This window comes from Escherichia sp. MOD1-EC5990 (genome assembly GCF_002965285.1).
Taxonomy (GTDB): Bacteria; Pseudomonadota; Gammaproteobacteria; order Enterobacterales; family Enterobacteriaceae; genus Escherichia; species Escherichia coli_F.
The window spans coordinates 115,343-157,423 of the sequence record NZ_PTRV01000011.1; the positions used below are offsets into that span (position 1 = coordinate 115,343).

The window sequence follows — 42,081 nt, forward strand, 5'->3', positions numbered from 1 at the left end:
TTGATGTTATAAAGTGCACCGCCTTTGCCGTCATTAGCGATGTTATTGAGAAATACGGCGTTAGTGATACGTAAATCGGCGGCACCAGTATCGTTGGTACCGGCAGAATAGATTGCTCCGCCATAGCCCCCAGCAACATTACTGTCGAAAATAACATTCTCAATATTTATCGTTGAGTTTTCTTTAGCAAATATTGCCCCGCCATTATTATATTCTCCTGAGACAGTATTATTGGCAAACAAAGTCATTCCAGTTTCATTTTCTGGCGATAGAGAAAACTCCGCTCCTTGTTGCAAAAATACGGCGCCACCGCTGGCATTATTGGCCATACCCGAAAAAATCACCCATTGCCCATCGGCGATGCTCCAGTCCTGCGTAATGCCTGAAAGGCTTTGCCTGCTGGCCTGACAGCTCGCTTTGATATCATATCCCTGGCATGAATCAATAACCGCTGCGATACCATTAGTGGAGAAGAGAGACGCAATCATTGACGGGAGTAAAGATAAATATTCCTTACGTAGAAAAATAATCCGCATATTACCCTAACCATCCTTTTCTATGAGAAGGCGTATTTAATCGCATTATGTGATATGGGGTATCTTTCTTTTGTAAATTGTATAACTCGGTGCAATGACTATTTTGTTATTACTTGATGAATAATATCAGTGTATCATAATTCAAATTAATAACCTTAAGGTAAATCGGTTATATTTAAACTGAATTAAAGTAATAAATAATATTCTTATAATATATGCAAAAGTAACAAATTGGCTTGGTATTTAACAACAAACGAATATAAAACAACCATTTCGACTCAACAATCGCTTACATTCGCTTATATATTGACCACAACTGATACATCAGATTATGTGATGACTCGTGCTTAGATCAATTTTGGCAATCATTAGCAACAAGATTAATAAACCATCTATATCAATTTACCCATACTATTCTGCCGTTCAAGAAATCGCCGAACAGTTATTTTTAACAAATTTTTCTCTTCCCATTGACTTTCCCGGATACCTTGTCTGACCTAAGGTGCGCGGAAGCCACTTTTTCCTTCCTGAGTTATCCACAAAGTTATGCACTTGCAAGAGGGCCATTTTCACACTATCTTGCAGTGAATCCCAAACATACCCCCTATATATAGTGTTCTAAGCAGCTTCCCTCACTACAGGTAGTCTGCATGAAGCTATTGCGGAAAGAATTCCAAAAACAGGTACGACATACATGAATCAGAATCTGCTGGTGACAAAGCGCGACGGTAGCACAGAGCGCATCAATCTCGACAAAATCCATCGCGTTCTGGATTGGGCGGCAGAAGGACTGCATAACGTTTCGATTTCCCAGGTCGAGCTGCGCTCCCACATTCAGTTTTATGACGGTATCAAGACCTCTGACATCCACGAAACCATTATCAAGGCTGCCGCAGACCTGATCTCCCGTGATGCGCCGGATTATCAGTATCTCGCCGCGCGCCTGGCAATTTTCCACCTGCGTAAAAAAGCCTATGGCCAGTTTGAGCCGCCTGCGCTGTACGACCACGTGGTGAAAATGGTCGAGATGGGCAAATACGATAATCATCTGCTGGAAGACTACACGGAAGAAGAGTTCAAGCAGATGGACACGTTTATCGATCACGACCGTGATATGACCTTCTCTTATGCTGCCGTTAAGCAGCTGGAAGGCAAATATCTGGTACAGAACCGCGTGACCGGCGAAATCTATGAGAGCGCCCAGTTCCTCTATATTCTGGTTGCTGCGTGCCTGTTCTCGAACTACCCGCGTGAAACGCGCCTGCAATACGTGAAGCGTTTTTACGACGCGGTTTCCACATTTAAAATTTCGCTGCCGACGCCAATCATGTCCGGCGTGCGTACCCCTACTCGTCAGTTCAGCTCCTGCGTGCTGATTGAGTGCGGCGACAGCCTGGATTCCATCAACGCCACCTCCAGCGCGATTGTTAAATACGTTTCCCAGCGTGCCGGGATCGGCATTAACGCCGGGCGTATTCGTGCGCTGGGTAGCCCGATTCGCGGTGGCGAAGCATTCCACACCGGTTGTATTCCGTTCTACAAACATTTCCAGACGGCAGTGAAATCCTGCTCTCAGGGCGGTGTGCGCGGCGGTGCGGCAACACTGTTCTACCCTATGTGGCATCTGGAAGTGGAAAGCCTGCTGGTGTTGAAAAACAACCGTGGGGTTGAAGGCAACCGCGTGCGTCATATGGACTACGGGGTACAAATCAACAAACTGATGTATACCCGTCTGCTGAAAGGTGAAGATATCACCCTGTTCAGCCCGTCCGACGTACCGGGGCTGTACGACGCGTTCTTCGCCGATCAGGAAGAGTTTGAACGCCTGTACACCAAATATGAGAAAGACGACAGCATCCGCAAGCAGCGTGTGAAAGCCGTTGAGCTGTTCTCGCTGATGATGCAGGAACGTGCGTCTACCGGTCGTATCTATATTCAGAACGTTGACCACTGCAATACCCATAGCCCGTTTGATCCGGCCATCGCGCCAGTGCGCCAGTCTAACCTGTGCCTGGAAATCGCCCTGCCGACCAAACCGCTGAATGATGTCAACGACGAGAACGGTGAAATCGCGCTGTGTACGCTGTCTGCTTTCAACTTGGGCGCAATTAATAGCCTGGATGAACTGGAAGAGCTGGCGATTCTGGCAGTACGCGCACTCGACGCGCTGCTGGATTATCAGGATTACCCGATCCCGGCCGCCAAACGTGGAGCGATGGGTCGTCGTACGCTGGGTATTGGTGTGATCAACTTCGCTTACTACCTGGCGAAGCACGGTAAACGCTACTCCGACGGCAGCGCCAACAACCTGACGCATAAAACCTTCGAAGCTATTCAGTATTACCTGCTGAAAGCCTCTAATGAGCTGGCGAAAGAGCAAGGCGCGTGCCCGTGGTTTAACGAAACCACTTACGCGAAAGGGATCCTGCCGATCGATACCTATAAGAAAGATCTGGATGCCATCGCTAATGAGCCGCTGCATTACGACTGGGAAGCACTGCGTGAGTCAATCAAAACGCACGGCCTGCGTAACTCCACGCTTTCTGCTCTGATGCCGTCAGAGACTTCTTCGCAGATCTCTAACGCCACTAACGGTATTGAACCGCCGCGTGGTTACGTCAGCATCAAAGCGTCGAAAGACGGTATTCTGCGCCAGGTGGTGCCGGACTACGAGCATCTGCACGACGCCTATGAGCTGCTGTGGGAAATGCCGGGTAACGATGGCTACCTGCAACTGGTGGGTATCATGCAGAAATTTATCGATCAGTCGATCTCTGCTAACACCAACTACGATCCATCACGCTTCCCGTCAGGAAAAGTGCCGATGCAGCAGTTGCTGAAAGACCTGCTCACCGCCTACAAATTCGGGGTCAAAACGCTGTATTATCAGAACACCCGTGACGGTGCTGAAGACGCACAAGACGATCTGGTGCCGTCAATTCAGGATGATGGCTGCGAAAGCGGCGCATGTAAGATCTGATATTGAGATGCCGGATGCGGTGTGAACGCCTTATCCGGCCTACGGCTCGGTTTTGTAGGCCTGATAAGACGCGCCAGCGTCGCATCAGGCACAGGATGCGGCGTAAAATGCCTTATCCGGCATTAAACTCCCAACAGGACACATTCATGGCATATACCACCTTTTCACAGACGAAAAATGATCAGCTCAAAGAACCGATGTTCTTTGGTCAGCCGGTCAACGTGGCTCGCTACGATCAGCAAAAATATGACATCTTCGAAAAGCTGATCGAAAAGCAGCTCTCTTTCTTCTGGCGTCCGGAAGAAGTTGACGTTTCTCGCGACCGTATCGATTACCAGGCATTGCCTGAACACGAGAAACACATCTTTATCAGCAACCTGAAATATCAGACGCTGCTGGATTCCATTCAGGGTCGTAGCCCGAACGTGGCGCTGCTGCCGCTGATCTCGATCCCGGAACTGGAAACCTGGGTAGAAACCTGGGCATTCTCAGAAACAATTCATTCCCGTTCCTATACTCATATCATTCGTAATATCGTTAACGATCCGTCTGTTGTGTTTGACGATATCGTCACCAACGAGCAGATCCAGAAACGTGCGGAAGGGATCTCCAGCTATTACGATGAACTGATCGAAATGACCAGCTACTGGCATCTGCTGGGCGAAGGCACCCACACCGTCAACGGTAAAACCGTGACCGTTAGCCTGCGCGAGCTGAAGAAAAAACTGTATCTCTGCCTGATGAGCGTTAACGCGCTGGAAGCGATCCGCTTCTACGTCAGCTTTGCTTGTTCCTTTGCCTTTGCAGAACGCGAACTGATGGAAGGTAACGCCAAAATTATTCGTCTGATTGCCCGCGACGAAGCCCTGCACCTGACCGGTACGCAGCATATGCTGAATCTGCTGCGCAGCGGCGCGGATGATCCGGAGATGGCGGAAATTGCCGAAGAATGTAAGCAGGAGTGCTATGACCTGTTCGTCCAGGCGGCACAGCAAGAGAAAGACTGGGCGGATTATCTGTTCCGTGACGGTTCGATGATTGGTCTGAATAAAGACATTCTCTGCCAGTACGTTGAATACATCACCAATATCCGCATGCAGGCAGTCGGTTTGGATCTGCCGTTCCAGACACGCTCCAACCCGATCCCGTGGATCAACACCTGGCTGGTGTCTGATAACGTACAGGTTGCTCCGCAGGAAGTGGAAGTCAGTTCTTATCTGGTCGGGCAGATTGACTCGGAAGTGGACACCGACGATTTGAGTAACTTCCAGCTCTGATGGCTCGCGTTACCCTGCGCATCACTGGCACACAACTGCTGTGCCAGGATGAACACCCTTCCCTTCTGGCGGCGCTGGAATCCCACAATGTGGCGGTTGAGTACCAGTGCCGCGAAGGTTACTGCGGTTCCTGTCGCACACGCCTTGTTGCAGGCCAGGTGGACTGGATTGCCGAACCGTTAGCCTTTATTCAGCCGGGGGAAATTTTGCCCTGTTGTTGCCGGGCAAAAGGCGATATTGAAATCGAGATGTGATCGGGTACTTGTGCCAGATGCGACGCTTACGCGTCTTATCTGGCCTACGTGATTACATGGCGTAGTAATACGCTTTAACCTGCTCCCAGTCCGCTTTAGGGATCGGCTCCAGATATTTTTCCAGCTGGCGGAAATCATGATTAATCGCTTTATGCCGACGTAAGCGGCGACGACTTTTCTCCAGATCAAGAAAACCAGCTTCTACCATACCTTCTGTTTTCACATAGATGTGGCGAACGTAACAACAGCCATGCTGACGATTAACGCTATGCATTTTCTTAAACGCCATCGCCACAGCTTTCAACATGGCTTGCCGAACATCGTCAGAATAAGGTGTTACTGCATGCTGGGCATACCAGTCAGCAATACTTATGAACCCCGCCATATCTTCCGTCACCAGCAACGCGCGCCATTCACCCTCAATTTTCACCGCTTCACCAAAAACGATTTTCGGCACAATGACACCAGCCCGTTCCAGCTCTTTAATTACCGCAACCTCACGGACAATCGTCGGTCGACCGAACGGATAACGTACGGAATGAAACAGATGATGCGTCATGCGCTTCACATACAGCTTTTTGCCATTGCGCTCGACGCATTGCACCCCGCTCATCCCATTACGGCGATAGTTAGGCTCTTCAACCCAGTCGCCCTCTGTTGCCCACCAGTGATTAAATTCGTCGTACTTTGCTGAAACTGCCATACCCTATCGCCTGTCATTTTTTATTAACGACAATGACTATAGGTGGTTACCTGCGAAAAATCTTAATGAAACGTGTCGTATTAATGAATTTCTTTTGCCACTACTAGCGCGACACCGCTTTTACCCTTCATTTGCAGCGCATAGACTCCACCAGCCACTACCACTAATAGTGCGCCCAGCAAATAAAATGTGAATTTAATCAGGCGGATACAGCGATGAATTTTATTCGACAGGGATTAGGCATCGCCTTATTACCAGAGTTAACGCTGAAAACCATTGCAGGTGAATTGTGTTCCGTTCCTCTCGAACCAACCTTCTATCGACAGATTTCGTTGTTGGCTAAAGAAAAGCCGGTAGAAGGCAGTCCACTGTTTTTACTACAAACGTGTACGGAACAACTCGTGGTGAGTGGAAAAATTTGATGTGAGACATGAGATTGATGACAAATGTAAGATTGCCTGATTCGCCACACTTAGTTGGCCTGTAGTCTTTACCATGCGTAATAATTCGTTTTCACCTGATTTTGGCCCACTTTGTGAATTGGCGATATATATTTATTCAGTTGGGAGAAGTGACAATGACTCCAGGTAGAAACCGGTATGAAGCGCCCGACTCACTGTCAAAACCGATTGTTGAGAGTAATGACACTCCGGCGAACAGTACACAGTTTACTCTGGAGCCATTCTCAATCTTCAAGTGGGATACCTAATAACTAGTCAGGGAAGTTATCAATATCTGTTTGTTACTTATTACCGTATTTATTAACAATAATGATACTTTCTAACATGCGTAAAGGTCTTCGTAATAAAATGAGCTAAATTTGATAGTGAATATATTCTGCAAAGATTAAATTGTATCTTGTTAACTCACACTACAAGGAATCATTTATGCCAAATACATCTATTCACTTATCTCGCTGTAATATTTTACAAAATAATAAATTGCAAACAGCAGAAATTTACAAAGAATCACAACAAACCGCGAAACTTGAGATTTTTTGCAATGAGTTTCTAAAAATATCTCAAAGTAGATTCGGGTTATCAACCTCAGCAGACAACATAGCTAATTTATTGGCTTTTTTCACGAAAGCCTCAGATGAAATTGATAGTATCAAAACACAAAAAATTGACGTTCACAGTTATGGTTTCGTACCAATAAGACATTTTGTCGAGCATGTCATAACGTATAAAAATGAATTTGCAGAAGATTATGAACCCTATACCCTTACCTTTACCCGAGGTGAAAACAACGAAGGTGTTTTGAGTATCGAAAGCAAAGAAGGGTTTCTTTCAGAAAGAACAATAAATTTAAATGAATATGAAACTGCAATTAACATCATCAATGAGCATGTTGCAAAAGAAAATATCAATAACAAGATCCAAACATTGACAGACAAAGACACACCAAAAATAACCAACTCTGACAAAATTTATAAATTTATCCACGAGTTAAATATAAGAACTCAACTTTACAGCAAGCAAAAAGAATATACAGACCTGCTACTACATTCTGAGAAAAATACAGAATGGTACAAATACACATCCTCCGGGGAACGCTATGATGTATTTAAGAATTCTTCTAAAAAAATTGAAAACACCTACAAGCAAATTGTGCAAGCGCAGAAAAAATTGAAGCAAATGAAATACATCAATAAATTAAGTGGTGAGCTTATCGATATCGCCGACAAAAAGTTAGCACCATTAATAAATGATAGTTTCAGCTATACACGAGATTTCTTTGCTTACTCAAAAAATGAAAAAAATATCTTCACATTTGATAATTCTAAGTTTTTAGATCCAAAGGAAAAAGAAGGTTTAATGATACAACACAGCAATGGGCAACTGGTTATTACTGGTAAATATTGCCCTGAAGGTGTGCAAACAGCATTCACCCAAGAACAATATGATAAATTAATAAGATACATTAATATTTTCTTTACCTTTCCGAAATTCGAATAATACTTTACAGTATAAACTGCATTACAATTTATTATTGAGATCTATTCATACTGTTTAAAGAATAACAATGCCCAGTGTTAGCTTTTTTAACGAATGAGTTTTACGAAAATTATGTTGGCATCTTTTTACAGGATGCACCCGTTAATGAAAAGAATAACCGGTAGTAGCATTATTTCGCTTTAGCAGAGGATGGCGCATAAACGCCATCCTGCAGTAGCATTACTCTTTATTAAGGAATTTTACTGCCTTATCAGGGAAATCAGTAAACAGCCCATTTACACCCGCTTTGTTATACAGAGCATCATACAACTGATTCACATCGGTGGCATATTCCGGCAGCTTGTCGGCCCGCACGGTATAAGGATGCACCACCAGCTTATTCTGCTGTGCATCTTTTACCATTCCGGTAAGCTTGATATTACCCGGCTGCGATGTCTCCTCAATCACCATATGGTAATCCGGACCAATGCCATCAGCATATTCCGCTACCTGTTTCATAGCGCCCGGCTTGAACATCCAGTCATAGCTGTAATTAACCCAGCTTCCGTCCGGCTGTTTCTGCTGCGTTTCATTCCAGTCGGTATAGGCAATCAACTGTACCAGATTGAGGTCCATGCCCATTTTGGGTTCCAGCTCATTTTTAATGCGCTTCAGTTCATCAACATCAAAACATTGCAAATAAACTTTGTCGTCCTTACCGCTGTAGCCATATTTCTTCAGCACTTCCAGCGTTTTTGCCGCAATATCCTTCCCTTCCTGATGATGGAACCACGGCGCTTTAATTTCTGGATAGATACCGATATTTTTCCCAGTGGAGTGATTTAACCCCTGAACAAATTCAATCTCTTCTTCAAAGGTGTGCACCCGGAAGTCAGACTTACCCATCGGGAAACGCCCCGGATAAGTCTGCACTTTTTTACCGTTTTCAATATCGAAACCTTCGGTAAATTTCAGCGACTTAATTTCATCCAGCGTAAAATCTATCGCGTAGTAACGGCCATCTTTACGCGCCCGATCCGGGAAACGATCGGCGACATCGGTTACCCGGTCAAGATAGTGGTCATGCAGAACGACCAGATGATCATCCTTCGTCATCACCAAATCCTGTTCCAGATAATCCGCTCCCTGCGCATAAGCCATCGCTTTTGCTGGCAGCGTATGCTCCGGTAAATATCCACTGGCACCGCGATGGGCGATGACTATTTTTTCGTTGCTATCCGCCGCCATTGCACTGCTTCCCATGATCATTCCACTCATCATGATCGCCATGCTAAGGTTTTTCAGCGTCAATTTCATGCCATTAGCCTCCATTGCGTTTTTGCAGTAATTCCTGATGGCGACGTTTTTCGCCAATCATCACAACTATCAACAGGATAACCGCCAGGATGCTGCCGCCAATCATTACCATAAAACCGCCATCCCAGCCGAAGAAGTCCACGGTGTAACCAACAATCGCGCTCGCCGCCACCGAACCGCCCAGGTAACCAAACAGCCCGGTAAAGCCCGCTGCCGTACCTGCCGCTTTTTTCGGTGCCAGTTCCAGCGCATGCAGACCGATCAACATCACAGGACCGTAGATCAGGAAGCCGATAACAATCATACAAATCATATCTACGGTTGGGTTGCCTGCCGGGTTCATCCAGTAAACGATAGTTGCGATGGTCACCAGTGTCATAAAGAAGACGCCGGTTGCCCCACGGTTACCACGGAAGACTTTGTCCGACATCCAGCCACACAACAGGGTGCCCGGAATGCCCGCATACTCATAGAAGAAGTAGGCCCAGGAGGATTTATCCAGCGCGAAATGCTTAACTTCTTTCAGGTAGGTCGGTGACCAGTCGAGGATGCCGTAACGCAGCAGATAAACGAACACGTTGGCGATGGCGATGTACCACAGCAGTTTGTTCGGCAGCACGTACTGCATGAAAATTTGCTTTGCGGTCAGCTCCTGTTCCGCTTTTTCGTTATAGTCGTCCGGATAATCGTTTTTGTACTCTTCGATCGGCGGCAAGCCACAGGATTGTGGGGTATCGCGCATCATCGCAAAGGCGAATAGTGCCACCAGAATGGCGCAGAAAGCGGGCATATAGAGGGCCGCGTGCCAGTCATTGAACCAGGCCATCCCCAGCAGGAACAGCAGCGGCGGAATACCACCACCGACGTTGTGCGCACAGTTCCACACCGACACAATGCCGCCACGTTCTTTCTGCGACCACCAGTGCACCATAGTACGACCACACGGCGGCCACCCCATCCCCTGGAACCAGCCGCAGAGGAACAACAGTACAAACATTACCGCAATGCTCGATGTCGCCCATGGCACAAAGCCCATAAACAGCATCACTGCCGCCGCCAGAATCAAACCTGCGGGGAGGAAAACGCGCGGATTCGAGCGATCCGACACCGAACCCATGATGAATTTCGAAAATCCATAGGCGATCGAGATCCCAGAAAGCGCGAAACCTAAATCACCGCGTGAGAATCCCTGCTCCACCAGGTAAGGCATAGCGAGCGCAAAGTTCTTACGAACCAAATAGTAAGCAGCATAGCCAAAGAATATCCCCAGGAAAATTTGCCAGCGCAATCGACGATAAGTCGGATCGATCTCCGCGGCAGGTAAGCGCGCTTTGTGTGGCGCCGGTTTAAAAATACTCAACATTGAAAGCCTCCGTGGCCCGTGGTCTTATTTATGATTAACAGCCTGATTCAGTGGGAGAACCTGCCGTTTCTTGAGTTGCCGCGATGTTAAGAAAACATTCAGAAATTAAATGTGAATTGCCGCACACATTATTAAATAAGATTTACAGAATGTTCAAAATGACGCATGAAATCACGTTTCACTTTCGAATTATGAGCGAATATGCGCGAAATCAAACAATTCATGTTTTTACTATGGCTAAATGGTAAAAAACGAACTTCAGAGGGATAACAATGAAAACTCGCGACTCGCAATCAAGTGACGTGATTATCATTGGCGGCGGCGCAACGGGAGCCGGGATTGCCCGCGACTGTGCCCTGCGCGGGCTGCGCGTGATTTTGGTTGAGCGCCACGACATCGCAACGGGAGCCACCGGGCGTAACCACGGTCTGCTGCACAGCGGCGCACGCTATGCGGTTACCGATGCGGAATCGGCCCGCGAATGTATTAGTGAAAACCAGATTTTAAAACGCATTGCGCGTCACTGTGTCGAACCAACCAACGGCCTGTTTATCACCCTGCCGGAAGATGATCTCTCCTTCCAGGCGACTTTTATTCGTGCTTGCGAAGAGGCTGGAATCAGTGCTGAAGCCATTGATCCGCAGCAAGCACGCATTATCGAACCTTCCGTTAACCCGGCACTGATTGGCGCGGTAAAAGTTCCGGATGGCACTGTTGACCCATTTCGCCTGACCGCAGCGAACATGCTCGATGCGAAAGAACACGGTGCCATTATCCTCACCGCGCACGAAGTGACAGGTCTGATTCGTGAAGGCGCGACGGTGTGTGGCGTTCGTGTACGTAACCATCTCACTGGCGAAATTCAGGCACTTCATGCGCCTGTAGTGGTGAACGCCGCCGGGATCTGGGGGCAACATATTGCCGAATATGCCGATCTGCGCATTCGTATGTTCCCGGCCAAAGGATCACTGCTGATCATGGATCATCGCATTAACCAGCATGTGATCAACCGTTGCCGTAAACCTTCCGACGCCGATATCCTGGTGCCAGGCGATACCATTTCGCTGATTGGCACCACCTCTTTACGTATTGATTACAACGAGATTGACGATAATCGAGTGACGGCAGAAGAAGTGGATATTCTGCTGCGTGAAGGGGAAAAACTGGCCCCCGTGATGGCGAAAACGCGTATTTTACGGGCTTACTCTGGCGTGCGTCCGCTGGTTGCCAGCGATGATGACCCGAGCGGGCGTAACGTCAGTCGCGGTATCGTGCTGCTCGATCATGCTGAACGCGATGGTCTGGACGGATTTATCACCATCACCGGTGGCAAACTGATGACCTATCGGCTGATGGCGGAATGGGCTACCGACGCGGTATGTCGCAAGCTGGGCAATACGCGCCCCTGTACGACCGCCGATCTGGCACTTCCAGGTTCACAGGAACCCGCTGAAATTACCTTGCGTAAAGTCATCTCCCTGCCTGCCCCGCTGCGCGGTTCTGCGGTTTATCGTCATGGCGATCGCACGCCTGCCTGGCTTAGCGAAGGCCGTCTGCACCGCAGCCTGGTATGTGAGTGCGAAGCGGTAACTGCGGGTGAAGTGCAGTACGCAGTAGAAAATTTAAACGTTAACAGCCTGTTGGATTTACGTCGTCGCACCCGTGTGGGGATGGGAACCTGCCAGGGCGAGCTCTGCGCCTGCCGCGCTGCCGGACTGCTACAGCGTTTTAACGTCACGACGTCCGCGCAATCTATCGAGCAACTTTCCACCTTCCTTAACGAACGCTGGAAAGGCGTGCAACCCATCGCCTGGGGAGACGCATTGCGCGAAAGCGAGTTTACCCGTTGGGTTTATCAGGGACTTTGTGGTCTGGAGAAGGAGCAGAAAGATGCGCTTTGATACTGTCATTATGGGCGGCGGGCTCGCCGGATTACTCTGCGGCCTGCAACTGCAAAAACACGGACTGCGCTGTGCCATTGTTACGCGTGGTCAAAGCGCGCTGCATTTTTCATCCGGATCGCTGGATTTGCTGAGCAATCTGCCTGACGGTCAGCCAGTGACAGACATTCACAGTGGACTGGAATCTTTGTGTCATCAGGCACCTGCCCATCCATACTCTCTTCTCGGGCCACAACGCGTGCTCGATCTCGCTTGTCAGGCACAGACATTAATCGCTGAAAGCGGTGCGCAATTACAGGGCAGCGTAGAGCTGGCTCACCAGCGAGTTACGCCGCTCGGTACTCTGCGCTCTACCTGGCTAAGTTCGCCAGAAGTCCCCGTCTGGCCGCTGCCCGCGAAGAAAATTTGTGTAGTGGGAATTAGCGGCCTGATGGATTTTCAGGCGCATCTTGCGGCGGCTTCATTGCGCGAACTGGATCTTAATGTTGAAACCGCAGAAATAGAGCTGCCAGAACTGGATATCCTGCGCAATAACGCCACCGAGTTCCGCGCAGTGAATATCGCCCGTTTCCTTGATAACGAAGAAAACTGGCCGCTGTTAATTGATGCGCTTATTCCTGTCGCCAATACCAGCGAAATGATCCTGATGCCCGCCTGCTTCGGCCTGGCTGATGACAAACTCTGGCGGTGGCTGAACGAGCAATTGCCCTGTTCATTAATGTTACTGCCGACATTACCACCTTCAGTGCTGGGCATTCGTCTGCAAAACCAGTTACAGCGCCAGTTTGTGCGCCAGGGGGGCGTGTGGATGCCGGGCGATGAAGTGAAAAAAGTGACCTGTAAAAATGGCGTGGTGAATGAAATCTGGACCCGCAATCACGCCGATATCCCGCTGCGTCCACGCTTTGCCGTACTCGCCAGCGGCAGTTTCTTTAGTGGCGGACTGGTAGCGGAACGTGAAGGCATTCGTGAACCAATTATTGGTCTTGATGTGCTACAAACCTCTACGCGGGGTGAATGGTATAAGGGAGATTTTTTTGCGCCGCAGCCGTGGCAGCAGTTCGGTGTCACCACTGATGAGGCGCTGCGCCCGTCGCAGGCGGGGAAAACCATTGAGAACCTATTTGCCATCGGTTCGGTGCTGGGCGGATTTGATCCCATTGCCCAGGGATGCGGCGGCGGTGTTTGTGCCGTCAGTGCTTTACATGCCGCTCAACAAATTGCCCAACGCGCAGGAGGCCAACAATGAACGACACCAGCTTCGAAAACTGCATTAAGTGCACCGTCTGCACCACCGCCTGCCCGGTGAGCCGGGTGAATCCCAGCTATCCGGGGCCAAAACAAGCCGGGCCGGATGGCGAGCGTCTGCGTTTAAAAGATGGTGCACTGTATGACGAGGCACTGAAATATTGTATTAACTGCAAACGTTGCGAAGTCGCCTGCCCGTCCGATGTGAAGATTGGCGATATCATCCAGCGCGCGCGGGCGAAATATGACACCACGCGCCCGTCGCTGCGCAATTTTGTGTTGAGTCATACCGACCTGATGGGTAGCGTTTCCACGCCGTTTGCTCCAATCGTCAACACCGCTACCTCGCTGAAACCAGTGCGGCAGTTGCTTGATGCGGCGTTAAAAATCGATCATCGCCGCACGCTACCGAAATACTCCTTCGGTACGTTTCGTCGCTGGTATCGCAGCGTGGCGGCTCAGCAAGCGCAATATAAAGACCAGGTGGCTTTCTTTCACGGCTGCTTCGTTAACTACAACCATCCGCAGTTAGGTAAAGATTTAATTAAAGTGCTCAACGCGATGGACACCGGCGTACAACTGCTGAGCAAAGAAAAATGCTGCGGCGTGCCGCTCATCGCCAACGGTTTTACCGATAAAGCACGTAAACAAGCAATCACGAATGTAGAGTCGATCCGCGAAGCGGTAGGGGTAAAAGGCATTCCGGTGATTGCCACCTCCTCAACCTGTACATTTGCCCTGCGTGACGAATACCCGGAAGTGCTGAATGTCGACAACAGAGGCTTGCGCGATCATATCGAACTGGCGACCCGCTGGCTGTGGCGCAAGCTGGACGAAGGCAAAACGTTACCGCTGAAATCGCTGCCGCTGAAAGTGGTTTATCACACACCATGCCATATGGAAAAAATGGGCTGGACGCTCTACACCCTGGAGCTGTTGCGTAAAATCCCGGGGCTTGAGTTAACGGTGCTGGATTCCCAGTGCTGCGGTATTGCCGGAACTTACGGTTTCAAAAAAGAGAACTACCCAACCTCACAAGCCATCGGCGCACCACTGTTCCGTCAGATAGAAGAAAGCGGCGCAGATCTGGTGGTCACCGACTGCGAAACCTGCAAATGGCAGATTGAAATGTCTACAAGCCTTCGCTGCGAGCACCCGATTACGCTGCTGGCCCAGGCGCTGTCTTAATCTTCCTTGTGATGCCCGGTAAGCGCATTGCTTATCGGGCATTTCTGCGTACGTGATTCCGCATCCAGTGTATGCGTTGCATCGCTTTGAAAATTCTTCTGAAAACGTCTCGCAAAGGCAGAAACTGGCAGATGTCATTGTTCTGAGATCCCCGTAATGTCGCGTCATCATAAATATCAGGTGACGGACAACCATGACCGAATCAACAACCTCCTCCCCGCATGATGCGGTGTTTAAAACCTTTATGTTCTCGCCCGAAACCGCGCGGGATTTTCTCGAAATACATCTACCGGAGCCACTGCGTAAACTTTGCAACCTGCAAACCTTACGCCTGGAACCCACCAGCTTTATTGAAAAAAGTTTACGCGCTTACTACTCGGATGTTTTGTGGTCCGTGGAAACCAGCGACGGTAACGGCTATATCTACTGCGTGATTGAACATCAAAGCTCTGCAGAAAAGAATATGGCTTTTCGGCTAATGCGCTATGCCACTGCCGCCATGCAGCGTCACCTGGACAAAGGCTATGACAGAGTCCCGCTGGTGGTGCCGTTGCTGTTTTATCACGGCGAAACCTCGCCCTACCCATACTCACTTAACTGGCTGGATGAGTTTGACGATCCGCAACTTGCCCGGCAGTTGTACACCGAAGCTTTTCCGTTGGTGGATATCACCATCGTGCCTGACGATGAGATCATGCAACATCGGCGTATAGCTCTGCTTGAACTGATTCAAAAGCATATTCGCGACCGCGATTTAATCGGTATGGTCGACAGGATCACCACGCTTTTGGTTAGAGGCTTCACTAATGACAGCCAGCTACAAACGCTGTTTAATTATCTGCTGCAATGCGGCGATACCTCCCGTTTCACCCGTTTTATTGAGGAGATTGCCGAACGTTCACCACTACAAAAGGAGAGATTGATGACTATTGCTGAACGGCTACGGCAGGAAGGACACCAAATTGGCTGGCAGGAAGGTAAAATTGAAGGTTGGCAGGAGGGGAAATTGGAGGGTTTGCAGAAAGGCAAAGTAGAAGGTATGCATGAACAAGCCATTAAAATTGCCTTGCGCATGCTGGAACAGGGCTTTGAACGTGAGATTGTGCTGGCGACAACCCAACTCACTGATGCTGATATTCCGAACTGTTATTAAAAGGAGAGATTGATGACTATTGCTGAACGGCTACGGCAGGAAGGGCATCAAATTGGCTGGCAGGAGGGCATGCATGAACAAGCCATTAAAATTGCCTTGCGCATGCTGGAACAGGGCATTGATCGTGACCTGGTGCTCGCTGCCACCCAGCTAAGCGAAGCCGATCTGGCAGCGAATAACCACTAATTAACACAGGCCCACAGCCGATCCCCGTGGGCCTTTGATATCAATAACTACCTTTTATGCGTGGCTCATTTTTGCCTGATTTAAACATCGCCAGTCGTTGATCCAGGGCATCGCTGTAGAGCATCGTGTCAACGCCAACAGCGACAAAGTTCGCTCCCCATGCCAGGCATTGCTGCGCCATATCAGGAGCCACAGCCAGAAAACCAGCCGCTTTACCCGCAGCACGGATCCGCCGAATACTGGTTTCAATAATTCGCTGCACTTCCGGGTGCCCGGCGTTATCCGGGTAGCCCAACGAGGCAGAAAGATCCGCAGGTCCAATAAACACGCCGTCAATCCCTTCGACGTCGAGGATTTCGTCCAGGTTATCCAGTGCTGTTTTACTTTCCACCTGCACCAACAGACAAAGCGAATCGTTGACTTGCGCCATGTAATTCTCAATGCGTCCCCAGCGCGCAGCCCGTGCCACACTGGCCCCGACACCACGCTCACCGTAGGGAGGATAGCGCGTGGCAGACACCACCTGACGTGCCTGATCGGCAGTATCGACCATCGGGATCAGTAGAGTTTGCGCGCCAATATCCAGGACTTGTTTAATCAGCGACTTACTGGCTTCCACCGGACGGATCACGGGTTGGCTGGCATAGGGCGCTACCGCCTGTAGCTGGTGATAAAGATCCTGAATGGTGTTTGGCGCGTGCTCCCCGTCAATCAGCAACCAGTCATAACCGGAGGTGGCGGCAATTTCTGCCATATAAGAAGTAGTCGAGCTTAACCACAGACCAATTTGCACTTCGCCCTTGCGTAAACGTTCTTTAAAGGGATTGGTTAATAATGCGTTCATGGTGTTCCTTAACCTATTAATGATGTGCCACGTCGGTCTGCGCAACAGTGCGATTTACACGCAGAGTGAAAATAATCAGCGAACCGATGACCGCCACCGCTGCCAGCGTCAGTAATCCAGCCGCATCGCTGGCAAACAACGTTTCTGCTTTCACGCGCAGGATCGGGGCAATAAACCCGCCCACTGCACCAAACAGGTTTACAAAACCAATCCCCGCCGCCAGCGCCGTACCGGAAAGCAGTTGTGTCGGCATCGTCCAGAACACCGGCTGCACGGCAATAAACCCGATGGCTGCAACACACAGCGCTACGATCGCCAGTGCTGGAGAAAGCAGCCCGGAGAGACCAATACCAATGCCCGCCGCCAGTAATGTCAGCGCCGCGACATTACGCCGTTCGCCGGTTTTATCGGAATAGCGCGGAATAAGCCAGGTCCCAAACAAGGCCGCGACCCACGGAATGGCGGTGACCACCGACGCCGTAAAGCCCACTTTTGTCCCCAACAATGCAGCAACCTGCGTCGGCAGGAAGAAAATTAATCCGTAAACCGCCACCTGAATGGTCAGGTAGATAATCGCCAGTTGCCAGACTCGCCCATTACGCAGCGCATCGCTCAGTCGAGAAGTCACTTTCTGTTGTTCTTCACTTGCCAGTTGGTTGATAAGCAACGTTTTTTCTTCTTTACTCAGAAAACGAGCCTGCTCCGGCGTGTCATCAAGCCAAAAGAATGTGAATACACCAGCGCCGACTGCCAGCAATCCTTCAATCACAAACATCCAGAACCAGCCGGGATGCCCCATAAATCCATGCATCTCCAGCAGCGCGCCGGAAAGCGGTGATCCCAGTGTTAACGCCAACGGTGCGCCCATATAGAACAGCCCCATAATGCTGGCGCGATTACGCTGCGGAAACCATTGCGAGGTGAGATAAATCATACCAGGGAAGAACCCGGCCTCCGCAGCACCAAGCAGAGTGCGAACGATCAGAAATTTCGCTTCAGTATCGGCCCATGCCATGGCTGCCGAAAGAAATCCCCACAGCAGTGTTGTCGTACCAATCCAGGTTCTTGCCCCCAGTTTGCGCATCAAAAGATTCGCCGGAACACCCAGAAACGCATATACCACAAAAAAAATGCCTGCTCCCAGCGCATAAGCTTCATTACTCAGCCCGGTATCAATCTGGTAGGTCTGTTTGGCAAAACCGATATTCGAACGGTCGAGAAACGCCAGCACATACAGCGCCAACATAAACGGAATTAAACGCGCACGGTTTTTCTTCACCACGGCGTCAAGCAAAGCGGTGCTCATAAAAAGCTCCTTAAAATATGTGGGCGTTACCGTTGTCAAAGCAACGCCCGGAATGATTAGTGGCTGTAGGGGCGTTTCAAATTGCAGTCACGATTGAGCTCGACGCCGAAACCGGGTTTATCAAGCACTGATTTATGAATACGACCATTCACCGGCACTGGCTCATTAAGCAGAATCGGATCAAATTGCGGACGCATCGTTGAACAATCCGGGCTGGTCATCAGGAATTCGCTGAATGGCGTATTGGTGAAGGTGATCACCGCATGGTGAGAGTAAACAGACGAACCGTGCGGCACCACCAGTTGCCCTCTGGATTTGGCGATTGCGGCAATTTCCACCAGCGTGGTTAAGCCACCGCACCAGCCAACATCCGGCTGCATAATGTCGATACCGGTTTCTGAAAGCGTACGGAAAGATTGCAGTGTGCCGTGATGCTCACCGCTGGTGACCATCATTCCGACTGGCGCGTTGCGTTTCAGTTCGCGATAACCTTCATACTGCTGTGGCGGCAGGCACTCTTCGATCCATTTCAGGTTATAGGGCGCGCAAGCGTGGGCCAGTTTGGTGGCATAGTTCACGTCCTGACTCATCCAGCAGTCGAGCATTAACCAGAAATCCTCACCGCATTTTTCACGCATATCCGCGACCATAGCGGCATCTTTGCGGATCCCCGCATCGCCATCATGTGGCCCCCAGTGCGTCGGCATTTTGCCACCGATAAAGCCCATCTCTTTTGCCAGATCCGGACGCGCACCTGTGGCGTAGAACTGAATCTCATCACGAACTGCGCCGCCTAAAAGTTTATAAACCGGAAGCCCGACCACTTTGCCGAACAGATCCCACAGAGCCAGATCGACACAGGAAATCGTATTCATCACCAGGCCACCAGAGCCGGAGTAATACAGGGTGGCATTGAGCATTTGATCGTGGATCAGTTTGATATCACTGACACATTTACCCTCAATGAAACGGTTAAGGTGTTTTTCGACAATAAAACAGCCCATTTCACCGGCTGTCGAAACGGCGAATCCGGTCTGGCCGTTTTCTGCTTCGACTTCAACAATCAACGTGCCAAGAACGTTAATGCCAAATGACTGGCGTGACTGCTCGTAATCGCGGTATTTACTCATCGGGGTGGCAATATGATCGTCAATCCAGTGATTCGCCCCCTGGTCGTGATAATCACCGCCGCCAGCGCCTTTTTCTGCTGTCGCACCGCCAGTAAACCAGGCGCGAACCTGTTTGATTTTTGGTAGGGTCATGCTGTTCTCCATTGTTATGAGGCCTGTAAGTCAAAGGGACTTTTCCATCCCAACAGACGTGAAATATCCCTGGCGCAGGCAATGGCCTTGCCCGCCAGATAATCACGGTATTCTTCATTGATTTGTAAGCGGGTACCGACCACCGAGATCGCAGCGGTAAGCTCGTTATTGGCGTTAAACACCGGCGCAGCGACACAACGGACATCGGCGTAATCTTCGCCGTTGTCATAGCTCCAGCCCTGACGGCGAATACGCGCCAGTTCTTCGTGAAGTTGCTGTGGATGAGTAATCGTTGTGGGTGTCACCTGCTCCCAGACCAGCCCTTCGATAATACTTTGCTGTACAGATGCAGGTTGCCAGGCTAGCAGGCATTTACCTATTCCGGAGCGATAAAGCGAAAGGCTTTTTCCTTCATGGGAACGCACGCTGATAGTGGCTGATGACTCCACTTTCAAAATGTAATAAGCGCTGCCGTTATCAATAATCCCCAGGTGACATAACAGCCCGGTGGTATCCATCAGTTGCGTCAAACGCGGTCGAGCCAGTTCCCGGAGATCCATCTTGCTTAACGCATGACCGGAAAGCTCCACCAGCTTGGTCCACAAACAAAAATTTTCCTGGTGATCAAGGCTAAGAAAACGCTGACGCCTGAGTTCATTAAGCAGCAAATAGGCCGTGCTTTTAGGGATCCCCAATGTGTCAATGATCGTCGCAGCACTACAGGGGCCAATGCGGGCAATCAAATTGAGAATATCAATAGCCCGTGTCAGGGCGGGAACTTTGCTTGATTCCAACATACTGGACTCCAGTCTTAGATACTGGAATCAGTCTCGTTGTTCAGGGGGAGTAAAATTGTGAAGCGCATCAAATCCCGCACCTCGTCCAGCGGGCTGGAGAAATTACGCACAAATTTGTGAATCAGCGCACGGATTTTTTCTTATTGAGTACAACAGGTTGGACAAATTTTGCCGGAGGGGGAATGTGCCGGTGCAGTAAACCGGCACGGAGTGGCGGAATCAGACAGATAAAGTCATGGGCTCAACAACCTCAATCCAGCCATGCTCACTGGCGATGTCCTGACCGTTTAACCAACGGCGCAGCATATTCAGTGCCATCATTGCGCACACTTCCTGACGGATAGCCAGGCTGTAGCGCGTAGTGCTGAAACGCACACGCAGAGCGAAAGTGCCGTCTGGCGAGGCTAGCGCAAAGTTGAGATGTTCGTTCTCGAAACCAGAAACAGCCAGTGCCAGCCCGGCAAAATGGTTGGCACGCCGTTCTGTAATCCAGTGCGCAGTTTGCGCCAGGGTTTCTTCCTGTGAAGGAACTACTTCACACGCCAGCAATGGAGCACCTGCGCGAGAAAGTTGCAAAGCCAATAAACCACCGGTGAATTGCTCGCTCAACGTCAGGCTGAACTGGCGGCTCTGCAATTCGCGACTGATCTGCGCGGGCAGTCCTTCGGTGCCTTCGAAAATCACGCTCTGTCCGGCAACACGTTTAACGTCCAGCCACAATTTTTCCATCGCCTGTTGCTCGCTTGCCGGTCCGGTCAGCTTAAGTTCAATTATCGGCATCGAGGAGCGATAGCCCATCGTTACGCCCGGCGGCAATTGCAGGGAGTCCAGGCTTTGCGCCAGATCGCTTTCCGAACGACCGAAGGTAGTCAAACGCAGACAAATCGGCGGCTGCGGTAAAGAAAAACGTTCGCGCAGGCGCGGCAGGATTTCGTGCTCGACCATCACCTTAAATTCCGACGGTACGCCGGGGGTAAAGAACATCAGACAACGATTAAGCTGCACGGCAAAACCACAGGCGGTGCCTACTGGGTTATTGATAAATTCTGCACTGGCAGGTAGCTCCGCTTGTTTACGGTTGCTCGGTGCCATCACCCGTCCACGTTCGCGAAAATAACGTTCCATCTCTTTGAGCCAGGCCTCATGCAGCACCAGGCCTTCTCCTTTTGCAGTCGCAGCGGCGAGTGCGCTTAAATCATCACTGGTCGGCCCCAGCCCGCCGTTCACAATCAGCACATCGGCGTGCTGACTACGTTCACGAAGAATGGTCACTAAGTCATCGAGGTTATCCCCCACCGTATTACGGCGAGATAATGGCAACCCCTGATGAAAGAAAAAATCGGCCAGCCAGGCAGCGTTAGTGTCAACGATTTGCCCGTGTAACACTTCATCCCCGGTGGATAACATTTCCACTGTTAACATGGTTATCTCCTGCTTTTGTTATCGAATCACTATAACGCAAAGGGAGATAAGGCGTAGTAAGAAACTGAATGGCGCGACAGAATGCCGCGCCGGAAGGCATCAGAAACTGGCGTTAACGCCAACATATGGACCGTCAGCCACGGCGTTGTCGCGGTTACCATCTTTACCCGACAGATTCAGATAGCGATAACCTGCCTCAATACTGACTGGACGCATAATGGTGTAACGCGCACCAGCATTCGCTTCCTCATAACTTTGAATACCGCTGGAGAGCGAATCTGGAGAGTAGTAATACTCGCCAAACAAACGGAAGCTGTTGCCAATATTCCACTGCAAACCACCTCCTACCGCCGCAGCATAACCTTCATCGCCGTAATTCGGGTTGGTGTAAACGCCTTTTCCGCCAACGGTCGCCATTAACGGCCCGAGAGGCAGATTCAACCCCAGCCCCACACCCGCGACGTCACCGTCGTCGTCGTTATGTGTCCAGTTACCGCTTAACGCCAGGCCCGTCGATTCCGTACCAAAACCGACACCAATATTGGTGTATTCTTTACCCGCCTGACCGCTGATACTCATTGCATTGACCGATGCAGAAACCAACAGCATTCCAGCCAGACCTGCTAGCGCAATTTTTTTCATTTTCCCCTCTCCCACAAGCAATAAATCAAAATTCCAAAGCTGCGGGATTGTACTGCCTGGCGCTGAGGATTCAATGAGCGAAAAAGGGTTCTAGTCACTTATTGTAACTAAATACTTCTTAAATAATTAAACGCCGAAAAAATAAACACACTTTACCGATACACACAAAAATAATAATAAGTGCAGTTATCATCGCAAAAGAAATTACTGTCACTTTCACATATTTCTGAGTTACCGTATTCTCATGGTTTCTTTTTATTTATAAGGAATATCCCCGTGCGACAACGGACTATTGTTTGCCCTTTGATTCAAAATGATGGTGCTTATTTGCTGTGTAAAATGGCCGACGATCGCGGCGTTTTCCCCGGTCAATGGGCGCTTTCGGGTGGTGGCGTGGAGCCTGGCGAACGAATTGAAGAGGCACTACGCCGCGAAATTCGCGAAGAACTGGGAGAACAGCTGCTTTTGACAGAAATCACGCCGTGGACCTTCAGCGATGATATTCGCACCAAGACGTATGCAGATGGTCGCAAGGAAGAGATTTATATGATTTACCTGATTTTTGACTGCGTGTCTACCAACCGAGAAGTGAAAATAAACGAAGAGTTTCAGGACTACGCGTGGGTAAAACCTGAAGATCTGGTGCATTATGATTTGAATGTCGCCACCCGAAAAACGTTACGTTTGAAAGGTCTTCTGTAACAATGATGACAGCCATTACTGGCTGTCAGATTGAAAATTTAGTGGTTAACGAATTCCCCATCCAGATAAACTTTGCCTTTTTCTACATGCATGACTAAACCATCCAGATAATCAGGTTTAAATGTCGCATCACGCTTATCTTTAGCAATATATGTCAGGCAATGATTATGGGTAAAAATAACGATATTTTTATCAGGTGCTTTGCTTTGTAAGTCCTTAATTGCACTATAAATCTCATTACCGCATTGAAGAAGTCGTTTATCTACCGTCAGCTTTTTCCCCGCTGAAAACCAAGTCGCCGACTGAATGGTCCGGACGGTATTACTGGAATAAAGATCGAAATCAGGGATGTCAGCGCTAAAAGCGTTGCCCAGTTCACGGGCATCCTGGGTACCTTTGACCGTAATACCTGTTTTATCTGACAAGCATTGATTGGCTGAACGATCGCAACGTTCAGCATGGCGAAACAAAACGACAACCGTGTGCTGCTGTGCCAGTCTGGCCAGTGTTTTATTGTCGATACGTGGCAAACCATTACTACTCCAGGCGGCATGAGTACCCAGTCCGGCAATTGCAGCGAGCGCCAGTAAAATGATGATATATTTTTTTGACTTCAATGAAGAGCGGCAAAAAGCTAACACGTAAACTCCACCTATAGACAAGTGCAACCAGACAATTACCGTGAAATTGAGCGACATTACTGGCGATAATTAGCAGTTGGTGTAATATTAAAAATCCTACGATGCCGGCAAAATGCCTCAAAATTTTGCCAAATGCAAAGCCTAAATAAGAAAAAATATAAAAATTTCAATATTTACGTCTAATATTAATTTCTTAAGGTTAAGTTAATATTCTATCCTTAGAATTTCGCTCCAAATGGCAAAATATACACAACACTCTTTATGGCAAATATAAGTGGAAAAGTATTCAACGACGGATGGAAAAACAATGTCAGAATTTTTGCCTTTTTCGCGACCAGCAATGGGCGAGGAGGAAGTCGCTGCAGTTAAAGAGGTTCTCGAATCTGGTTGGATCACTACAGGTCCGAAGAATCAAGCGCTTGAACAAGCCTTTTGCCAGTTGACGGGAAATCAGCATGCCATCGCGGTCAGTTCAGCCACCGCCGGAATGCATATCACGCTAATGGCGTTGGAAATTGGCAAGGGCGATGAAGTGATTACGCCTTCCCTGACCTGGGTTTCAACCCTCAATATGATCTCCTTGTTGGGTGCAACGCCGGTAATGGTGGATGTCGACCGCGATACGCTGATGGTCACGCCTGAAACGATCGAAGCAGCCATTACGCCACGCACTAAAGCCATCATTCCGGTGCATTATGCCGGTGCGCCAGCAGATATTGACGCCATTCGCGCCATTGGCGAACGTTACGGCATCGCAGTTATCGAAGATGCTGCCCATGCCGTCGGTACGTATTACAAAGGCCGACATATTGGCGCAAAAGGTACCGCTATTTTTTCGTTTCACGCCATCAAAAATATTACCTGTGCGGAAGGTGGCCTGATTGTTACTGATAATGAAAACCTTGCCCGCCAGCTACGGATGCTGAAATTTCACGGTCTGGGTGTCGATGCATATGACAGACAAACCTGGGGCCGTGCACCGCAAGCTGAAGTCTTAACGCCGGGCTATAAGTATAATCTGACCGATATTAACGCCGCGATTGCCCTGACCCAGTTAGCCAAATTAGAGCACCTCAACACCCGTCGGCGCGAAATTGCTCTGCAATATCAGCAAGCTCTGGCAGCTCTCCCCTTTGAGCCATTAAGCCTTCCCGCCTGGCCGCACGTTCACGCCTGGCATCTGTTTATTATTCGTGTCGATGAACAACGTTGTGGTATCAGTCGCGATGCGTTGATGGGAACGTTAAAAGAAAGAGGCATTGGTACCGGGTTACATTTCCGCGCCGCTCACACACAAAAATATTATCGCGAGCGTTTTCCCGAGCTGTCGTTACCGAATACCGAATGGAATAGCGAACGCATCTGTTCGTTGCCGCTGTTCCCGGATATGACCACCGCCGATGCCGTCCGCGTCATCACAGCCCTTCAGCAACTCGCAGGACAATAAGCCATGTTTGAAATCCACCCTGTTAAGAAAGTCTCGGTGGTTATTCCCGTTTATAACGAGCAGGAAAGCTTACCGGAATTAATCAGGCGCACCACCACAGCCTGTGAATCACTGGGGAAAGAGTATGAGATCCTGCTGATTGATGACGGCAGTAGCGATAATTCCGCGCATATGCTGGTCGAAGCTTCGCTAGTGGAGGGCAGCCATATTGTGTCTATTTTGCTTAACCGCAATTACGGACAACATTCAGCGATTATGGCGGGTTTCAGTCACGTTACCGGCGACTTAATTATTACCCTCGATGCCGATCTCCAGAATCCTCCAGAGGAGATCCCCCGCCTGGTGGCAAAAGCCGATGAAGGTTACGACGTAGTAGGAACTGTACGCCAGAACCGCCAGGACAGCTGGTTTCGTAAAACCGCTTCGAAGATGATCAACCGACTTATTCAGCGCACCACCGGCAAAGCAATGGGTGACTACGGTTGTATGCTGCGCGCCTATCGCCGTCATATTGTCGATGCGATGTTGCACTGCCATGAACGCAGCACCTTTATCCCGATTCTGGCGAATATCTTCGCCCGCCGCGCCATTGAAATTCCAGTGCATCATGCCGAGCGTGAGTTTGGTGAATCCAAATACAGCTTTATGCGCCTGATTAATTTGATGTACGACCTGGTGACCTGCCTTACCACTACGCCGCTACGTATGCTGAGTCTGCTTGGCAGCATTATTGCGATTGGAGGTTTTAGCATTGCGGTGCTGCTGGTGATTTTACGCCTGACCTTCGGCCCCCAATGGGCGGCAGAAGGCGTCTTTATGCTATTTGCCGTGCTGTTTACTTTTATTGGCGCTCAGTTTATCGGCATGGGATTGCTCGGTGAATATATCGGCAGGATCTACACCGATGTCCGCGCCCGCCCCCGCTATTTTGTTCAGCAAGTTATCCGTCCATCCAGCAAGGAAAATGAATAATGAAAACCGTCGTTTTTGCCTACCACGATATGGGATGCCTCGGTATTGAAGCCCTGCTGGCTGCCGGTTACGAAATTAGCGCTATTTTTACTCATAGTGATAATCCCTGTGAAAAAGCCTTTTATGGTTCGGTAGCTCGTCTGGCGGCGGAAAGAGGCATTCCGGTTTATGCGCCGGATAACGTTAATCATCCGCTGTGGGTGGAACGCATTGCCCAAATGTCGCCGGAGGTGATTTTCTCGTTTTATTATCGCCATCTTATTCACGACGAGATTTTGCAGCTCGCCCCTGCAGGCGCATTTAATCTGCATGGTTCGCTGTTACCAAAATATCGTGGTCGCGCGCCGCTGAACTGGGTGCTGGTGAACGGTGAAACGGAAACTGGCGTGACATTGCACCGAATGGTGAAACGTGCCGATGCTGGGGCCATTGTGGCCCAATTGCGCATTGCCATTGCGCCAGACGATATCGCCATTACGCTTCATCACAAGTTATGCCATGCCGCGCGCCAGCTACTGGAGCAGACATTACCCGCCATTAAACACGGTAATATTCTGGAAATCGCCCAGCGCGAAAACGAAGCCACCTGTTTTGGTCGCAGAACGCCAGAAGACAGCTTCCTCGAGTGGCATAAACCGGCAGCAGTATTGCATAACATGGTGCGTGCCGTCGCCGATCCGTGGCCGGGTGCCTTCAGCTATGTTGGTAATCAAAAATTTACCGTCTGGTCGTCACGCGTGCATTCTCATGCGCCCGCAGCACAACCGGGGAGCGTGATTTCTGTTGCGCCACTGCTGATTGCCTGTGGCGATGGCGCGCTGGAAATCGTCACCGGACAGGCGGGAGACGGCATTACTATGCAAGGCTCGCAGTTAGCGCAGTCGCTGGGTCTGGTGCAAGGTTCACGCTTGAATAGCCAGCCTGCCTGCACCGCCCGACGCCGTACTCGGGTACTCATCCTCGGGGTGAATGGCTTTATTGGCAACCATCTGACAGAACGCCTGCTGCGCGAAGATCATTATGAAGTTTACGGTCTGGATATCGGCAGCGATGCGATAAGCCGTTTTCTGAATCATCCGCATTTTCACTTTGTCGAAGGCGATATCAGTATCCATTCCGAATGGATTGAATATCACGTCAAAAAATGTGATGTCGTCTTGCCGCTGGTGGCAATAGCCACGCCGATTGAATATACCCGCAACCCGCTGCGCGTCTTTGAACTCGATTTTGAAGAGAATCTGCGCATTATCCGCTACTGCGTGAAGTACCGTAAGCGAATCATCTTCCCGTCGACTTCAGAAGTTTATGGGATGTGTAGCGATAAATACTTCGATGAAGACCATTCTAATTTAATCGTCGGCCCGGTGAATAAACCACGCTGGATTTATTCGGTGTCTAAACAATTACTTGATCGAGTGATCTGGGCCTATGGCGAAAAAGAGGGTTTACAGTTTACCCTCTTCCGCCCGTTTAACTGGATGGGGCCACGACTGGATAACCTTAATGCAGCGCGAATTGGCAGCTCCCGCGCTATTACGCAACTCATTCTCAACCTGGTGGAAGGTTCACCGATTAAGCTGATTGATGGCGGAAAACAAAAACGCTGCTTTACTGATATCCGGGATGGCATTGAAGCGTTGTATCGCATTATCGAAAATGCAGGCAATCGCTGCGACGGCGAAATTATCAACATTGGCAATCCTGATAACGAAGCGAGCATTGAGGAACTGGGCGAGATGCTGCTGGCGAGCTTCGAAAAACATCCGCTGCGCCATCACTTCCCACCGTTTGCGGGCTTTCGCGTTGTCGAAAGTAGCAGCTACTACGGCAAGGGATATCAGGACGTAGAGCATCGTAAACCAAGCATCCGTAATGCCCGCCGCTGCCTGGACTGGGAACCCAAAATTGATATGCAGGAAACCATCGACGAAACGCTGGATTTCTTCTTGCGCACCGTCGAGCTTACGGATAAACCATCATGACAAAAGTAGGCTTACGCATTGATGTCGATACCTTTCGTGGCACCCGTGAAGGCGTGCCGCGTCTGCTGGAAATCTTGAGTAAGCATAATATTCAGGCCAGCATTTTTTTCAGCGTCGGCCCGGACAATATGGGCCGCCATCTCTGGCGACTGGTGAAGCCACAGTTTTTGTGGAAGATGCTGCGCTCAAACGCGGCATCGCTTTATGGCTGGGATATTTTACTGGCAGGTACGGCTTGGCCAGGTAAAGAGATTGGTCATGCCAATGCCGATATCATTCGTGAAGCGGCTAAACATCACGAAGTCGGCCTGCACGCCTGGGATCACCATGCCTGGCAAGCCCATAGCGGTAACTGGGATCGGCAAACAATGGTCGACGATATCGCACGCGGCCTTCGCACCCTGGAAGAAATTATCGGCCAACCGGTAACCTGCTCCGCAGCCGCTGGCTGGCGTGCCGACCAGCAGGTGATCGAAGCAAAAGAAGCGTTCCATTTGCGCTACAACAGCGATTGTCGTGGGGCGATGCCGTTTCGTCCATTGCTCGAAACAGGAAAACCCGGCACGGCGCAAATTCCGGTGACCTTACCCACCTGGGATGAAGTGATTGGTCGGGATGTGAAAGCTGAAGATTTTAACGGTTGGTTACTCAACCGCATCCTGCGAGATAAAGGCACGCCGGTTTATACCATTCATGCAGAAGTTGAAGGCTGCGCTTATCAGCATAATTTTGTGGATCTCCTGAAACGCGCAGCCCAGGAAGGCGTGACATTTTGCCCTTTAAGCGAACTGTTATCAGGGACGTTGCCGCTCGGACAAGTTGTTCGCGGAAATATTGCCGGACGTGAAGGCTGGCTGGGTTGCCAACAAATTGCAGGTAGTCGCTGATGAAATCGGTACGTTACCTTATCGGCCTCTTCGCGTTTATTGCCTGCTATTACCTGTTACCGATCAGCACGCGTCTGCTCTGGCAACCAGATGAAACGCGTTATGCGGAAATCAGTCGGGAAATGCTGGCATCCGGCGACTGGATTGTGCCCCATATGTTAGGGCTACGTTATTTCGAAAAACCCATTGCCGGATACTGGATTAACAGTATTGGGCAATGGCTATTTGGCGCAAATAACTTTGGTGTGCGGGCAGGCGTTATCTTTGCGACCCTGTTAACTGCCGCGCTGGTGACCTGGTTTACTCTGCGCTTATGGCGCGATAAACGTCTGGCTCTACTCGCCGCAGTGATTTATCTCTCACTGTTTATTGTCTATGCCATTGGCACTTATGCCGTGCTCGATCCGTTTATTGCATTCTGGCTGGTGGCGGGAATGTGCAGCTTCTGGCTGGCAATGCAGGCACAGACGTGGAAAGGCAAAAGCGCGGGATTTTTACTGCTGGGAATCACCTGCGGCATGGGGGTGATGACCAAAGGTTTTCTCGCCCTTGCCGTGCCGGTATTAAGCGTACTGCCGTGGGTAGCGGCGCAAAAGCGCTGGAAAGATCTCTTTATTTACGGCTGGCTGGCAGTTATCAGTTGCGTACTGACGGTTCTCCCCTGGGGACTGGCGATAGCGCAGCGGGAGCCTGACTTCTGGCACTATTTTTTCTGGGTTGAGCATATTCAACGCTTTGCAATGGATGATGCTCAGCATAGAGCTCCGTTCTGGTACTACTTGCCGGTCATCATTGCCGGTAGCCTGCCGTGGTTAGGATTACTCCCCGGTGCACTGTATGCTGGCTGGAAAAACCGCAAGCATTCCGCAACCGTCTATTTGTTGAGCTGGACGGTAATGCCGCTGCTGTTTTTCTCTGTCGCCAAAGGCAAATTACCCACCTATATTCTTTCCTGCTTTGCACCATTAGCGATGCTGATAGCGCATTACGCTTTGCTGGCGGTAAAAAATAATCCTCTGGCGTTGCGGATGAATGGCTGGATTAACATCGCTTTTGGCGTCACTGGCATTATTGCTACGTTTGTGGTCTCCCCCTGGGGACCTATGAGCACGCCGGTGTGGCAAACCTTCGAGAGCTATAAAGTCTTCTGTGCATGGTCGATTTTTTCGCTATGGGCATTTTTCGGCTGGTACACCTTAACTAACGTCGAAAAGACCTGGTCTTTTGCCGCACTTTGCCCGCTTGGGCTGGCGTTGCTGGTAGGATTTTCAATTCCTGACAGAGTCATGGAAGGAAAACATCCGCAATTTTTTGTCGAGACGACACAAGAATCACTGCAGCCAAGCCGCTATATTCTTACCGATAGCGTCGGCGTTGCTGCTGGTCTGGCATGGAGCCTGAGACGTGATGACATCATCATGTATCGCCAGACAGGGGAATTGAAATACGGCCTAAATTATCCGGATGCGAAAGGGAGATTTGTCAGCGGTGATGAGTTCGCAAACTGGCTTAATCAACATCGTCAGGAGGGGATTATTACACTCGTGCTTTCGGTTGACCGCGATGAAGATGTCAACAGTCTCGCCATTCCGCCCGCAGATGCCATCGATCGTCAGGAGCGTCTGGTGCTGATTCAGTATCGGCCCAAATGATCTGGCTAACATTAGTCTTTGCCAGCTTGCTTAGCGTTGCCGGGCAGTTGTGTCAGAAACAAGCAACCTGCTTTGTGGCGATAAACAAACGGCGCAAACATATCGTGCTGTGGCTGGGACTGGCGCTGGCTTGTCTTGGTCTTGCCATGGTGCTCTGGCTGCTGGTCTTGCAGAACGTACCGGTAGGCATTGCCTACCCGATGTTAAGTCTGAATTTTGTCTGGGTGACGCTGGCTGCAGTAAAACTGTGGCACGAGCCGGTATCACTGCGTCACTGGTGTGGGGTGGCATTCATTATTGGCGGCATTGTGATCCTCGGGAGTACGGTGTAATGGGCCTGATGTGGGGATTATTCAGCGTCATTATTGCCTCAGCTGCGCAATTAAGCCTGGGTTATGCGGCGAGTCATCTACCGCCGATGACGCACTTATGGGATTTTATCGCGGCGCTGTTAGCTTTTGGGCTGGATGCCCGGATACTGTTACTCGGGCTGCTGGGTTATCTGCTTTCCGTTTTTTGTTGGTATAAAACGCTACATAAACTTGCACTAAGCAAAGCCTATGCCTTGCTCAGTATGAGTTATGTGCTGGTATGGATTGCTTCAATGGTACTTCCCGGCTGGGAAGGAACTTTTTCGCTGAAGGCACTACTGGGAGTAGCCTGTATTATGAGTGGGTTGACGCTGATTTTCCTGCCCACGACAAAACAACGTTACTGAGTTTTCTCAGCCGATTGACTCTGCCGTTCCCACTCATCGGGGCTGTAGCTGCATGCAGAGAGGACTTTCACCGTATGTAGCTTTTCACGATTAATACAGTAAAGCGCATTCTGCAAAGGGGAGAGTAAATCGCCCACTTTCACGGCGAAGTCACTCTTCACTTCGGCGATCATTTTTATCGCGCCGCCAGCATCGCAGAGCATAAGTACATGTCTGTTATCTTGTTTATCGCAGCACGATTTTTTGACCAGCCATTCCATTGCATTATCCTGTTTGCTAAGAGTTTTCACATCAATTTACAGATTAACAGATAAACTCTTTATCAACGGCAATGGAATGGCAGAAATGAGAAGTGCAACGGATGGTTAATTATTGCTGGCGTTGCACCCACTCTTTTAGCGCCTGACGTGAAATTTTAATACCACCGTTTTTCAGTTCAGGTGGAAGCGTCAGCCAACGCACCGGTTGCTGAAAACGGGCCAGCTTATCTTTCACCCATTCGCCAAGATCAACGGTTTGCTGGTCATACTCCACCACCGCTACCGGTCGATGACCAAACTCCTTGTCAGCAACGGGAACGATAAACACCTGCAAAACCGCAGGATGTGCAGCAATAACGCGCTCGACTTCTTCTGGCTGAATGCCTTCGCCACCACTGAAGAACAGATTGTCTAAACGTCCGACAATGGTCAGCTTGCCATTATGCATCTCACCGCGATCGCGCGTAGCGTACCAGCCTTCGTCATTCACCAGCGGCACCAGTTGTCCGTTACGCCAGTAACCTTCTGCCATGCTGGCAGCCCGCAGCCACACTTCATCGTTAACGATTTTCACTTCCCGACCGGGCAGCGGCGAACCGACGTCCACCAGACCATCGGCTTCTTTCGCACACACCGTGGAGGCAAACTCGGTCAGACCATAGCCACAAAAGCAACGAATACCCTGCTCGCGCGCCTGTTCCGTCAACTCGACCGGGATCGCCGCGCCGCCAAGCAACACTGCTTTCAGGGAAACGGAACTGCGGTTAACCAGCAAACGCCAGAGCTGCGTCGGCACCAGCGATGCGTGAGTACAGCCTGCCAGCATGTGATCCAACGGCTGTTTATCACGTACCGTCATCCGCGCACCAGCGTATAACCAGCGCCACATAATTCCCTGACCGGAGACGTGAAACAACGGCAAAGAGAGCAACCAGTCATCGTGATCGCCAAATGGAATCAGCGATAACACCCCTTCGGCGCTGGCAAGATGAGCTTGATAAGTATGGACAGCGGCTTTCGGCAACCCGGTAGAACCCGAGGTCAACGTCATTGAGCACAGACGCGTCGGCTGCCACGCCGCAGCATGTACGCCTTCAACCAGCTGAATGTGCAGCGACGTTAACGCCGGAAACGTGTTTTCCCCTTCCGGCACCAGTGCAAATTGCAGCGTCAGATTGGGCAACAACTCCTCAAGCAACGGTTGCGGCAACTGTGGATTCACGGGCAGCACCCGCGCTCCGCATTGCAGTAACGCCAGCCAGGCCAGCAGCGTTTGCGGCGTATTCCACGCCCGCAACATCACGCCGCTGCCCTCAACCACACCCTGCGCCGCAAACCCGGAGGCTAATTCATCGACGCGAACACAAAGCTCGCGCCAGTTGAGTTGCTCATCATTGAGACGTAAGGCGATGGCTTCTCCCCGCACTTGCCGCCAGTGACGCCACGGCCAGTCAGAGAAGATCATAACAACCGCTCCAGTGCATCAACGTCGACAAAAGGCAGCGTGCTACCCGGCCAGCGACGAACCTGCTGCGCCTGCATCAGATCCAGCGTGTCCAGCCCCGGGATAGTGTCTGGCGTTAACCAGGCGGCAATCCGCGCCAGTTGCGTTAAGCCTAAGCTCGACTCAATAGATGAACTGATCACCGCCGTCAGCCCCAGCGCGTGCGCCGCCTGCACCTGCTCGCGTACTTTCTCCAGGCTGCCCGTGAGCGTGGGTTTGATCACCACCGCTCGCACGCCTTCTTCCGCCATAAAGGCAAAATCCGGCTCACGCAGGCTTTCATCCCAGGCAATGGCAATACCCGTTTCACGGGCAAAGGCGCGGGAATCCTCGCGGGTTTTGCACGGTTCTTCGAGAAACGCGATGCGGTGGCGATAATCCGGGTTAACGTATTTGGCAAACTGCTGGCCTTTCAGCGGTGTCCAGGCGCGATTCGCGTCAAGACGCAAATGCAGATCCGGAATGGCCTCCAGCAACAGATTCACCACCATGCCGTCGCGCACCGCTTCGTACAATCCCACCTTGACCTTCGCCACTTTCTCGCCAGGCATATCGGCAAGTTTCAGGATCAGATCGTCCGGATCGCCATTACACAGTGGTGCCGCACGATAATTGGCCGCCTGCGGGAGCGTGTCTGCCAGCTCCGCCAATGCACAGCTTACGCCAAAGGCGACGGAAGGCATTTGCGGTAATTCGCAATCGCCTGCCAGCCAGTTATTTACCCAGGCAAGCAGCGCACTTTGCGCCTCTTCCCAGGTTTCCTGACTGAAGCCCGGCAGTGGGGAGATCTCTCCCCACCCTTCGCGCTCGCCCTCGCGCAGGCAAACGTATAGCCCGTCGCGGGTTTTTAACCGCCTGTCGCGCAGAACCACCCCCGCGTCCATGGGGATCTGCCAGCGGTATACCTGCGCGCTACGCATTACGGATTCCGTTTAAATTTGCTGAAGTCAGGCTGACGTTTCTGGTTGAAGGCGTTGCGACCTTCCTGACCTTCTTCCGTCATGTAGAACAGCATGGTGGCGTTGCCCGCCAGTTCCTGCAGACCCGCCTGACCGTCACAGTCAGCGTTCAGCGCAGCTTTCAGGCAACGCAGCGCCATCGGGCTGTTTTGCAGCATTTCGCGGCACCAACGCACGGTTTCTTTTTCCAGATCTGCCAGCGGCACAACGGTGTTCACAAGGCCCATATCCAGCGCTTGTTTCGCGTCGTACTGACGGCACAGGAACCAGATTTCACGCGCTTTTTTCTGCCCAACAATGCGCGCCATATAGGAAGCGCCCCAGCCGCCATCGAAGGAACCGACTTTCGGGCCAGTCTGACCGAAGATGGCGTTTTCCGCCGCGATGGTCAGGTCGCACATCATGTGCAGAACGTGACCGCCGCCGATGGAGTAACCCGCTACCATCGCGACAACCGGTTTCGGACAGGTACGGATCTGACGCTGGAAGTCCAGCACATTCAGATGATGTACGCCGGAATCATCTTTATAGCCGCCGTAATCGCCACGCACTTTCTGGTCGCCACCAGAGCAGAACGCTTTATCGCCTGCACCAGTCAGAATAATTACGCCGATGTTATCGTCATAACGCGCATCTGCCAGTGCCTGGATCATCTCTTTTACCGTCAGAGGACGAAAGGCATTGCGCACCTGCGGACGATTAATGGTGATTTTTGCGATACCGTCGGTGGATTTTTCATAACGAATGTCCTCGAAACCTTCGGAGCAGTCGTGCCATTCAACCGGTGCGTAAAGCATTGCTTCATCAGGATAAATCATATTGTGTCCTTTAGTCAGAAACGCAAGATCTGCGCCAGACTTGCGATTACGCCAGCGGGATTTTCCCGGTGCGCGTTATGTCCGGCGCGAGGAATGACATGGCAGTCGGCAGCCAGTTCCGCCGCCAGAGCGCGGAATTTGCTGTCACGTTCACCACATAAATAATAAAACGCAAATGTGCGGGCGCTAAGGTTAGCACGTAAATCAGGCTGGACGGCGAGAGAAGTGGCCTCCAGCATAGTAGCAAGCGTTACACCGTTATTGTGGCTACGCAGCGCCACCAGCTCCCGGCGTTGATCGTCATTGAGCGAGGCAAAGACAGGCTGTTGATACCAGTCGGCAAATACCGCCGTTAATGGTTCTGAGCGAAAACGCTGCGCCCATTGGCGATCGGAAAGCAGACGTTCCGTGCGTTGTTCAGCACTTTGCAATCCCGGATGCCCGCCTTCGACCACAACCCCACTCAGCCCCGGCATCCCCTGACAAGCCGCCATCATCGCCACCCGTCCGCCAAGCGAGTACCCCACCAGCCAGAAGTTAAGGATGTTGTAACTAATCAGAGTTTTACGCAGTAAGCCAGTGACATCATCAAATCCATCGATGCTAATTGCTGCCGAACCACCGTGACCTGGGAGATCAACATACAACCGCGAGTAGTCGGCAAACGCCTCGCCCACTTCTTGCCATTCATGGCAATCGCCGGAAAAACCGTGCAAAAACACCAGCCAGGGTAAACCTGGTTTGCCGTGTTTTGCCTGCGCGTGCAGGATCATAAATGGCTTACCTGCGCCAGCAGTTGCTGGAGGGTTTGCGCACCATCGGTGTCGTTAACCACCATTTCAATTACCGTGGTGGTCGGCGTGCGCCAGGCGTCGGCAAGTGCCGTTTCAAGTTCCTGCCAGTTTTGCGGACGATGATATTTCAGCTCGAACATCGCGGCGGCGTGCTCAAAATGGACGTTTTGCGGCATCAGATAGAAACGCTCACGCTCACTTTTCGGCGTTGGCAGCAGCGAGAAAATTTGCCCGCCGTTGTTGTTCACCACAATTAATACCAGCGGCGCGGAAACCTGGCGCAATAGCGCCAGCGCGTTGAGATCGTAAAGTGCTGAGAGATCGCCCACAATCGCCAGCGTCGGTTTGCCACTGGCCCGCTGAACGCCTGCGGCAGTAGATAGCAGCCCGTCAATACCGCTGGCCCCACGGTTGCTGTACACCGGGTAACCCGCCGGAAGTTGCGAGAGCGCATCGATCAGACGTACCACCAGGCTGTTGCCAACAAACAGTTGCCCCTGTTCCGGCAAATAGTCGCTGATGCGATGCGCCAGTTGCGCTTCGCCAAACGCATCGCGACGGGCAATAACCGCCTGCATTGCCTGTTCCGCCAGGCGCGGGATTTCAACGCACCAGGGCTGGCGTTTTTCTGCCGGATGCAGCTCCAGCCAGTCGGCAATATTGGCAATTAAGCGGCGTCCGCGATGGTGTGCCGGATCAAGTCGACCTTCAATGTCATCAACAATCCAGTACTCTTCTGGTTCACAGCTTGCCTGCCATTGCAGGAGCCGTTTGCCCGTCAGGCTGCTGCCCAGCTGCACCACAATCTGCGCCTGTTGCAGTTCGCTGGTCGCTTTGGCATTGCCTAACCAGAGATCGGCACACGGCAGCGGCTGTCCGGTTTGCGACAGGACGTCGCCAATCAGCGGCCAGCCAAGAGTTTGCGCCCACAGAGCAACTTTTTTGCCCTCTTCCGCACTCATGCGACCAGCAACTACCACGCCGCGCTTTTGTCGCCAGAAGAACCAGTCACGCTGTTTTTCACTTTCCAGACGAGACGCTTCACGCAGCCACGGTTTATCGTCCTGCCACCAGTCGCCAAGACGCTGTTGCCAACTAAGCCCGGTGTCGTCCATCTCGCCATATAGCGGTTCAGCAAACGGGCAGTTGATATGGACTCCTCCAGCATGAAGCGTACCAAGGGCGTGGTCGATAGTAGAGACCAGCCAACGGGCAGGAATATCCTGTGTCGGGCGCGGCAGTGAAATGCTATGCGTAGGATGAGAAGCGAACATTCCCGGCTGACGAATCGCCTGATTCGCGCCGCAGTCAATGAGCTCCGGCGGGCGATCGGCGGTTAACAGGATCAGTTTTTCTCCGGTTAACCCAGCTTCTATTAGTGCCGGATAGAGATTTGCTACCGCCGTGCCGGAGGTCACAATCACCGCCACCGGCTGCTTGCTGACTTTCGCCAGCCCCAGCGCCAGATGCCCCAGTCCACGCTCATCAAAATGGGTGTGGTGAATGAATGCGGAATTCTCCGCTGCCGCTAACGTTAACGGTGTAGAACGCGAGCCAGGGGCGATACAAATGTGTCTGACGCCGTGACGCGTTAATGCTTCCAGAATGACCGCCGCCCAGCGTCGGTTAAATGCGCTTACTGACATGAGTTTGTCCGGTATCAATATTGCGGCTAAGTATAAGGAGCTACAAAAATAGATTATTGATATGAATCGGTAATGATGCGACTCATTACTCTTCCATTTGTAATAAAGTACGCAGCCCTGCCGCTTTGTTGTCGATTTCCTGCCACTCTTGCTCGGGGTCGGAGCCACGGACAATGCCCGCGCCAGCATATAACCGCACGACATTGCCGCTAATTTTTGCTGAGCGCAGGGAAACGCAGAATTCGCTTTGTTGTAACGAAAGATAGCCCGCGGAACCGGCATACCATTCACGGGTGAACGGTTCGTGACGGGCGATAAACTGCCGCGCCAGGTCACGCGGTAAGCCCGCAACCGCGGCCGTTGGCTGCAACTGATGTAAACAGATCACATCATCCGCTTTGTTGAGTGAAGTCCAGATACAGCGGCGCAGATGCTGCACTTTACGCAGACGCAGTACCTGCGGTGGTAAAACATCCAGCGTCTGGGTATCGGCCTGCAATCGTTGGCAGATATCTTCCACCACCAGCATGTTCTCGCGCTGGTTTTTATCATCCGCCATCAGCCACTCACCTAACTGCTGCGCCTGCTTATCATCAGGATGATTTGCTACCGTTCCCGCCAGCGCTTCAGTACGCAGCGCTTTGACACGCCGCCGCCATAGCCGCTCAGGAGACGAACCCAGAAACGCGGTCTCGCCATCAAAGGCCATAAAGAAATGATAGCAGTTCAGATTGAGCCGACGGCTGGCTGCCATCATCGCCGCTGCGTTAACCGGGCTTGCAAAATGCAGGTCGGTCGCCCGTGCAAGAACGACTTTGTCGAGTTCACCTTCGGCGATAGTTTGCGTTGCCAGTTCGATTAATCGCGTCCAGCCCGTTTTGTCCGGCCAGTGTTGTTCTCGCGTGGTGGTTAAATGTAACCCTGGCAGGGACTTGATACTCACCAGTGTGGCGATAAATTCTTTTGCCTTTATCGCATCGTGCTGAAGGGAGCTTTCGCTGAATAGCGTCAGCCGCAGCGTGGCTTTACCGCCACAGCGTCGCCATTCCAGTCGTGGTAAAAGTAAATTGCCCTGCGACGGGTCAAACGCATTCAGCCCCCAGATGCGTAAGTCGGCATGTTCCGGGTGCTGGCGAAGAAAACGTTGTGCCTGGTCCAACGACGTAAAACAGGTAATCGCGCCCAGGACGGCAGCTTCTTCATCACCATTACGTTGTTGCCAGTAGAATTGCGGATACGTTTGCTGACTGGCCAGCCAGCTCAAGGCATCAAAAGCATCTTTGAGAGGGAAAGGAGTATCAATAACCCGAATGCCGGGTGTCGCTGGAATCTCTTGCGACAAAAGGCGCAGTAGATTTTCCAGCGCCGTAGTGAGTGATTGCACGCGGACCTCTCCCTGTTAAAAGCCTCACATTATACGGGGTACTACAAAAAAAATGCAGTACCCCGGTGTAGGGAGGTTTTAACGGCGTGCCAGCAACAGTCCTAATACCAGCCCAACGGCCGCGCCCACCCCAATTCCCTGCCAGGGTTTTTCGTGGACGTAGTCATCAGCACGATAAACAGCCTGCTTCGCCCGATAGTAATAACTGTCTGAAGCCTGGCTAACCCGTTTTTTCACATCATCCAGCGCTTTTTCTGCACGCGCTTTCAGCTCAACATATTTCTGATCGGCGGGATCGCCAGAGGAGCGGAGCACCTCTTCCAGTGTTTCACTAAGCAGCGTCAGGTCGTCATCGATACGTGTATCACCAAACTGATTAGACATTCTCGTTCTCCATTTGCGTAAAACCTGTCACTAACTATAGACAATGGTTATTGATTACGCCTGAATTACCTCGCGTGCCATCCCAATGTGTGGGATACCATCTTCTTCATAGACCTCCGTCACAGGGATAAAGCCAAAACTTTGGTAGAAGTTTTGCAGATGCGCCTGCGCCCCGAGGTAAACAGGTTTATCAGGCCAGTGACGCGTACATGTTTCGAGTGTTTTACTCATCAGCTGCTGCCCCACTTTTTCGCCACGCAACGCTTCACTGACAATCACCCGACCTATAACGACCGGCTCAAGATCATCATCACTTTTCAGAATCCTCGCATACGCCACCAGTTCATCATTTTTCCAACCGAGAATATGGCGATTATCCCCCGTCAAATCATCACCATCGATATCCTGATAAGGGCAATTCTGCTCGACAACAAACACCGCGCAACGCAGTTGTAATAAGGCATAAAGCTGGGAAACCGATAATTCAGAGTGATGCAGATCTTGCCATTCAATCATAATGCTCTCCTTTTAGATGTATGCCTTATACTAGCCGGAATATTTTTTGAAACGTGATGAACTCATGGAATTAATTTTTTTAGGTACTTCAGCCGGTGTGCCAACCCGTACGCGCAATGTCACGGCAATATTGCTTAACCTGCAACATCCGACCCGGAGCGGTCTTTGGTTGTTTGACTGTGGTGAAGGCACCCAGCATCAGCTACTGCATACCGCCTTTAACCCTGGAAAACTGGACAAGATTTTTATCAGTCACCTTCATGGCGATCATCTCTTTGGTTTACCCGGCTTGCTGTGCAGTCGTTCTATGTCTGGTATTGTCCAACCCTTAACGATTTATGGTCCGCAAGGTCTCCGTGAATTTGTGGAGACTGCGCTGCGGATTAGCGGCTCATGGACCGATTATCCGCTGGAAATTGTCGAAATTGGCGCTGGCGAAATTCTCGATGATGGCCTGCGCAAAGTGACCGCTTATCCGATGGAGCATCCACTGGAATGTTATGGCTATCGTATTGAAGAACATGATAAACCGGGTGCATTAAATGCCCAGGCATTAAAAGCTGCTGGCGTGCCGCCTGGCCCACTGTTTCAGGCATTAAAAGCGGGCAAAACAATCACGCTGGAAGACGGAAGGCAGATTAACGGCGCAGATTACTTAGCCGCTCCAGTGCCAGGTAAAGCGCTCGCTATTTTCGGTGATACCGGCCCCTGCGATGCCGCACTTGACCTGGCTAAAGGCGTCGATGTCATGGTACACGAAGCGACGCTGGATATAACCATGGAAGCCAAAGCCAATAGTCGCGGCCACAGCTCTACACGCCAGGCTGCGACACTGGCCCGTGAGGCTGGAGTCGGTAAGCTAATCATTACCCACGTCAGCTCGCGCTATGATGACAAAGGTTGTCAGCACCTGTTACGTGAATGCAGGTCAATTTTCCCGGCGACTGAACTGGCGCATGATTTCACCGTGTTTAACGTTTAACTCTGCCTATTATTAAAAACAGGGCGAAACTTGCCCTGTTATCGTAACCCGCGCTACATATATCCACCCACACGGGCATATTGAGCGATTTTTGATATTTATTCATCTCCTTACGCACTATATTCAGAGCAATAAGTTGCCTCTTTTTATCTTCATTCAGCACAACCTTTGCAACTAAAAGGAGCCTATGATGGTTACAGTTGTCAGCAATTATTGTCAATTATCTCAAACCCAACTCAGTCAGACATTTGCAGAAAAATTTACTGTGACCGATGAATTACTGCAGTCTTTAAAAAAAACAGCATTATCCGGAGATGAAGAAAGCATTGAGTTACTGCATAATATTGCGTTAGGTTATGATGAATTTGGAAAAAAAGCCGAAGATATTCTTTATCATATTGTTAGAAACCCAACAAATGAAACCCTATCGATTATCCGACTTATCAAAAATGCCTGTTTAAAATTATATAATTTGGCACATACCGCAACCAACTCCCCCCTTAAACCAGCTGGTCCGGATAATTCAGATGATCTCCTGTTCAAAAAGCTATTCTCCCCGTCAAAATTAATGACAATTATCGGTGATGATATTCCTCTTATATCTGAAAAACAGTCGCTTTCAAAGGTACTTTTAAATGATAAGAATAATGAACTGAGCGATGGTACAAACTTCTGGGATAAAAATCGTCAAATAACCACGGATGAAATAGATTGCTATCTTCAGAAGATCGCCGCTAATGCAAAAAATACTCAAGTCAATTATCCTACTGGTCTCTACCTCCCCGATTCCAACAGCACTTACCTGGAAATCGCTCTCAATGATAATATTAAGAGCGATCCATCATGGCCGAAAGAAGTCCAGTTATTCCCCATAAATACTGGCGGACACTGGATATTAGTTTCGCTACAAAAAATAGTTAATGAAAAAAATAACACACAACAAATAAAATGCGTCATATTCAACTCATTACGTGCACTAGGCCATGATAAAGAAAATTCACTTAAGCGTGTCATTAATAGTTTTAATTCTGAACTCATGGGAGAAATGTCGAATAATAATATAAAAGTTCATTTAACTGAACCCGAGATAATATTTTTACATGCCGATCTTCAGCAATATTTAAGCCAAAGTTGCGGTGCATTTGTGTGCATGGCAGCCAAAGAAGTAATTGAACAAAGGGAAAGCAATTCTGACAGCGCTCCCTATACGTTATTAAAAAACTATGCTGACAGATTTAAAAAATATTCAGCAGAAGAGCAGTACGAAATTGATTTTCAACATCGACTGACAAACAGAAATTGTTATTTAGATAAATATGGCGATTCACTAATAAATACTTATTATACACAACTATAAAAAGAACACTCATCAACAAAAAATTGAGTATCAGGAACAAATTGTTAACCAATTCGGACAGTCAGAAAATAGGTAATGACTCCAACTTATTGATAGTGTTTTATGTTCAGATAATGCCCGATGACTTTGTCATGCAGCTCCACCGATTTTGAGAACGACA

General features: G+C 50.3%; 37 protein-coding genes and 5 pseudogenes (1 of these 42 running past the window's edge). 20 read left to right on the forward strand and 22 right to left on the reverse strand.

Translation table 11 applies throughout. The features are described from left to right. A pseudogene (locus BEB42_RS14860) lies at positions 1-536 on the reverse strand (hypothetical protein); its annotated part reaches 425 nt to the left of the window's first position; the annotation flags it as partial. 694 nt (positions 537-1,230) lie between these two features. On the opposite strand from BEB42_RS14860, the gene nrdA reads away from it, so the two are divergent. From nrdA to yfaE, 3 genes are all read left to right on the forward strand, one after another. After that, positions 1,231-3,516, forward strand: a complete 2,286-nt coding sequence (nrdA, locus tag BEB42_RS14870) for a class 1a ribonucleoside-diphosphate reductase subunit alpha (RefSeq protein ID WP_001075170.1) — start codon at positions 1,231-1,233, stop codon at positions 3,514-3,516. Between the two features lie 146 nt (positions 3,517-3,662). Beyond that, on the forward strand, positions 3,663-4,793 hold the full coding sequence (nrdB, locus tag BEB42_RS14875) for a class Ia ribonucleoside-diphosphate reductase subunit beta (RefSeq protein ID WP_000332037.1): 1,131 nt from the start codon (positions 3,663-3,665) through the stop codon (positions 4,791-4,793). Then, a complete protein-coding gene (gene yfaE, locus BEB42_RS14880; RefSeq protein ID WP_000135040.1) occupies positions 4,793-5,047 on the forward strand; it encodes a ferredoxin-like diferric-tyrosyl radical cofactor maintenance protein YfaE in 255 nt (84 codons plus the stop codon). Before nrdB ends, yfaE begins: the two co-directional genes overlap by 1 nt. Positions 5,048-5,099: 52 nt before the next feature. Here yfaE and inaA read toward each other — a convergent pair whose 3' ends face one another. Further along, the gene (inaA, locus tag BEB42_RS14885; protein ID WP_000301053.1) at positions 5,100-5,750 is read right to left on the reverse strand and encodes a lipopolysaccharide kinase InaA; all 651 of its coding nucleotides are present in this window, start codon (positions 5,748-5,750) and stop codon (positions 5,100-5,102) included. 80 nt (positions 5,751-5,830) lie between these two features. Beyond that, a pseudogene (locus tag BEB42_RS26710) lies at positions 5,831-5,935 on the reverse strand (hypothetical protein); the annotation flags it as partial. Between BEB42_RS26710 and BEB42_RS14890 the strand changes: the two are divergent. Beyond that, positions 5,930-6,172 (forward strand): annotated as a pseudogene (locus BEB42_RS14890) (LysR substrate-binding domain-containing protein); the annotation flags it as partial. The pseudogenes BEB42_RS26710 and BEB42_RS14890 sit on opposite strands and share 6 nt — an antisense overlap. A 465-nt stretch (positions 6,173-6,637) precedes the next feature. Further along, positions 6,638-7,708 (forward strand): annotated as a pseudogene (locus BEB42_RS14895) (hypothetical protein). Positions 7,709-7,927: 219 nt separating this feature from the next. Here the strand turns inward: BEB42_RS14895 and glpQ are convergent. Further along, positions 7,928-9,004: a glycerophosphodiester phosphodiesterase gene (glpQ, locus tag BEB42_RS14900; RefSeq protein ID WP_001353080.1), complete on the reverse strand. Its 1,077-nt coding sequence runs from the start codon at positions 9,002-9,004 to the stop codon at positions 7,928-7,930. Between the two features lie 4 nt (positions 9,005-9,008). Beyond that, positions 9,009-10,367 carry a glycerol-3-phosphate transporter gene (gene glpT / locus BEB42_RS14905; RefSeq protein WP_000948724.1) on the reverse strand — a complete coding sequence of 453 codons (1,359 nt, stop codon included), beginning with the start codon at positions 10,365-10,367 and terminating at the stop codon, positions 9,009-9,011. Positions 10,368-10,639: 272 nt separating this feature from the next. Between glpT and glpA the strand changes: the two genes are divergently transcribed. The 5 genes and pseudogenes from glpA to BEB42_RS26495 all read left to right on the forward strand — a co-directional run. After that, entirely contained in the window at positions 10,640-12,268 is a 1,629-nt protein-coding gene (gene glpA / locus BEB42_RS14910; protein WP_000857269.1) for an anaerobic glycerol-3-phosphate dehydrogenase subunit A, read from the forward strand. Beyond that, positions 12,258-13,517 carry a glycerol-3-phosphate dehydrogenase subunit GlpB gene (gene glpB, locus BEB42_RS14915; protein WP_001209952.1) on the forward strand — a complete coding sequence of 420 codons (1,260 nt, stop codon included), beginning with the start codon at positions 12,258-12,260 and terminating at the stop codon, positions 13,515-13,517. The genes glpA and glpB overlap by 11 nt, the downstream gene beginning before the upstream one ends. Beyond that, on the forward strand, positions 13,514-14,704 hold the full coding sequence (glpC, locus tag BEB42_RS14920) for an anaerobic glycerol-3-phosphate dehydrogenase subunit GlpC (protein WP_001000390.1): 1,191 nt from the start codon (positions 13,514-13,516) through the stop codon (positions 14,702-14,704). Before glpB ends, glpC begins: the two co-directional genes overlap by 4 nt. Before the next feature lie 193 nt (positions 14,705-14,897). Then, the gene (locus tag BEB42_RS14925; RefSeq protein WP_000140543.1) at positions 14,898-15,857 is read left to right on the forward strand and encodes an ISNCY family transposase; all 960 of its coding nucleotides are present in this window, start codon (positions 14,898-14,900) and stop codon (positions 15,855-15,857) included. Next, positions 15,858-16,043: pseudogene (locus BEB42_RS26495) on the forward strand (hypothetical protein); the annotation flags it as partial. 40 nt (positions 16,044-16,083) lie between these two features. Here BEB42_RS26495 and yfaU read toward each other — a convergent pair. From yfaU to BEB42_RS14960, 6 genes are all read right to left on the reverse strand, one after another. Next, positions 16,084-16,887, reverse strand: coding sequence for a 2-keto-3-deoxy-L-rhamnonate aldolase (gene yfaU, locus BEB42_RS14935; RefSeq protein ID WP_000992985.1), 804 nt, complete (start codon positions 16,885-16,887; stop codon positions 16,084-16,086). Between the two features lie 16 nt (positions 16,888-16,903). Next, on the reverse strand, positions 16,904-18,193 hold the full coding sequence (locus BEB42_RS14940; protein ID WP_001353078.1) for an MFS transporter: 1,290 nt from the start codon (positions 18,191-18,193) through the stop codon (positions 16,904-16,906). Positions 18,194-18,249: 56 nt separating this feature from the next. Continuing rightward, positions 18,250-19,455, reverse strand: coding sequence for an L-rhamnonate dehydratase (gene rhmD, locus BEB42_RS14945; protein ID WP_001389850.1), 1,206 nt, complete (start codon positions 19,453-19,455; stop codon positions 18,250-18,252). A 14-nt stretch (positions 19,456-19,469) separates the two neighbouring features. Then, positions 19,470-20,252 carry an IclR family transcriptional regulator gene (locus tag BEB42_RS14950; protein WP_000894180.1) on the reverse strand — a complete coding sequence of 261 codons (783 nt, stop codon included), beginning with the start codon at positions 20,250-20,252 and terminating at the stop codon, positions 19,470-19,472. A 219-nt stretch (positions 20,253-20,471) separates the two neighbouring features. Beyond that, positions 20,472-21,674 (reverse strand): nicotinamide mononucleotide deamidase-related protein YfaY, encoded by a 1,203-nt coding sequence (locus BEB42_RS14955; protein ID WP_105267434.1) that lies wholly within the window; start codon positions 21,672-21,674, stop codon positions 20,472-20,474. Positions 21,675-21,773: 99 nt separating this feature from the next. Then, positions 21,774-22,316 carry a YfaZ family outer membrane protein gene (locus BEB42_RS14960; RefSeq protein WP_001353077.1) on the reverse strand — a complete coding sequence of 181 codons (543 nt, stop codon included), beginning with the start codon at positions 22,314-22,316 and terminating at the stop codon, positions 21,774-21,776. Between the two features lie 276 nt (positions 22,317-22,592). Here BEB42_RS14960 and nudI point away from each other — a divergent pair, with 276 nt between their 5' ends. After that, positions 22,593-23,018 carry a nucleoside triphosphatase NudI gene (gene nudI, locus BEB42_RS14965; RefSeq protein WP_001353076.1) on the forward strand — a complete coding sequence of 142 codons (426 nt, stop codon included), beginning with the start codon at positions 22,593-22,595 and terminating at the stop codon, positions 23,016-23,018. Between the two features lie 38 nt (positions 23,019-23,056). Here nudI and ais read toward each other — a convergent pair whose 3' ends face one another. After that, positions 23,057-23,659: a lipopolysaccharide core heptose(II)-phosphate phosphatase Ais gene (gene ais, locus BEB42_RS14970; RefSeq protein ID WP_001353075.1), complete on the reverse strand. Its 603-nt coding sequence runs from the start codon at positions 23,657-23,659 to the stop codon at positions 23,057-23,059. Positions 23,660-23,966: 307 nt separating this feature from the next. Between ais and arnB the strand changes: the two genes are divergently transcribed. Genes arnB through arnF form a run of 7 tightly spaced genes read left to right on the forward strand, consistent with a single transcriptional unit; the run spans position 23,967 to position 31,317 of the window. After that, positions 23,967-25,106: a UDP-4-amino-4-deoxy-L-arabinose aminotransferase gene (gene arnB, locus BEB42_RS14975; RefSeq protein WP_001288717.1), complete on the forward strand. Its 1,140-nt coding sequence runs from the start codon at positions 23,967-23,969 to the stop codon at positions 25,104-25,106. 3 nt (positions 25,107-25,109) lie between these two features. Beyond that, entirely contained in the window at positions 25,110-26,078 is a 969-nt protein-coding gene (gene arnC / locus BEB42_RS14980) for an undecaprenyl-phosphate 4-deoxy-4-formamido-L-arabinose transferase (RefSeq protein ID WP_000461649.1), read from the forward strand. Beyond that, positions 26,078-28,060, forward strand: a complete 1,983-nt coding sequence (arnA, locus tag BEB42_RS14985; RefSeq protein ID WP_000860233.1) for a bifunctional UDP-4-amino-4-deoxy-L-arabinose formyltransferase/UDP-glucuronic acid oxidase ArnA — start codon at positions 26,078-26,080, stop codon at positions 28,058-28,060. The genes arnC and arnA overlap by 1 nt, the downstream gene beginning before the upstream one ends. Continuing rightward, the gene (gene arnD, locus BEB42_RS14990; RefSeq protein ID WP_000169720.1) at positions 28,057-28,947 is read left to right on the forward strand and encodes a 4-deoxy-4-formamido-L-arabinose-phosphoundecaprenol deformylase; all 891 of its coding nucleotides are present in this window, start codon (positions 28,057-28,059) and stop codon (positions 28,945-28,947) included. Before arnA ends, arnD begins: the two co-directional genes overlap by 4 nt. After that, positions 28,947-30,599 (forward strand): lipid IV(A) 4-amino-4-deoxy-L-arabinosyltransferase, encoded by a 1,653-nt coding sequence (gene arnT / locus BEB42_RS14995; RefSeq protein ID WP_000844078.1) that lies wholly within the window; start codon positions 28,947-28,949, stop codon positions 30,597-30,599. Before arnD ends, arnT begins: the two co-directional genes overlap by 1 nt. Next, positions 30,596-30,931, forward strand: a complete 336-nt coding sequence (gene arnE, locus BEB42_RS15000) for a 4-amino-4-deoxy-L-arabinose-phosphoundecaprenol flippase subunit ArnE (RefSeq protein WP_000638030.1) — start codon at positions 30,596-30,598, stop codon at positions 30,929-30,931. Before arnT ends, arnE begins: the two co-directional genes overlap by 4 nt. After that, entirely contained in the window at positions 30,931-31,317 is a 387-nt protein-coding gene (gene arnF / locus BEB42_RS15005; RefSeq protein WP_000523869.1) for a 4-amino-4-deoxy-L-arabinose-phosphoundecaprenol flippase subunit ArnF, read from the forward strand. Before arnE ends, arnF begins: the two co-directional genes overlap by 1 nt. Here the strand turns inward: arnF and pmrD are convergent. The 9 genes from pmrD to BEB42_RS15050 all read right to left on the reverse strand — a co-directional run bounded on the left by pmrD (position 31,311) and on the right by BEB42_RS15050 (position 39,582). After that, entirely contained in the window at positions 31,311-31,577 is a 267-nt protein-coding gene (gene pmrD, locus BEB42_RS15010) for a signal transduction protein PmrD (RefSeq protein ID WP_001353074.1), read from the reverse strand. The two genes, arnF and pmrD, sit on opposite strands and share 7 nt — an antisense overlap. 109 nt (positions 31,578-31,686) lie before the next feature. Continuing rightward, positions 31,687-33,042 carry an o-succinylbenzoate--CoA ligase gene (gene menE / locus BEB42_RS15015; RefSeq protein ID WP_000577620.1) on the reverse strand — a complete coding sequence of 452 codons (1,356 nt, stop codon included), beginning with the start codon at positions 33,040-33,042 and terminating at the stop codon, positions 31,687-31,689. Beyond that, a complete protein-coding gene (gene menC, locus BEB42_RS15020) occupies positions 33,039-34,001 on the reverse strand; it encodes an o-succinylbenzoate synthase (protein ID WP_001255595.1) in 963 nt (320 codons plus the stop codon). The genes menE and menC overlap by 4 nt, the downstream gene beginning before the upstream one ends. Then, a complete protein-coding gene (menB, locus tag BEB42_RS15025; RefSeq protein WP_000640000.1) occupies positions 34,001-34,858 on the reverse strand; it encodes a 1,4-dihydroxy-2-naphthoyl-CoA synthase in 858 nt (285 codons plus the stop codon). The genes menC and menB overlap by 1 nt, the downstream gene beginning before the upstream one ends. 14 nt (positions 34,859-34,872) lie before the next feature. After that, the gene (gene menH / locus BEB42_RS15030) at positions 34,873-35,631 is read right to left on the reverse strand and encodes a 2-succinyl-6-hydroxy-2,4-cyclohexadiene-1-carboxylate synthase (RefSeq protein WP_000600486.1); all 759 of its coding nucleotides are present in this window, start codon (positions 35,629-35,631) and stop codon (positions 34,873-34,875) included. After that, complete coding sequence (gene menD / locus BEB42_RS15035) at positions 35,628-37,298, reverse strand: 2-succinyl-5-enolpyruvyl-6-hydroxy-3-cyclohexene-1-carboxylic-acid synthase (RefSeq protein WP_001353073.1); 1,671 nt, start codon at positions 37,296-37,298, stop codon at positions 35,628-35,630. The genes menH and menD overlap by 4 nt, the downstream gene beginning before the upstream one ends. 85 nt (positions 37,299-37,383) lie before the next feature. Next, a complete protein-coding gene (gene menF / locus BEB42_RS15040) occupies positions 37,384-38,682 on the reverse strand; it encodes an isochorismate synthase MenF (RefSeq protein ID WP_001191446.1) in 1,299 nt (432 codons plus the stop codon). A 78-nt stretch (positions 38,683-38,760) separates the two neighbouring features. Continuing rightward, positions 38,761-39,066 (reverse strand): stress response protein ElaB, encoded by a 306-nt coding sequence (gene elaB / locus BEB42_RS15045; RefSeq protein WP_000070621.1) that lies wholly within the window; start codon positions 39,064-39,066, stop codon positions 38,761-38,763. Between the two features lie 54 nt (positions 39,067-39,120). Next, complete coding sequence (locus BEB42_RS15050; RefSeq protein WP_000574094.1) at positions 39,121-39,582, reverse strand: GNAT family N-acetyltransferase; 462 nt, start codon at positions 39,580-39,582, stop codon at positions 39,121-39,123. A 64-nt stretch (positions 39,583-39,646) separates the two neighbouring features. Between BEB42_RS15050 and rbn the strand changes: the two genes are divergently transcribed. Both rbn and elaD read left to right on the forward strand, forming a co-directional pair. Beyond that, a complete protein-coding gene (gene rbn / locus BEB42_RS15055; protein WP_001353072.1) occupies positions 39,647-40,564 on the forward strand; it encodes a ribonuclease BN in 918 nt (305 codons plus the stop codon). A gap of 187 nt (positions 40,565-40,751) precedes the next feature. Further along, entirely contained in the window at positions 40,752-41,921 is a 1,170-nt protein-coding gene (gene elaD, locus BEB42_RS15060) for a deubiquitinase ElaD (protein ID WP_074497103.1), read from the forward strand. 86 nt (positions 41,922-42,007) lie between these two features. Here elaD and BEB42_RS15065 read toward each other — a convergent pair. Next, on the reverse strand, positions 42,008-42,081 hold a 74-nt coding region (locus BEB42_RS15065; protein ID WP_004200914.1), incomplete at its 5' end, for an IS1 family transposase.

Coding starts and splice junctions, on each gene's coding strand:
- menE (WP_000577620.1), bottom strand. CDS start 33,042: ATGATCTTCTCTGACTGGCCGTGGCGTCACTGGCGGCAAGTGCGGGGA.
- arnC (WP_000461649.1), top strand. CDS start 25,110: ATGTTTGAAATCCACCCTGTTAAGAAAGTCTCGGTGGTTATTCCCGTT.
- BEB42_RS14950 (WP_000894180.1), bottom strand. CDS start 20,252: ATGTTGGAATCAAGCAAAGTTCCCGCCCTGACACGGGCTATTGATATT.
- elaD (WP_074497103.1), top strand. CDS start 40,752: ATGATGGTTACAGTTGTCAGCAATTATTGTCAATTATCTCAAACCCAA.
- menD (WP_001353073.1), bottom strand. CDS start 37,298: ATGTCAGTAAGCGCATTTAACCGACGCTGGGCGGCGGTCATTCTGGAA.
- yfaE (WP_000135040.1), top strand. CDS start 4,793: ATGGCTCGCGTTACCCTGCGCATCACTGGCACACAACTGCTGTGCCAG.
- arnE (WP_000638030.1), top strand. CDS start 30,596: ATGATCTGGCTAACATTAGTCTTTGCCAGCTTGCTTAGCGTTGCCGGG.
- glpT (WP_000948724.1), bottom strand. CDS start 10,367: ATGTTGAGTATTTTTAAACCGGCGCCACACAAAGCGCGCTTACCTGCC.
- menC (WP_001255595.1), bottom strand. CDS start 34,001: ATGCGTAGCGCGCAGGTATACCGCTGGCAGATCCCCATGGACGCGGGG.
- glpB (WP_001209952.1), top strand. CDS start 12,258: ATGCGCTTTGATACTGTCATTATGGGCGGCGGGCTCGCCGGATTACTC.
- BEB42_RS15050 (WP_000574094.1), bottom strand. CDS start 39,582: ATGATTGAATGGCAAGATCTGCATCACTCTGAATTATCGGTTTCCCAG.
- nrdA (WP_001075170.1), top strand. CDS start 1,231: ATGAATCAGAATCTGCTGGTGACAAAGCGCGACGGTAGCACAGAGCGC.
- menH (WP_000600486.1), bottom strand. CDS start 35,631: ATGATCCTGCACGCGCAGGCAAAACACGGCAAACCAGGTTTACCCTGG.
- arnA (WP_000860233.1), top strand. CDS start 26,078: ATGAAAACCGTCGTTTTTGCCTACCACGATATGGGATGCCTCGGTATT.
- glpA (WP_000857269.1), top strand. CDS start 10,640: ATGAAAACTCGCGACTCGCAATCAAGTGACGTGATTATCATTGGCGGC.
- BEB42_RS14940 (WP_001353078.1), bottom strand. CDS start 18,193: ATGAGCACCGCTTTGCTTGACGCCGTGGTGAAGAAAAACCGTGCGCGT.
- glpQ (WP_001353080.1), bottom strand. CDS start 9,004: ATGAAATTGACGCTGAAAAACCTTAGCATGGCGATCATGATGAGTGGA.
- menB (WP_000640000.1), bottom strand. CDS start 34,858: ATGATTTATCCTGATGAAGCAATGCTTTACGCACCGGTTGAATGGCAC.
- glpC (WP_001000390.1), top strand. CDS start 13,514: ATGAACGACACCAGCTTCGAAAACTGCATTAAGTGCACCGTCTGCACC.
- rbn (WP_001353072.1), top strand. CDS start 39,647: ATGGAATTAATTTTTTTAGGTACTTCAGCCGGTGTGCCAACCCGTACG.
- nrdB (WP_000332037.1), top strand. CDS start 3,663: ATGGCATATACCACCTTTTCACAGACGAAAAATGATCAGCTCAAAGAA.
- pmrD (WP_001353074.1), bottom strand. CDS start 31,577: ATGGAATGGCTGGTCAAAAAATCGTGCTGCGATAAACAAGATAACAGA.
- arnF (WP_000523869.1), top strand. CDS start 30,931: ATGGGCCTGATGTGGGGATTATTCAGCGTCATTATTGCCTCAGCTGCG.
- inaA (WP_000301053.1), bottom strand. CDS start 5,750: ATGGCAGTTTCAGCAAAGTACGACGAATTTAATCACTGGTGGGCAACA.
- rhmD (WP_001389850.1), bottom strand. CDS start 19,455: ATGACCCTACCAAAAATCAAACAGGTTCGCGCCTGGTTTACTGGCGGT.
- elaB (WP_000070621.1), bottom strand. CDS start 39,066: ATGTCTAATCAGTTTGGTGATACACGTATCGATGACGACCTGACGCTG.
- BEB42_RS14925 (WP_000140543.1), top strand. CDS start 14,898: ATGACCGAATCAACAACCTCCTCCCCGCATGATGCGGTGTTTAAAACC.
- yfaU (WP_000992985.1), bottom strand. CDS start 16,887: ATGAACGCATTATTAACCAATCCCTTTAAAGAACGTTTACGCAAGGGC.
- BEB42_RS14960 (WP_001353077.1), bottom strand. CDS start 22,316: ATGAAAAAAATTGCGCTAGCAGGTCTGGCTGGAATGCTGTTGGTTTCT.
- BEB42_RS14955 (WP_105267434.1), bottom strand. CDS start 21,674: ATGTTAACAGTGGAAATGTTATCCACCGGGGATGAAGTGTTACACGGG.
- arnD (WP_000169720.1), top strand. CDS start 28,057: ATGACAAAAGTAGGCTTACGCATTGATGTCGATACCTTTCGTGGCACC.
- arnB (WP_001288717.1), top strand. CDS start 23,967: ATGTCAGAATTTTTGCCTTTTTCGCGACCAGCAATGGGCGAGGAGGAA.
- arnT (WP_000844078.1), top strand. CDS start 28,947: ATGAAATCGGTACGTTACCTTATCGGCCTCTTCGCGTTTATTGCCTGC.